This is a genomic window from Bacillus sp. R86525, assembly GCF_042466195.1.
Classification (GTDB): domain Bacteria; phylum Bacillota; class Bacilli; order Bacillales; family Bacillaceae_G; genus Bacillus_A; species Bacillus_A nitratireducens.
On the sequence record NZ_JAXHPX010000007.1, the window covers coordinates 5,282,844 to 5,325,000 of the forward strand.

Sequence of the window (42,157 nt, forward strand, 5' to 3'; positions counted from 1 at the left end):
CGTCTTTGTCTGTCATTACTCCCTTAGATGTAGAAACAAGAGCGATACCTAATCCGTTAAGTACACGTGGTACTTCATCAGCTTTTGCGTAAACGCGTAAGCCAGGTTTACTGATACGTTTTAATCCAGTGATTACACGTTCATTGTTTGCACCATATTTCAGGAAAATACGAAGGATACCTTGTTTGTTATCCCCAATGTATTCTACATCACGAATGAAACCTTCACGTTTTAAAAGTTCAGCGATCTCTTTTTTGATTTTAGAAGCAGGAACCTCTAATTTCTCATGACGTACCATGTTCGCATTACGGATGCGAGTAAGCATGTCTGCAATTGGATCTGTCATCACCATGTGTTTTACCTCCTTCCCATTTGTGGGTTTTACCAACTAGCTTTTTTAACACCAGGAATTTGACCTTTATATGCAAGTTCACGGAAACAAATACGGCAAAGCTTAAATTTGCGGTATACAGAATGCGGACGACCGCAGCGTTCGCAACGTGTATACTCTTGTACTTTAAACTTAGGAGTACGCTTTTGTTTCGCTATCATAGATTTTTTAGCCACGTTTTCGCCTCCTCTACTTAGCGTTGGCTTCCATTATTTTTGGAATGGCATACCGAATTGTGTTAAAAGTTCACGAGCTTCTTCATCAGTTTTCGCTGTAGTAACGATTACGATGTCCATACCGCGGACTTTGCTTACTTTATCATAATCAATCTCAGGGAAAATAAGTTGCTCTTTAACACCTAATGTGTAGTTCCCACGACCATCGAATGATTTCTTAGAAACACCACGGAAATCACGTACACGTGGTAAAGAAACCGATACTAATTTGTCGAAGAACTCATACATTTGCTCGCCGCGTAAAGTTACTTTCGCACCGATTGGCATACCTTCACGAAGACGGAAACCAGCGATTGATTTTTTAGCACGAGTTACAACAGGTTTTTGACCTGCGATTTGTGTTAATTCTTCTACTGCATTGTCTAAAGCTTTTGAGTTAGATACCGCGTCACCAACACCAGTGTTGATTACGATCTTTTCGATTTTCGGTACTTCCATCACAGATTTATAGTTAAACTTGCTCACTAGAGCAGGAGTAATTTCCTTTTGGAACTTCTCTTTAAGGCGATTCAATGAAGTGACCTCCTTTCTTAAGAAAATTATTTATCTAATAATTCACCAGATTTTTTTGCAACACGAACTTTTTTACCATCTTCTACTTTGAAGCCTACGCGAGTAGGTTCACCTGTTTTCGGATCTAAAATCATAACGTTAGAAACGTGAATAGGTGCTTCTTTAGTAATAATTCCACCTTGTGGATTTAATTGAGATGGCTTAGAGTGTTTTTTAACGATGTTAACACCCTCAACGATAACACGGTTTTGCTTTGGGAAAGCCACAAGGATAACGCCTTGTTTTCCTTTGTCTTTTCCAGTGATTACCTGTACTTTATCACCTTTTTTTACATGCATCTTAATTCTGCACCTCCTTAGCAAGGCAATACCTTAAATTATAGAACTTCTGGAGCTAAAGAAACGATCTTCATGAAGTTGCTATCACGTAATTCACGAGCTACTGGTCCGAAGATACGAGTACCACGTGGGCTCTTATCGTCTTTAATGATAACCGCTGCGTTTTCATCAAATTTGATATAAGAACCGTCCGGACGACGAGCTCCGCTCTTCGTACGTACTACTACTGCTTTAACAACGTCACCTTTTTTAACAACGCCACCTGGTGTTGCTTGTTTTACCGTAGCAACGATAATATCACCAATGTTAGCATATTTACGACCAGAGCCGCCTAATACTTTAATTGTTAAAAGTTCACGTGCACCAGAGTTGTCAGCAACTTTCAAACGAGATTCTTGTTGGATCATGTTATGAAACCTCCCTTCGGACTAAAAATTCCGATTCGTCTATTTAGATAATAACCGCTTCTTCAACGATTTCAACTAAACGGAAACGCTTAGTAGCAGAAAGCGGGCGAGTTTCCATGATTTTAACGATATCGCCAAGTTTCGCTTGGTTTTGCTCATCATGGGCTTTGTACTTTTTAGAATACTTAACACGTTTTCCGTACAAGGAATGAGTTTTGTAAGTTTCAACTAAAACTGTAATCGTTTTGTCCATTTTATCAGACACAACACGACCAGTATAAACTTTGCGTTGGTTACGTTCGCTCACTATGCAAACCTCCCCTCAATTTATCGATTAATTCCGATCTCTCTTTCACGAACTACAGTTTTCATACGAGCAATCGCTTTACGCACTTCACGGATGCGAGTTGGATTCTCTAATTGTCCTGTAGCAAGTTGGAAGCGAAGATTGAATAATTCTTCCTTTAAAGCTTTAACTTTTGTTTCGATTTCGGCAGTGGTTAGTTCACGAATATCATTAGTTTTCATTAGATTCACCACCATTTTCTTCACGTTTTACGAATTTACATTTCACAGGTAACTTGTGAGCTGCAAGACGTAATGCTTCGCGTGCTACCTCTTCAGATACACCCGCGATTTCGAACATAATTTTCCCAGGTTTTACTACTGCTACCCAGCCTTCTGGTGCCCCTTTACCGGAACCCATACGTACTTCTAGAGGTTTTGCAGTGTAAGGTTTAGAAGGGAAAATTTTAATCCATACTTTACCGCCACGTTTCATGTAACGAGTCATTGCACGACGAGCAGCTTCGATTTGACGGTTTGTAATCCATGAAGCAGCTTGTGCTTGTAAACCGAATTCACCGAAAGCAATTTCAGTTCCACCTTTTGCACGACCACGCATTTTACCACGATGCTCTCTACGATATTTTACGCGTTTTGGCATTAACATATTATTTTCCTCCTTCCTCAGAAGCTTTCTTTTTTGTAGGAAGGACTTCTCCACGGTAGATCCATACTTTTACGCCTAATTTACCGTATGTTGTATCAGCTTCAACTGCTGCATAGTCAATATCAGCGCGAAGTGTATGAAGTGGAACAGTTCCTTCACTGTAAGATTCTGCACGAGCGATATCAGCTCCGCCAAGACGACCAGAAACCTGTGTTTTAATACCTTTAGCACCTGCACGCATAGCACGTTGAATAACTTGCTTTTGTGCACGACGGAATGATACACGGTTTTCTAATTGACGAGCGATGTTTTCGCCTACTAATTTAGCGTTAAGATCAGCTCTCTTAACTTCTAAAATGTTAATGTGTACACGCTTGCCTGTTAATTGGTTAAGTGCTTTACGAAGTGCTTCAACTTCAGTACCACCTTTACCAATTACCATACCAGGTTTTGCAGTGTGAATTGTAACATTTACACGATTTGCTGCACGTTCGATTTCTACTTTAGCAACAGCAGAATCTTTTAAGCGTACAGTAATGTACTCACGGATTTTGATGTCTTCATGTAATAATGTAGCGTAATCTTTCTCAGCGAACCAACGAGATTCCCAGTCACGGATAACACCGACACGAAGACCAATTGGATTAACCTTCTGACCCATCGATTATCCCTCCTTCTTTTCTGATACCACAATTGTGATGTGGCTTGTGCGTTTGTTAATTTGGCTTGCACGACCCATTGCACGTGGACGGAAACGTTTCAACGTTGGACCTTCGTCAACGAAGACTTTTTCAACAACTAGGTTGTTAATGTCCATCTCATAATTGTGCTCTGCATTTGCGATTGCAGATTTTAAAACTTTTTCTACAACTGGAGAAGCAGTTTTTGGTGTGTGGTTAAGGATAGCAATCGCTTCACCCACTTGCTTACCTCGGATTAAGTCTACTACTAAACGAACTTTACGAGGAGCAATACGAACTGTTCTCGCTACTGCTTTAGCTTGCATTGAAGTGCCTCCTCTCATTATCTTCTAGTTTTCTTATCGTCAGCAAGGTGACCTTTATACGTACGAGTTGGTGCGAATTCACCTAACTTATGGCCAACCATATCCTCAGTGATGTACACAGGTACGTGTTTACGACCATCATATACAGCGATTGTGTGTCCGATGAACTGAGGGAAGATAGTTGAACGGCGAGACCAAGTTTTAACAACTTGTTTTTGCTCAGATGCAACTAATTTTTCCATTTTGCTCATTAAGTGATCATCGACAAATGGTCCTTTTTTTAAGCTACGAGCCATTTTGGTGCCTCCCTTCGTGATTGGCGTACGGTTCTTGAAGCGAACCGTACTACAATCCCATTATTTTTTACGACGACGAACGATAAATTTATCAGACGCTTTGTTTTTCTTACGAGTCTTGAATCCAAGAGTTGGTTTACCCCATGGAGACATTGGAGACTTACGTCCGATTGGAGAGCGTCCTTCACCACCACCGTGTGGGTGATCAACCGGGTTCATTACAGAACCACGAACCGTTGGGCGCTTACCTAACCAGCGAGAGCGACCTGCTTTACCGATTTTGATAAGTTCGTGTTGTTCGTTACCAACTTGACCGATTGAAGCGCGACAAGCAGATAATACAAGACGTACTTCACCAGAAGTTAAACGTACAAGTACGTATTTTCCTTCTTTACCAAGTACTTGAGCAGATGTACCAGCAGAACGAACTAATTGTCCGCCACGACCAGGCTTAAGCTCGATGTTATGAACAACAGTACCTACTGGAATGTTGATTAATGGTAATGCGTTACCGATTTTAATGTCAGCTTCAGGGCCAGACATAACTTCCATACCTACTTCTAAAGTTTTAGGAGCAAGAATGTAACGTTTTTCACCGTCAACGTAGTTAATTAATGCGATATTCGCAGAGCGGTTTGGATCGTATTCGATCGTAGCAACGCGTCCTGGAATTCCATCTTTGTTACGCTTAAAGTCGATGATACGGTATTGACGCTTATGTCCGCCACCTTGATGACGTACAGTAATTTTACCTTGGTTATTACGACCAGCCTTTTTGCTTAAAGGAGCAAGTAAAGACTTTTCCGGTCTGTCAGTCGTGATTTCAGCGAAATCATTCGTAGTCATGTTACGACGACCGTTAGTAGTTGGATTATACTTTTTAATTCCCATCTCAATTTCCCTCCTTCTTTAGTAAGAATTAAACGCCTTGGAAGATTTCGATTTCTTTGCTGTCAGCAGTTAGCTTAACGATTGCTTTACGACGACGGCTAGTAAAACCAGCGTGACGACCAACACGTTTTGCTTTCGGCTTGTAGTTCATGATGTTTACTTTGTCTACATTAACACCAAAGATCGCTTCGATAGCGTCTTTAACCTCTGTTTTATTAGATTTAACGTCCACGTCGAACGTGTATTTTTTTTCAGCCATCATTTCCATAGAACGTTCAGTGATAACTGGGCGCTTAATGATATCACGAGGATCTCTCATTATGCAAGCACCTCCTCTACTTTTTCCACTGCCGCTTTTGTCATGATTAGCTTATCATGATGAAGCACATCTAGCACATTTACGCCATCAGCAGTGATTACTGTTACTCCAGGGATATTGCGAGCAGATAACTCTACAGATTCGTTTGCATCAGCAGTTACGATAAGAGCTTTCTTCTCAACAGTTAATCCTTTAAGTACTGCTACCATGTCTTTTGTTTTTGGTGCATTTAACACTAGGTCTTCAAGAACTACAATGTTGTTCTCAACTACTTTAGTAGCTAATGCAGATTTGATCGCTAAACGACGAACTTTCTTAGGAAGTTTGTACGCATAGCTTCTTGGTGTAGGTCCGAATACCGTACCACCACCACGCCATTGAGGAGAGCGGATAGAACCTTGACGAGCACGTCCAGTTCCTTTTTGACGCCATGGTTTACGACCACCACCGCGAACTTCAGAGCGAGTTTTTACTTTGTGTGTACCTTGACGTAAAGACGCACGTTGCATCATTACAGCTTCGAAAAGTACAGCTTCATTTGGTTCGATACCGAAAATAGCTTCAGCTAATTCGATTTCACCAACCTGTGAACCAGTTTGGTTATATACAGTAACTTTTGGCATTGGAATTCCTCCTTCCTATTGTGAATTATTTGCTAACCTTCACAGCGCCTTGAACAACTACAAGAGATTTCTTAGCACCTGGAACGTTACCTTTTACTAGTAATAAGTTGCGCTCAGTGTCAACTTGAACGATTTCTAAGTTTTGGATAGTAACTTGGTCTCCACCCATACGTCCAGCAAGTTTTTTACCTTTGAATACACGGTTCGGAGCAACTGGGCCCATTGAACCTGGACGACGGTGATAGCGAGAACCATGAGACATAGGTCCGCGAGATTGTCCGTGGCGTTTGATAACACCTTGGAAACCTTTACCTTTAGAAATTCCTGTTACGTCAACGATTTCACCTGCAGCGAAAACTTCAACTTTTACCTCTTGACCAACCTCTAATCCGTCCACGTCTGCATCGCGGATTTCGCGAATGAAGCGCTTAGGAGTTGTAGATGCTTTAGCAGTGTGGCCTTGTTCAGGTTTGTTAGTTAACTTTTCACGTTTATCTTCAAATCCTAACTGGATTGCGTTGTAGCCATCAGTTTCAGTTGTTTTCTTTTGAAGAACAACGTTTGGATTAGCAGCGATTACCGTTACTGGGATTAACTCACCATTCTCAGCAAATACTTGAGTCATACCGATCTTTCTTCCTAAGATTCCTTTGGTCATGAGTTACACCTCCTACATTTTTAAGTTATATAATTTATAGTTTGATTTCGATATCTACACCAGACGGTAAGTCTAAACGCATTAATGAATCTACTGTTTGTGGAGTAGGACTCACGATATCGATTAAACGTTTGTGTGTGCGCATTTCGAATTGCTCACGAGAATCTTTGTACTTATGAACAGCACGAAGAATTGTGTAAATAGTCTTCTCAGTTGGTAATGGGATCGGACCAGAAACTGTTGCCCCAGAACGCTTAGCTGTTTCTACAATTTTCTCAGCTGATTGATCAAGAATACGGTGATCATAAGCTTTTAAACGGATACGAATTTTTTCTTTTGCCATTATTTTCCCTCCTTCGTTCGCCTATTTCTAAAATAGACCTTCTCCATGGAAATTTCCCCACACCATGCCATGGCAAAGCGGCCGGGTGTGTCAGCAACCTTCCACTTCATCGCAGTCAAAGACCAACATTGTCTATTATACAATGTTATTCGTCTAGATGCAAGCATCTTTTTGTTTGCATCTGCTTTTCTCTACTTTTGCTATTATACATGGCACTTTAAAGAATTTCAAGTTTTCATCTGTTCTTATTCCACTTACAGTTTTTGGATGTTATATTCATTTTTATATACTATAGAAGAAACTCATTCAAAAACAAAAAATACGTCTCTTTCTTCTATATTAATAAGCAATAAAAAAACTCAAGGGAGAATCCCTTGAGTTTTTAATAATCTATTTAAAGATTACTCAGCAACGATTGTAGCAACTACACCGTAACCTACTGTACGTCCACCTTCACGAATAGAGAATTTAGTTCCCTCTTCGATAGCGATTGGAGCGATAAGTTCGATAGTCATTTCGATGTTGTCACCAGGCATTACCATTTCAGTACCTTCTGGTAATTGGATGATACCAGTTACGTCAGTTGTACGGAAGTAGAACTGAGGACGGTAGTTAGCGAAGAATGGAGTATGACGTCCACCTTCTTCTTTAGATAATACGAAAACTTCAGCTTTGAATTTAGCGTGTGCTTTTACAGAGCCAGTTTTAGCAAGAACTTGTCCACGTTGGATGTCTTCACGAGCAACCCCACGAAGAAGAGCACCGATGTTGTCTCCAGCTTGAGCTTGGTCAAGAAGTTTACGGAACATTTCTACACCAGTTACAGTTGTAGAAGCATTCTCTTCAGCAAGACCGATAATTTCTACTACGTCACCAACTTTAACGATTCCGCGCTCTACACGACCAGTTGCAACTGTACCACGACCTGTGATAGAGAATACATCCTCGATAGGCATTAAGAATGGTTTGTCAGTTTCACGCTCTGGAGTTGGGATGTAAGCATCAACTTCAGTCATTAATTCAATGATTTTTGCTTCCCAATCAGCTTCTCCTTGAAGAGCTTTAAGAGCAGAACCTTTGATTACAGGAATGTCGTCGCCTGGGAATCCGTATTCAGATAATAGGTCGCGAACTTCCATTTCTACTAATTCTAATAATTCTTCGTCGTCTACCATGTCGCATTTGTTTAAGAATACAACGATGTAAGGAACACCTACTTGACGAGAAAGAAGGATGTGCTCACGTGTTTGAGGCATTGGACCATCAGCAGCAGATACTACTAAGATACCGCCGTCCATTTGAGCAGCACCAGTGATCATGTTTTTAACATAGTCAGCATGACCTGGGCAGTCAACGTGTGCATAGTGACGAGTTTCAGTTTCGTACTCAACGTGTGCAGTTGAGATTGTGATTCCGCGCTCTCTTTCTTCTGGAGCAGCGTCGATTTGATCGTATCCGCGTGCTTCAGCACCACCAGCTTTTGCAAGAACTGTAGTGATCGCAGCAGTTAATGTAGTTTTACCATGGTCAACGTGGCCGATTGTACCGATGTTAACATGGGGTTTAGAACGTTCGAATTTAGCTTTAGCCATTCTAAATTCCTCCTTAGTTTATATAGGTTATTTTATATTTAGACTAGAAAGTGAAACTTACGTCCCACTTTCTAAGCTTACATAAGTAGTTATACTTGAACAATCGATAAAAATCAATTATTCACCTTTATTTTTTTTAATAATTTCTTCAGAAACAGACTTCGGTACTTCTTCATAATGATCAAATGTCATTGAGAATGTTCCGCGTCCTTGAGTGTTAGAACGTAATGCCGTTGCATAACCGAACATTTCAGAAAGTGGAACCATAGCGCGAACAACTTGAGCGTTACCGCGAGCTTCCATACCTTCTACACGTCCACGACGAGATGTTACGTCGCCCATAATGTCACCCATGTACTCTTCAGGAATTACAACTTCAACTTTCATCATTGGCTCAAGAATTACTGGGCTACATTTAGAAACCGCAGCTTTAAGTGCCATAGATGCAGCGATTTTGAACGCCATCTCAGATGAATCGACATCATGGTAAGATCCGTCAACTAACGCAGCTTTGATGTCAACTAGTGGATAACCAGCTAGTACACCATTTTTAAGTGAGTCTTCAAGACCCGCTCCAACAGCTGGGATGTATTCACGTGGAACTACACCGCCGACGATTTTGTTTTGGAATTCAAAACCTTTACCTTCTTCATTAGGTTCAAACTCAATCCAAACGTGACCGAATTGTCCACGACCACCAGATTGACGAGCGAACTTACCTTCAACTTTCGCAGCAGCGCGGAAAGTCTCACGGTATGCTACCTGAGGAGCACCAACGTTTGCTTCCACTTTGAATTCACGGCGCATACGGTCAACGATGATATCAAGGTGAAGTTCACCCATACCAGCGATGATTGTTTGGCCAGTTTCTTGGTCAGTGTGAGCACGGAATGTTGGATCTTCTTCAGAAAGCTTAGATAATGCTGTACCCATTTTATCTTGGTCAGCTTTAGATTTTGGTTCGATAGCTACAGAGATAACTGGTTCTGGGAATTCCATAGACTCAAGGATAACAAGACTCTTCTCATCACAAAGAGTATCACCAGTAGTAGTATCTTTTAAACCTACAGCAGCAGCGATATCACCAGCGTAAACTGTTGAAATCTCTTCACGGCTGTTAGCGTGCATTTGTAGGATACGACCTACACGCTCACGCTTACCTTTAGTTGAGTTTTTCACGTATGATCCAGAGTTTAACACACCAGAGTACACACGGAAGAACGTTAACTTACCAACATAAGGATCAGTCATGATTTTGAATGCTAAAGCTGCGAATGGCTCTTCATCGCTAGACTTACGTTCGATAGCTTCATCTGTATCCGGAAGAGTACCTTTAATAGCAGGTACATCTAATGGAGATGGTAGGTAGTCGATAACTGCGTCTAACAGAATTTGAACACCTTTATTTTTGAATGCAGAACCACAGATTACTGGGAAGAATTCTACAGAAGTTGTAGCCTTACGGATACCAGCTTTAAGCTCTTCTACAGTGATTTCTTCACCTTCTAGGTACTTCATCATCATTTCTTCATCAAGCTCAGCTACCGCTTCAATAAGTTTTCCACGGTATTCTTCAGCTAATTCTTTGTGCTCTTCAGGAATTTCGACACGCTCGATGTCTGTTCCTAAATCGTTACCGTACATATAAGCACACTCTTCAACAAGGTCAATGATACCATTGAACTCGTCTTCAGCACCGATTGGTAACTGAATTGGATGTGCGTTTGCTTGTAAACGATCGTGGATTGTTCCTACAGAGTATAAGAAATCTGCACCGATCTTATCCATTTTGTTAACGAATACGATACGAGGTACACCATAAGTAGTAGCCTGACGCCAAACAGTTTCTGTTTGTGGTTCTACACCAGATTGTGCATCAAGTACTGCTACCGCACCATCAAGTACGCGTAAAGAACGTTCTACTTCTACTGTGAAGTCTACGTGTCCTGGAGTGTCAATGATGTTTACACGGTGACCTTTCCATTGAGCTGTAGTTGCAGCAGAAGTAATTGTGATACCACGCTCTTGCTCTTGCTCCATCCAGTCCATCTGAGATGCACCTTCATGAGTTTCACCGATTTTATGAATACGTCCTGTGTAATACAGAATACGCTCAGTTGCTGTTGTTTTACCAGCATCGATGTGAGCCATGATACCAATATTACGAGTGTTTTCTAAAGAGAACTCTCTAGTCATTTGGTGTCTTGCTCCTTCCATATATGGATTGGATTATTTTATTTTAAGTAGCAAAAAAGCCACTTTATATTGTTACATATGCCAGTGTCTTGTACCCTCATTATGTAAAACGAGCGCCCAACGAAAGGGAGAGGCATTCTCCCTCTCCACACTTCCATAAGCGACAAATAAAGCGGTTTATGCTTACATTTATTTTACGTTGAATCCTACCAACGGTAATGAGCAAATGCTTTGTTAGCTTCTGCCATTTTATGAGTGTCTTCACGTTTCTTAACAGATGCACCAGCATTGTTAGCTGCATCTAAGATTTCGTAAGCTAGACGCTCTTCCATAGTTTTTTCACCACGAAGACGAGCGTAGTTTACTAACCAGCGAAGACCTAAAGTTGTACGGCGTTCTGGACGAACCTCAACTGGAACTTGGTAGTTAGCACCACCAACACGACGAGCGCGTACTTCAAGAACAGGCATGATGTTCTTAAGAGCTTGCTCGAATACTTCCATTGGTTCTTTATCTGAACGTTCACGAACGATATCGAAAGCGTTATAAAGAATTGTTTGAGATTTACCTTTTTTACCGTCAACCATCATTTTGTTGATTAGGCGTGTTACTAGTTTCGAATTGTACATTGGATCTGGTAACACGTCACGTTTCGCAACAGGTCCTTTACGAGGCATATTGAGTTCCTCCTTTCATTATAAGTTTATTATTTTTTAGCAGGTTTTGGTCGCTTAGTACCATATTTAGAACGTCCTTGCATACGTTTGTCAACACCAGCTGTATCAAGCGCTCCACGAACGATGTGGTAACGTACCCCTGGTAAATCCTTTACTCGACCACCGCGAATTAATACTACGCTATGCTCTTGTAGGTTATGACCGATACCTGGGATGTAAGCTGTAACTTCAATACCGTTTGTTAAACGTACACGAGCGTATTTACGTAACGCTGAGTTAGGTTTCTTTGGAGTCATTGTACCAACACGAGTACATACACCACGTTTTTGAGGTGCAGAGATATCAGTTGATTTTTTCTTTAAAGAGTTAAAACCTTTGTTTAATGCAGGTGATTTAGATTTCCATACTTTATCAGTACGACCATTTCTCACTAATTGGTTAATAGTAGGCATTTGATTATCCTCCCTTCGCATGTTTGTATGACCACATATCCAGGTGGTTCATTATTAGTTGAAAACAAAGTTTTTGCAAGGAAGAGCAAATGCTCTCTCCTCACAAAAACAGTTTTAACTTATTATTCCTATTGCTGAAGCTCCCACTTGAATCCCCGAAACTTTTCCAAGCTTACGAACCGATTCAACCTTGGTTATGGGTATGTTATGTTGCAAGGCGGTACGAATGACAACATGGGTTAACCGCACGTCAGCATCTTCCGCAATAACAACTTCTTTAACTATACCATTTTTGATTGCTTCCAATGTTCGTTTATGACCAACGACTACATTTTCAGCATTTGACACTTTTTGATAAGACATATAAATATCCTCCAAAGCATCGTTCAGGAGCAACCTTGATTATAGTAACATTTTGACTCATACAATGTCAACTAGGATTAGATGTTTTTATACAAAATTTACGACGGAAAATTTTACTGTTCCACATAAATCTCATCGTTTTCTACATTCATGTCATCTTGTGTTGTTTTTACAAGATCCACTTTGCGATAACGATTCATACCTGTTCCAGCAGGAACAAGTTTACCGATAATAACGTTCTCTTTCAATCCTAGAAGCTCATCACGTTTACCTTTAATTGCTGCATCAGTTAAGACACGAGTTGTTTCTTGGAATGATGCTGCAGATAAGAATGAATCAGTTTCAAGTGAAGCTTTTGTAATACCAAGTAAAACAGGTCTAGCTGTCGCTGGTTGTTTACCTTTTAGTAACACCTTCGCATTCGCATCAGTAAACTGATGGATATCTAGTAATGTTCCTGGTAATACATCTGTTTCACCCGCATCACTTACACGAACTTTACGTAGCATTTGACGTACCATTACTTCTACGTGTTTGTCACCAATTTCTACCCCTTGCATACGGTATACTTTTTGAACTTCACGTAATAGGTATTCTTGAACTGCCGTAATGTCCGTTACTTTTAGTAATTCTTTCGGATCAATAGAACCTTCTGTTAACTCTTTACCGTGGCTAATTGGCTGTCCTAGAGTTACTTTCAGACGAGCACCGTAAGGAATAGCATACGTACGAGCTTCAACCTCACCCTGTACAACTACTTCTTGACGATCTTTAACATCGTTGATCGCTGCGATAACACCGTCGATTTCACTGATAACTGCCTGACCTTTCGGATTACGAGCTTCAAAGATCTCTTGGATACGAGGTAAACCTTGTGTGATATCATCTCCGGCAACCCCACCTGTATGGAACGTACGCATCGTTAACTGTGTACCTGGCTCACCGATAGATTGAGCTGCGATAATACCTACCGCTTCTCCTACTTCTACGTCTGTACCAGTTGCTAAGTTACGGCCGTAACACTTCTTACATACACCATGGCGAGTATTACACGTAAACGCTGAACGAATGTTTACAGTTTCAACACCCGAATTTTCAACAATATGAGCGATATCTTCAGTAATCAATTGATTTTCAGCAACTAATACTTCACCTGTTTCAGGATGTTTTACAGTTTTTCTTGCAAAACGTCCAACAAGACGATCATATAATGACTCAATTACTTCATTACCCTCTTTAATCGCACCGATTAGTAAACCGCGATCTGTTCCACAATCATCTTCACGAACAATTACATCTTGTGCAACGTCTACAAGACGACGTGTTAAGTAACCAGAATCGGCAGTCTTAAGTGCTGTATCGGCAAGACCTTTACGAGCACCATGCGTAGAGATAAAGTACTCAAGTACTGTTAAACCTTCACGGAAACTTGATTTGATCGGAAGTTCAATGATACGACCAGATGGATTGGCCATCAGACCACGCATACCAGCAAGCTGAGTGAAGTTAGATGCGTTACCACGGGCACCGGAATCACTCATCATGAAGATTGGGTTGCGTTTATTCAAGGACTTCATCAGTTTTCCTTGGATAACATCTTTTGCATTACTCCAAATAGAGATAACGCGATCGTAACGTTCTTCTTCCGTGATTAAACCGCGACGGAATTGTTTAATTACATTATCTACTTTTGCTTGTGCTTCGTGGAGAATTTCATCTTTTTCACCTAATACAAGAATGTCAGATACCCCAACTGTAATACCAGCTTTTGTAGAGTATATAAATCCTAGGTTCTTCATACGGTCAAGCATGCGAGACGTCTCTGTAATTTTGAAACGCTTGAATACTTCCGCAATGATGTTACCAAGGATCTTCTTGCTAAATGGTGCCACTTCTTCGCGACTAGCAATAATTTCTTTAATGTTCGCACCTTTTTCAACGAAATATTCCGCTGGTGTTTCTTTTTCAAGGTTTGAATTTGTTGGTTCATTAATATAAGGGAACGACTCTGGTAAGATTTCGTTAAATATTAATTTACCAACTGTTGTTAATAGAAGCTTACTCTTTTGCTCTTCAGTAAACGTTACATTATTTACTGAACTTGCAGCAACTGCAACACGTGTGTGCAGATGTACATATCCATTTTGGTATGCAAGTATTGCTTCGTTTGCATCTTTGAAGACCATACCTTCACCGATTGCACCTTCACGCTCAAGTGTTAAGTAGTAGTTACCTAATACCATATCCTGAGATGGAGTAACAACTGGTTTTCCGTCTTTTGGATTCAAGATGTTTTGTGCCGCTAACATAAGAATACGAGCTTCTGCTTGTGCTTCTGATGATAACGGAACGTGAACCGCCATTTGGTCACCATCAAAGTCCGCATTGTATGCAGTACATACAAGTGGGTGAAGACGGATTGCACGACCTTCTACTAATGTAGGTTCAAACGCCTGGATACCAAGACGGTGAAGTGTTGGTGCGCGGTTTAGAAGTACTGGATGTTCTTTGATCACAGATTCTAAAACGTCCCAAACTTCAGGTTGTACACGCTCGATTTTACGTTTCGCACTCTTAATGTTGTGTGCTAATCCTTTTTCCACTAACTCTTTCATAACAAAAGGTTTGAACAGTTCAAGTGCCATTTCTTTCGGTAATCCACATTGATACATCTTTAAGTTCGGTCCTACAACGATTACAGAACGACCAGAGTAGTCAACACGTTTACCTAATAAGTTTTGACGGAAACGTCCTTGTTTACCTTTAAGCATGTGAGATAGTGATTTTAATGGACGGTTACCTGGTCCAGTAACTGGACGGCCACGACGACCATTATCGATTAATGCGTCTACAGCTTCTTGTAACATACGTTTTTCGTTTTGAACGATGATGCTTGGTGCACCTAAGTCCAATAGACGTTTTAAACGGTTGTTACGGTTAATTACACGACGGTATAAGTCGTTTAAATCAGAAGTAGCAAAACGTCCACCATCCAACTGTACCATTGGGCGTAGTTCTGGTGGGATAACTGGAAGAACATCTAGGATCATCCAAGATGGGTGATTTCCAGAGTTACGGAATGCTTCTAATACTTCTAGACGTTTAATAGCACGAGTACGTCGTTGTCCTTGTGCTGTTTTTAATTCTTCTTTTAAGAAGTCTACTTCTTTATCTAAATCGATGTCTTGTAATAGCTTTTTAATCGCTTCTGCACCCATAGCAGCTTGGAATGTGCTGCCATATCGATCACGATATGCACGGTATTCTTTTTCAGAAAGTAATTGCTTCTTATCAAGTGGTGTATCTCCACTTTCTGTTACAACATAAGAAGCGAAATAAATTACTTCTTCAAGCGCGCGAGGGGACATGTCTAAGACAAGTCCCATGCGGCTCGGGATACCTTTGAAATACCAAATATGAGATACAGGAGCAGCTAATTCGATATGACCCATACGTTCACGACGAACTTTTGCACGCGTTACTTCAACGCCACATCGATCACAAACTACACCTTTATAACGTACACGTTTATACTTTCCGCAATGACATTCCCAGTCCTTTTGTGGTCCGAAAATACGCTCACAGAACAAGCCGTCTTTTTCAGGCTTTAACGTACGATAGTTAATCGTTTCTGGTTTCTTAACTTCACCGTATGACCAAGAACGAATCTTGTCAGGTGAAGCAAGTCCAATCTTCATATATTCAAAGTTATTTACATCTATCAAGGGGCCTACCTCCCTTTTAGTCTACAGGTTATCCCAATTATTCCTTAGTTGTCTCAACTTCGACATTCAATTTATCTGCTGATTGATGATCATCGTCATCTTCCGTATCACGCATTTCAATTTCTGTGTCGTCGCTAGACATCATTTTAACGTCCATACCTAAACTTTGCAGTTCTTTAATCAATACTTTGAATGATTCTGGAACGCCTGGTTCTGGAACATTTTCGCCTTTAACAATTGCTTCATACGTCTTAACACGTCCAATAACATCATCAGACTTCACTGTTAAGATTTCTTGAAGAGTATAAGCAGCACCATAAGCTTCAAGTGCCCAAACCTCCATCTCACCGAAACGCTGTCCACCGAACTGAGCTTTACCTCCAAGAGGTTGCTGTGTTACAAGTGAGTATGGTCCAGTAGAACGAGCATGAAGTTTATCGTCAACCATGTGCGCAAGTTTGATCATATACATGACACCAACAGATACGCGGTTATCGAATGGTTCACCAGTACGTCCGTCATACAGGATTGTTTTCGCGTCATTTGCCATACCAGCTTCTTCAATTGTGCCCCATACATCTTCCTCACGAGCACCATCGAATACTGGTGTTGCAATGTGAATACCAAGATATCTTGCTGCCATACCAAGATGAAGCTCTAATACCTGACCGATATTCATACGAGATGGTACCCCTAATGGGTTTAACATGATATCGATTGGCGTACCGTCTGGTAAGTAAGGCATATCTTCTTCTGGTAAAATACGAGAGATAACACCTTTGTTACCGTGACGTCCGGCCATCTTGTCACCTTCAGAAATTTTACGTTTTTGAACGATATATGCACGTACAAGTTGATTCACGCCTGGTGGCAATTCATCGCCATCTTCACGGTTGAATACTTTTACGTCCAAGATAATACCGCCACCACCGTGTGGTACACGTAGTGATGTATCGCGTACTTCACGTGCTTTTTCACCGAAGATTGCATGTAATAGACGTTCTTCTGCCGTTAATTCTGTTACACCTTTTGGTGTTACCTTACCAACAAGTAGGTCTCCATCTTTTACTTCAGCACCGACGCGAATAATACCGCGCTCGTCAAGGTTACGAAGTGCATCTTCTCCAACATTCGGGATATCACGTGTAATTTCTTCTGGTCCAAGCTTCGTATCACGAGCTTCTGACTCATATTCTTCAATATGAATAGAAGTGTACACATCATCTTTTACAAGGCGCTCACTCATGATGATCGCATCCTCATAGTTATAACCGTCCCATGTCATGAAGCCAACAAGCACGTTACGTCCAAGTGCTAATTCGCCTAGTTCCATAGAAGGACCATCCGCAAGGATTTCACCTTTTACAACTTCATTTCCAACACTTACGATTGGACGTTGGTTGTAACAAGTTCCTTGGTTAGAACGAATGAATTTTTGCATTTTGTAGCGATCTAAGTCGCCTTTTACTATTTGACCGTCAACTTCTACATAGCGACGTACCCAAATTTCACGTGCTTCTACGCGCTCAACAACACCAGGGTGTTTACAGATTACTGCAGCACCTGAGTCTTTTGCTGATACGTACTCCATACCTGTGCCTACAATCGGAGATTCCGGATTCATTAACGGAACCGCCTGACGTTGCATGTTCGCTCCCATAAGTGCGCGGTTAGAGTCATCGTTTTCTAAGAACGGAATACAAGCTGTCGCTGCCGACACTACTTGTTTTGGAGATACATCCATGTAGTCGATGCGCTCTTTATTTGTGACAATGTTTTCACCACGGAAACGAGCTACGATATCTTCATCAAGGAATTCCCCTTCTTCAGATAATTTCATATTCGCTTGGGCTACAACATAATTATCTTCTTCATCTGCTGTTAAATAATCAACATGCCCTGTTACAAGACCAGTTTCTGGGTCAACACGACGGTATGGTGTTTCGATGAAACCAAACTCATTTACTTTCGCGAACGAAGATAATGAGTTAATCAAACCGATGTTTGGTCCCTCTGGTGTTTCAATTGGACACATACGACCATAGTGAGAGTAGTGAACGTCACGTACTTCAAAGCCTGCGCGCTCACGCGTTAAACCACCGGGTCCTAATGCAGATAGTCTTCGTTTGTGAGTTAACTCTGCTAATGGGTTTGTTTGGTCCATGAACTGAGATAACTGAGAACTTCCGAAGAACTCTTTAATAGATGCAATAACAGGACGAATATTGATTAATGCCTGTGGTGTAATTGCATTTGTATCTTGAATCGACATTCTCTCACGAACAACACGTTCCATACGAGAAAGACCGATACGGAATTGGTTTTGTAATAGTTCTCCTACTGAACGCAGACGACGGTTTCCTAAGTGGTCAATATCATCTGTATCCCCTACTTTGTATAGTAAGTTGAAGAAGTAACTAATAGAAGCCAGAATATCACCTGGTGTGATGTGTTTTACATCGCGAGTAATATTTGCATTCCCAATTACGTTGATAGAACGTTCGCCTTCTGATTCTGGAGCATAAATCTTAATAGATTGCAGCTCAACATCGCCTTCTACCACTCCACCCATTGGTTTCGCTGTTTTGAATCCAATGTTCTTCTCTAAGTAAGGTAAAATGCGATCCAGTGTACGACGATCTAAGATTGTTCCTTCTGCCGCTAAAATTTCACCAGTTTCTGGATCCACTAATGTTTCAGCTAAACGTTGGTTAAACAATCTGTTTTTAATGTGTAGCTTTTTGTTGATCTTGTAGCGACCTACATTTGCTAAATCGTAGCGCTTCGGATCAAAGAAACGAGACACAAGTAAGCTCTTTGCATTTTCTACTGTTGGTGGTTCACCAGGACGTAGACGCTCATAAATTTCAAGCAATGCTTTTTCTGTGCTATCTGTGTTGTCTTTTTCTAACGTATTGCTTAAGTATTCGTTATCACCTAAAAGCTCGGTGATTTCTTGATCAGAGCCAAACCCTAATGCGCGTAACAAAACAGTTACAGGAAGTTTACGCGTACGGTCAATACGCACATATACAACATCCTTAGCATCTGTTTCATACTCTAACCAAGCTCCGCGGTTTGGAATTACAGTAGCAGTAAAACCACGTTTTCCGTTTTTATCCACTTTGCCACTATAGTATACGCTTGGAGAGCGAACTAACTGGGAAACGATAACACGTTCTGCACCGTTAATTACGAATGTTCCAGTCTCTGTCATGAGTGGGAAATCTCCCATGAACACATCTTGTTCTTTTACTTCACCAGTTTCCTTGTTGATTAGACGCACTTTTACACGAAGTGGTGCTGCATACGTCACATCACGCTCTTTGCATTCGTCTACAGAGTATTTAGGTTCACCTAAGCTGTAGTCGATAAATTCAAGCGATAGATTTCCCGTAAAGTCTTCGATCGGAGAAATGTCTTGGAACATTTCTCGCAAACCCTCATCAAGAAACCACTGATAAGAAGAGGTTTGAATTTCGATAAGATTTGGTAACTCTAATACTTCACTAATACGGGCATAACTTCTTCGTTGGCGGTGGCGTCCGTATTGAACTAGTTGACCTGTCAACTGCTTCACCCCTCAAATCATGAGTATTATAAATGCACAAAAAAATTTGTGCAAAATCACAAATAAATACAACTACTGCTATTAGCGTAGTTTTTTCTCTTAAAGATAGATACGTTGAGTCTTTCTACCTGCTCAAAAAAGAAAAATGGCTTCTTTAAGAAAACCATCATTCTGTTTCATAATCTGCTGATTTTACTATCTTTTCCAAGAGAAACAAAAATATACATCTTTCTCAACGCAGAAAATCATATATTGGCATTGTATAATGTTAACATAGCCAAAAATAACCGTCAACGCTTTTTTGATTTTATGATATAATATCCTTTTTTCTTTTCTACAACTTCAACTTCAGAAAATACTTCTTCTAGTTTCTTCAGCGCAGATGGTGCACCTTGTTTCTTTTGAATAACAATCCACAATTCTCCACCTGGAACCAAATACTCCACAGCCTTTTCTAAAATCTCGTGCACGACATCTTTACCAGCACGAATTGGAGGGTTAGATAGAATAGCAGCATACTTGCCATCTACATTTTCATAGACGCTACTTTGAAAAATACGTATATTCTCGATTTTGTTATTAGCGGCATTTTCTTTCGCAAGCCCAAGCGCCCTTTCATTCACATCCACCATGTGAACGTCGTGACCTTGAAACTCTTTCGCTAACGACAAACCAATAGGACCGTATCCGCAACCTACGTCTAATATATCACCTTTAATATCCGGCATTTGAAACGCTTCAATTAAAAGACGAGAACCAAAGTCCACTTCGTTTTTCGAGAACACCCCATGGTCAGATAAAAAAGTAAATCGAGATTCACGAAGTGTAAATTCCCATCGTTTACGATCACTTTTACTAGAAGGGTCGTTAGAAAAATAATGGTCTGCCATATGGCCACCTCTTTTCTTTACAGTTAAAAAAAAAGCTCGCATGAGAGCGAGCTTTTTTTAAAGCATCAAAAGTTAATTACTTAACTTCTACAGCAGCGCCAACTTCTTCAAGTTTAGCTTTCATTTCTTCAGCTTCCTCTTTAGAAACGCCTTCTTTGATTGCTTTTGGAGTGTTGTCAACTAATTCTTTAGCTTCTTTTAAGCCAAGACCAGTGATTTCACGTACAGCTTTGATAACTTTGATTTTTTGAGCGCCAGCACTTGCAAGTACTACGTCAAATTCAGTTTTCTCAGCAGCAGCTTCACCAGCGCCACCAGCTACAGCTACAGGAGCAGCAGCAGTTACGCCGAATTCTTCCTCGATAGCTTTTACTAAGTCGTTAAGTTCTAATACAGTCATAGATTTAACTGCTTCAATGATTTGTTCTTTAGTCATTGTAAATATCCTCCCTTAAATAGGTTTGTATTGTTTTATAGATAACAAGTAATTATCTTTTAAAAAATTAAGCGCCTTGCTCTTCCTTTTGCTCTGCAACTGCTTTAGTAGCAAGTGCAAGGTTACGGATTGGAGCTTGAAGAACGCTAAGAAGCATAGAAAGTAAGCCTTCACGTGATGGAAGAGTAGCGATAGCTTTAACCTCATCAAGTGTTACAAGTTTACCTTCGATTACGCCCGCTTTAATTTCTAAAGCTTCATGTTTTGTAGCGAAGTCGTTTAATACTTTCGCAGGAGCAACTACATCCTCGTTACTGAACGCGATTGCGTTTGGTCCTGTTAAGAATTCGTTTAACTCAGCCATTTCAGCAGACTCTGCAGCACGACGAGTTAAAGAGTTTTTGTAAACTTTGAACTCAACGCCAGCCTCACGTAAGTTTTTACGTAATTCTGTTACTTCAGAAACTGTTAAACCACGGTAGTCAACAACGATTGTAGATTTACTCTCGCGAAGTTTTTCAGCGATTTCAGTTACAACTTGTTGTTTAGTTTCGATTACTTTGCTCATGTTATTACACCTCCTGTAGATTATATAGAAGATGTACCGAAAGTGCACTAAAAACCTCCATGCCCAACTTGTAGACATGGAGGCATATAGTCACAGAAAAAAGATTCCGCTTCGTATATTAACACCTAGGTAGGAAATTAAGTCGAATGACACCTACTGTCTACGGTACACTATTAAAATTCACAACATAAATAATTATATTAAAACTTCTTTATGAAGTCAACTTCCAATTTTTACGCAAGTGTAGAAACGTCTACGCGTACGCCAGGTCCCATTGTAGAAGCAACAGTTGCATTCTTCATGTAAGTACCTTTTGCAGCAGCTGGCTTAGCTTTTTGTAGCGTGTCAGCAATTGTTTTGAAGTTTTCTACTAGTTTAGCATCTTCGAAAGATACTTTACCGATTGGAACGTGGATGTTACCAGCTTTATCAACGCGGTATTCAACTTTACCAGCTTTGATTTCGTTAACAGCTTTAGTTACATCGAAAGTAACTGTTCCAGTTTTAGGGTTTGGCATTAAACCTTTAGGTCCTAATACGCGACCAAGTTTACCAACTTCACCCATCATGTCAGGAGTTGCTACTACTACATCGAAATCGAACCAACCTTGTTGGATTTTACCGATGTAATCAGCATCGCCTACGAATTCAGCGCCAGCAGCTTCAGCTTCTTTTGCTTTTTCGCCTTTAGCGAATACTAATACACGTTGTACTTTACCAGTACCGTGTGGAAGAACAACTGCGCCACGAATTTGTTGGTCAGCTTTCTTAGGGTCAACACCTAAACGGAATGCAGCTTCTACAGTTGCATCAAATTTAGCTGTGTTTGTTTTCTTTACTAATTCTACTGCTTCTGTCGCAGAGTAAGCAGCTGCACGATCAACAAGCTTTGCAGCTTCTACGTACTTTTTACCTCTTTTAGCCATTTTTATTTCCTCCTCGAATGTGGTTTTAGCGGAATAACCTCCCACGTTTACGCCTTTTTTTCAGGGCTAACCTGAGGATGCGCGCCACCCTTTTATTTAAAAAACGATAATCATTTACGATAATAAAGGTTGCGAATTGGAATTCCAGACCCGCAACCTTTTTTTAAAAACAAATCGAATTAGTCTTCGATAACGATGCCCATACTGCGTGCAGTACCTTCAACCATACGCATTGCAGCTTCTACGCTAGCAGCGTTTAGGTCAGGCATTTTAGTTTCAGCGATTTCGCGTACTTTATCACGCTTAACAGTTGCCACTTTATTACGGTTTGGTTCACCAGAACCAGACTCAATACCAGCTACTTTCTTAAGAAGAACAGCAGCAGGAGGAGTTTTAGTAATGAAAGTGAATGAACGGTCCTCAAATACCGTAATTTCAACAGGGATGATAAGACCAGCTTGATCTGCTGTACGAGCGTTAAACTCTTTACAGAAGCCCATGATGTTAACACCTGCTTGTCCTAATGCTGGACCAACTGGTGGAGCTGGGTTAGCTTTACCTGCAGGAATTTGAAGCTTTACCATTTTAATTACCTTTTTAGCCACGAGACACACCTCCTTAAGTCCGTGATGTGGTCAATTGGACAGTGATTTGCCCTCCCACGTCATATTTTATCTGTAACGATAAAATCTTTCAAAAAACGTCTCCGATAACGAAGACGTACTGACTTAAAAGATATTATCACTTTTTACAATTCATTTCAAGTTTCATTTTATAATTTTTCAATTTGATGGAAGTCAAGTTCAACTGGAGTCTCGCGACCAAACATGTCTACAAGCACACTAACTTTCTTCTTCTCCACATCAATTTCTTCAATAGCACCTGTATAATCTGCGAATGGACCCTCATTTACACGTACTGTCTCATGAAGTTCAAAGTCGAAATCAACCACTTCGTTGTCCATTCCCATATGTTTCATAATGGTAACAACTTCCTCTTCTAATAGAGGAGATGGTTTAGATCCAGAACCCGAAGAACCAACAAAACCTGTTACACCCGGTGTATTACGAACAACATACCAAGAGTCATCAGTCATGATTAGTTCCACTAACACGTAACCCGGGAACACTTTTCTTTTCATTAATTTTTCTTTACCATTTCTCATTTCTACTTCTACTTCTTCCGGGACAACAACACGGAAAATTTTATCTTGCATACCCATTGATTCTACACGTTTCTCTAGGTTTGCTTTTACTTTATTTTCATATCCAGAATAAGTATGGACAACATACCAACTTTTTTCCATTCATTTAGGACGAGCGTCCTTCCCTCCCTGACGTACATTTTTTTGCGCAAATGAAAAAACCCGTTCACCGGGCTTTTACACAGTTCTTATAAATAACATTATATCATGGATAAGTGCTTCTTATTCAAGAATTAACCAAGAATTAACCGAATTAAAGAAGAAATGCCCATATCAACTACTGCGAAGAAAATCGCAAAGAACACAACTGTAGCGATAACAGTCGCTGTTGAGCGGAGTAATTCATCTTTTTTAGGCCAACTTACTTTTTTCATTTCGCGACCTACATCGCCGAAAAAGTTCGTTAAACGCATCTACGGGACCTCCAGTGTATTATTTCAATTATTTATTTTGTTTCCTTGTGAACTGTATGCTTATTGCATGTTTTACAAAACTTCTTTATCTCAAGTCGCTCTACTGAGCTCGTATCTTTCATCGTAGAGTAGTTTCGATTTTTACACTCTTCACATGAGAGTACAACTTTTTTCCTCATTAGTTACACCAGCCTTGTAACGTTATGTCCCTAAAAATGTATCATACAACAAAAGACAATGTCAATGTCATGACTCTCACTCTCGTTACAAAAAGAAAACAGGTGAATTAATTTACACCTGCGGTATTTTCTATGAATTTAAATTTGTACTCTCTCTCATTTCCATATACCGTTCCAACTTCCTTTTCACACGCTGCAATGCATTATCAATGGATTTCACATGTCTGTTTAACTGTTCTGAAATTTCTTGATAGGAACGGCCATCTAAGTATAAAGAGAGTACTTTTCTTTCTAAATCGCTTAATAATTCAGATATTTTTGATTCTATGTCGGTATATTCTTCCTGACTTATAATCATTTCTTCAGGATCAGTTACTTTCGCTTCCGAAATAACATCTAACAGTGTTCGATCAGATTCCTCATCGTAAATTGGCTTATCTAAAGACACATACGAATTTAATGGAATATGTTTTTGCCTTGTTGCTGTTTTAATAGCGGTAATAATTTGTCGAGTGATACACAGTTCAGCAAATGCTTTGAATGAAGATAGCTTGTCCTCTTTATAATCACGAATAGCTTTAAACAATCCAATCATACCTTCTTGAACAATATCTTCTCGATCGGCACCCACTAAGAAATAAGATCTTGATTTCGCGCGAACAAAGTTCTTATATTTGTGTATCAAATATTCTAGAGCGTCTGTATTACCTTTTCGAACTAACTCAACGATTGCCTCATCCTCTAAATCACGAAATGTAACGTCGCCTACACTTACGAAGCCTGCTTCCACCTTGATCCCTCCGACCGCTATTTATTTAGCAATATTATACAGTAAAAAGATAAAGAGCGTCAATGCTTCAACGCTCTCCTCTTCTTAATTTTTCTAACTTTTCTGTAATATCCTTGCTAAATATCTTTCGCATGGCTGGTTGCTTTTCTTTCGTGTCTTTCGTACGTCTTCTTACTTGTTGCTCCATCGCTTGTACTTCTAACTCTAATTCACGCGCAGATTTCCGAAGGGCACCTTGCGCAAATATAACCCATTGTTCCGTATAATCAGAAGTCGCAACATATATTTGTGTATTAATATTTCTAAGCTCGATTGCAAGTTTCTCTATCTTTTCGTCCGCAGTTTGATTCTTACGTGTGAATATTACTTCCACCCGCGATTGTTTCATCTTTTTTTCAATACCATGGACTGTATAGGCATCAAATACTATCATTACTTTCGTTCCTGTATAACCTTGATAATCCGCCATCTTATCAATAAGCGCGTCTCTTGATGATTGCAAATCTACATCCCGTAGTTCCTTCAAGTCTCCCCAAGCCCCGATAATGTTGTAACCGTCAACGATTAAAATATCGTTCATTTTTTATTTACCAATTTCGTGACGTTTACGATATACCTCATACATTAACAAACTTGCGGCTACTGAAGCATTTAAGGATGTAACTTTACCAACCATTGGTAAAGTAATTAAGAAATCACATTTTTCACCAATAATACGACTCATACCTTTTCCTTCACTACCGATTACTAATCCGATTGGCATTTTACCATCTAAATTACGGTAATCTGTTTTACCTTTGGCATCTGTACCAGCAATCCAAAGGCCACGTTCTTTTAATTCATCAATTGTACGAGATAAATTTGTTACACGCGCAACAGGAATATATTCAATTGCCCCAGTCGACGCTTTCGCAACTGACGCTGTAAGTCCTACCGCTCTTCTTTTCGGAATAATAATTCCATGAGCTCCCGTCGCATCAGCTGTACGCATAATAGAACCTAGATTATGTGGATCTTCAATTTCATCTAAAATTAAGAAGAACGGATCTTCATTACGTTTTTCTGCTACTTTAAATAAATCTTCTAGCTCAGCATATTGATATGCAGCTACTTGAGCAATTACACCTTGATGATTTCCCTCAACTAATTGATCTAATTTCTTCTTCGGTGCATGTTGCAAAATAACCTTATTTTCTTTCGCTAATGCCAGTACAATCTGTACTTGCCCTTTGGCAGCACCTTCTGCGATCCAAATTTTATTAATATCTCTCCCTGATCGTAACGCTTCAATTACAGGGTTACGTCCGATAATATATTCACTACTCATGATGATGTGCTCCCTTCCTTTTCTTCTAAAACAGCAATTGCCTTATATACAATTTCGTCTAATCTTTCACGATTATTTAATAAGTGATGATAACCGATTAGAGCTTCCAACGCTGTACTATATCGGTATGTTTGTACATCCGTATTCTTCGGAACAGTACCCGAATTCGCATTGCGCCCTCTTCTTAGTACTGCCTCTTCTTCCTCTGTCAAAAATGCCGTCTCTAATAAATGATAAACAACTTTCGCCTGTGCTTTTGCCGAAACAAAGCTCGTCCCTAAGCGATGTAATTGATTAGGGCGAACTGTTCCTTTTTGGAGAAGGTGATAGCGGATATATTGTTCATATACCGCATCACCCATATATGCTAACGCTAAGCTGTTCAATTGCTTTGCATCAATCATTTTTATCCTCTTTTCCATCTTGTACCTTGAGCGGTATCTTCTAAAATAATATTACGTTCTTTTAAATCATCGCGAATTTGATCGGATAATGCGAAATCACGATTTTTACGAGCTTCAATACGCTTTTGGATAAGCGCCTCAATTTCTTCATCAAGTAATTCTTCTTGCGCTAATTCTAATCCTAAAATATCAAATAATGTTTCAAGTTGTTTCACGTATGCTCCAATTACAACTTTAGAAGTATGTTCTTCTAATAAATATTGATTTGCGTGATTTGCTACATTATATAATTCAGTAATCGCATTAGCCGTATTGAAATCATCATCCATTGCTTCTTCAAATGCAGCCTGGAATTTTTCCATTTCAGCTAACCATTTCTCATTATGATCTGTTAAATCTGTACTACTTTCCATACGATGCTTTAAATTACCGTAGGCCGTTTTAATTCTTTCTAGCCCATTATTCGTACTTTGTAATAACTCTTCACTAAAGTTAATTGGATGACGGTAATGTACTGATAACATAAAGAATCTAATTAACTGCGGATCATATTGCTTAATGATATCGTGAACTAAAATGAAGTTTCCAAGTGACTTAGACATTTTCTCATTATCAATATTAATATATCCATTATGCATCCAGTAACGTGCAAATGTTTTTCCAGTCAACGCCTCAGACTGCGCAATTTCATTTTCATGATGAGGAAATGCCAAGTCTTGACCACCAGCATGAATATCAATTGTATCCCCCAAATATTTACGCGCCATCGCTGAGCATTCAATATGCCATCCTGGGCGTCCTTTCCCCCATGGGCTTTCCCAGAAGATCTCTCCTTCTTTCGCAGCCTTCCATAAAGCAAAGTCAAGAGGGTCTTGTTTCTTTTCTCCTACTTCAATACGTGCACCGTGACGTAAGTCTGCGATTGGTTGATGCGATAATTTACCGTAACCCTCGAATTCTTTCGTTCTAAAGTACACATCACCTTCTGATTCATATGCATACCCTTTATTCACAAGTTCTTGAATAAATTCAATAATGATATCCATATTTTCCATTACACGCGGATGAACCGTCGCATGTTTGCAACCCAGTGCCGTTACATCTTCAAAATAAGCTTCAACAAAACGATCTGCAATTGTTGGTACATCTTCGCCTAATTCATTTGCAGCCTTAATTAATTTATCATCCACGTCAGTAAAGTTAGATACATACTGCACATCATATCCTTTATATTCTAAGTAACGGCGTACCGTATCAAATACCATAGGTGGTCTTGCATTCCCAATGTGAATGTAATTATAAACTGTAGGTCCGCACACATACATCTTTACCTTATTTTCTTCTAGTGGAATAAACTCTTCTTTTTGACGCGTTAACGTATTATAAATGTGAATAGTCATTTTTATCCTTCCTTTCTACCTTTACTTCGAGTTGCTTTCTCAATTTATCAAGTTCTGCTTCCATAACCTTTAATTTATCAAAAATTGGGTCCGGAAGATCAGAATGATTTAATTCTTGACCAATCTTTACTCCATTTTGAATAACGACTCGACCAGGTATGCCTACAACTGTAGAATGCGCAGGGACTTCTTTTAATACGACAGACCCTGCTCCAATTTTAGAATTCTCTCCAACCGTAATCGAGCCTAGCACTTTAGCACCTGTTGCAATTAATACATTATCCTGAATTGTAGGATGCCTCTTTCCTTTTTCTTTACCGGTACCACCTAATGTAACACCCTGATAAATCGTTACATTATCACCAATTTCACACGTTTCTCCAATCACAACTCCCATTCCATGATCAATGAAAAAACGACGACCAATAGTTGCTCCCGGATGAATCTCAATGCCAGTAAAAAAACGACTTACTTGTGAAATCCAGCGTGCAATAAAGAAAAAATTCCTTTTATAAAAAGCATGTGCAATTCGATGAGACCAAACTGCATGTAATCCAGAGTAAGTTAAAATGACTTCGAAATAACTTCGTGCCGCTGGATCCTGTTCAAAAACGACTCCAATATCTTCCCGAAGCCTCTTAAACATCGATGTTCCCTCCCCTTTATGGGCTGCTTTTTTCGAATGAACTAACTCCCCACTTCCCCCTAAATCTTTATACAAGGAGATAAAACTTATACTCATACCCTATTTTGGTATAAAAAAAAGACGCCTCTGTCATATCGACAGAGACGCCTTATAAGCGCGGTTCCACTCTGTTTAGGCTAAAGAAAGCCTCAAACTCATCCATGATAACGGTTTACACCGCTTCTGTTTACTTTCCGCCCTAAGGCGTTCTACGAAATAATTCGCTGTTCAACAGAAGACTCGAAGGGGCATTTCAAAAATCCGCTTATAAACCACTTCCAGCCTAAAGGTGGTTCTCTCTGTAAAAAGCCTGATTTTCTACTTCTCCTTCTCGTCGCTTTTCCTTATTAGGTTTTAAGTATACTTATTATATTTCTAAATCTAGAAAATGTTAACCAATTACTTTTTGAATACGATTTAAAACTTTTTCTTTTCCAAGAAGAGCAATCGCATTAGGAAGTTCTGGGCCATGCGTTTGTCCAGTAGTAGCAACACGGATTGGCATAAATAAATTTTTACCTTTATGTCCTGTTTCCTTTTGAACTGCTTTAATAGAAGCTTTAACTGCTGCTGGCTCCAGCGCTTCTAGAGCTTCTAATTGACCAGCAAATGCACGAAGCACTTCAGATACTTGTTCACCTTTCAATACTTCCTGTCCTTCTTCTTCATGATCAACATGATCTTTAAAGAACATTTCAGAAAGCTCTACAATTTCAGCCCCAAAACTCATTTGGTCATGATATAAAGCAATTACATCACGAACCCAAGCTTGTTCTTGTTCGCTTAAGTTTTCACCTACGCGACCAGCCTTCACTAAATGCGGTAAGCTTAGTTCAACAACCGTATCTAATTCTTGCTTTTTCATATATTGGTTGTTCATCCATTTTAGTTTTTGAGAATCAAACAATGCAGGTGATTTCGATAAACGAGCTGCATCAAACATTTTGATAAACTCATATTGAGAGAAGATTTCATCTTCTCCTACCGGCGACCAACCTAGTAGTGCAATAAAGTTAAAGATTGCTTCTGGAAGATATCCAAGCTCTTTATATTGCTCAATAAATTGAATAATAGATTCATCACGCTTACTTAATTTTTTACGGCTTTCATTTACAATTAAAGTCATATGACCGAATTGCGGGATATCCCAACCGAAAGCTTCGTAAATCATCATTTGTTTTGGCGTGTTTGAAATATGATCATCACCACGAAGTACGTGTGTAATTTCCATTAAGTGATCATCTACTGCTACCGCAAAGTTATAAGTTGGAATACCATCTTTTTTCACGATAACGAAATCGCCAAAATCATTTGAATGGAATGCCACTTCGTCTTTTACGATATCTTTAAACGTGTAGTCGCGATCAGCAGGTACACGGAAACGAATACTTGGAATGCGGCCTTCAGCCTCAAATCCTTTCATTTGCTCCTCAGTTAAATCACGGTGATTTCCAGCATAACGCGGTGTTTCACCACGAGCGATTTGACCTTCACGCTCTGCTTCTAGCTCTTCTTCTGTCATATAACATTTGTAAGCTAAACCACGCTCTAATAAATCTACATATAATTTTTTATAAATATCTAAACGCTCTGTTTGACGATATGGTCCAAATTCACCACCAACATCAACACCTTCATCCCAGTCCATACCGAGCCATTTCAAGTATTTTAATTGGCTTTCTTCTCCACCAGCAACATTACGTTTTACATCAGTATCTTCAATACGAATAATAAACTTACCATCTTGATGACGAGCAAATAAATAATTAAATAATGCCGTACGCGCATTTCCGATATGTAAGTGTCCTGTTGGACTTGGCGCATAGCGCACTCTCACTTGCTTTTCCATAATTGGTACACCTTCCATTCTTAATGTCTACACATTTTATAATTGTACAACAAAAAAATGTGATTATCCATCTTACGAATTAAAAACCATTATTTTTTCTGCAATAATACAACTGCTTGAGAAGCAATCCCTTCTTCTCTACCTGTAAACCCTAATTTTTCTGTTGTTGTTGCCTTTACATTAATATTATCAACAGACGTTTCTAATAGTTCACTAATACGTTTGCGCATGCTTTCAATATGCGGCGCCATTTTTGGCTTTTGAGCAATAATTGTACAATCTAGATTCCCTAGCTCGTAACCTTGTTCACGCACAAATTCCCAAACTTTCTGTAACAATATAGCTGAATCTGCATCTTTAAAGGCAGGATCTGTATCTGGAAAATGCTTTCCAATATCTCCTGCTGCAATTGCTCCTAAACACGCGTCAGCAATCGTATGTAACAATACATCCGCATCCGAGTGACCGATTAATCCTTTCTCATGAGGAATTGTAATTCCGCCGATAATTAATGGTCTACCTTCCGCAAATTCATGTACATCAAAACCTTGTCCAATTCGAAACATCCTTTGCATCCTCCTCAAGCTAAACTACTGAGCTTTATGATTCTATATTATATCGCTATCCCTATAAAGAAAAGCCCGGCCGTTGCCGAGCTTTTCTTTACTATAATGCCATCACTACTATTTCTTCTGGACATGAAGGAAACTTTCAGCGATTAACAAATCCTCCGGGGTCGTCACTTTAATATTATAGTAACTCCCCTCTACTACACCTACTGGCTTCCCGATACGTTCTACGAGACTTGCATCATCTGTACCAAGGAAACAACTCTGCTTTGCACTTCTATGAGCTTCTAATAACAGAGGAACAGAGAACCCTTGCGGTGTTTGAACTGCTTTAAGCTGAGAACGTTCTACCGTTTCAACAACAACACTCTGTTCTACTTTCTTAACTGTATCCTTCACTGGCACTGCACAAATGGAAGCACCATATTTTTCTGCTGCAGTTAATACATCTTGAATCATTTTATTCGTTACGAACGGGCGCGCACCATCGTGCACGAGAACATACTCAACTCCGCTCACATGATGCAGTGCATTATATACGCTATCTTGTCTTTCCGCTCCGCCCTGAATAAATTGCACCTGTTTTCCAACTGGGTACTTCTGCATTAACTCCTCAAAATAAGGACGTTCCTCTTCATTAATTGCCATAATAATACTTTCACATGCTGTATCTTTTTCAAAAGCGCGTAATGTATGCACAATAATCGGTACTTCATTTATAAGTAAGAACAACTTATTTTTGCCAGCACCCATCCGTTTCCCTTGACCCGCTGCTGGAATAATTAATGTATACATATTAAAAATCCCCTACTTATAATGCTTTTTCTAATAATTTACGTTTTGCGAATATCATACGACCAGCCGATGTTTGCAATACACTTGTAACAAGTACATTGAGTTGTGAACCGACATATTCTCTACCGTCTTCTACTACAATCATCGTGCCATCATCTAAATATGCAACACCTTGATTTTGTTCTTTACCATCTTTCACAACATAAACACTTAGTTCTTCGCCAGGGAGTACAACTGGTTTAATTGCATTTGCTAAATCGTTAATGTTTAACACTGTTACCCCTTGTAATTCAGAAACTTTATTTAAGTTGAAATCATTTGTTACAACAGTTCCACCGGTGATTTTCGCTAACTTTACAAGCTTGCTATCCACCTCTTGGATATCCTCGAAATCGCCTTCATAAATTTCTACCGGAATTGGCATCTCTTTTTGAATACGATTTAAAATGTCTAACCCTCTGCGACCACGATTACGCTTTAACGCATCGGAAGAATCGGCAATATGCTGAAGTTCTTCTAATACGAATTGTGGAATCACAATTGTTCCTTCTAAAAACTTTGTTTGGCAAATATCAGCAATACGTCCATCAATAATTACACTCGTATCGAGAATCTTCCAGTGAGCTGTAGACTTCTCTACTTCTCCCTCGGCCTCTTCAGTCTCACTATTGTTCTTTTTCTTACCACCACGTTGCGGTAATGTAAATAACCCTAGCAATTCATTTCTCTTTTTAAACCCTACTTGGAACCCTAAATATCCAAGTAAAAGGGTAAAGAACACTTGCAATACTGTACTAATGACTGGAATTGTAAATTCACGAATTGGTATTAAAATTAAATATGCAACAATAAGACCAGAGATCAACCCTAATGTACCAAATAAAACATCTGCTACAGGCGCCTTTACAAGGGCCTCTTCGATATGCTTAATAAGTTGAACAATATAATCTACAAGCCAAAATGTTGTTAAAAATAAAATAATTGCACCAATAACCGCCCGAACATACGATCCTTCAAGCCATGGAACAGCACCTATGTCCAATACATTAATAACTTTTGGGATTAAGAAAATCCCTAACGCTCCCCCGATTACTAAAAAGAAGAGCTGTACGATCCGTTTTAACATCCAACCACCTCCTACTCATTATTAACCATTGTTTTGCTAATCAAAACGCCGAATGCAAAAGCGGACGTGTTTTTTTATAAATAGTTTTATTTACCAATATACCATATCATATACCAAAAATGTTCTAGTGTCGTTATATTATGGAATCAATGTAATATTCTTAATTGTGTCTACTCATATAGAGATGCTCTTGAATTCTTTTTAGGCCTTCTCGTATTTTCTTCGCCCTAACTTCTCCAATTCCTTCCACATCATCCAATTCATTAATAGTTGCGCGACAAACACCCTGCAACGTTTTAAAGCGATTAATTAAATTTTCAATGATAAGTGGTGGAACGCGAGAAATTTTGCTTGCGATTCGGTATCCTCTCGGTGTCACACTTTCCTCTAAGCTCATTTGTCCTGGATAACCAAGCAACTTAACTAAATCGCTATCCTCTAGAAGTTGTGTATTTGCAAGATCTTGTAACTTCTTCAAAATTTGATGGTGATCTTGCGTTTTCTCTTGATAGTAATCCTTAATCAATAGCGCTGCCTCTGCTTCTAAATCAGCTAGTAATTCTGTGAGTTGTAAACGAATTAATCTTCCTTCTGTTCCTAACTCATGAATATAGCTCAATATTTCATTTTTAATACGCAGTACCATTTCGACACTATGTAAAACATGAACTACCTCGGACATTGTAACGACCTCTTCAAATTCTAGAATGCCCAAATTCGTAATCCCATCATTCCATACAGCTTTATATTTTTCTAACGTTTGAATAGCTTGATTTGCCTTTGTCAAAATTACACCTATATCTTTTAGTGTATAACGTAAGTTCCCTTGATATAGTGTAATTACGTTACGTCTTTGTGAAATAGCCACAACAAGACTAGCCGTCTGCTTTGCTACACGCTCTGCCGTTCGATGACGCATACCCGTTTCAATAGAATCAATGGATGGATCTGGAACTAATTGTGCATTTGCAATTAAAATTTTGCTCCCAGTTTCATTTAAAATAAGTGCCCCATCCATTTTTGCTAATTCATATAAACTAGCCGGTGAGAATGCACAATTAATGTGAAATCCTCCATCAACAATACTTTTAATCTGCTCATTATACCCAAGAACAATTAGCCCTCCAGTTTGCGCACGAAGTACGTTATCTATCCCTTCGCGTAGTGGTGTTCCTGGGGCAACGAGCTGTAGAATGTTAATCATACTTTTGACACGTTGCTTGTTTTCCTCCATAGCCTAGCCTCCTAATGTCAAACGAAGCGCTTCTCCTAAATTAGAAACACCCACTACCTCAATCCCATCTGGAATCGTCCACCCTCCCAAATTTTTTCTAGGAATAATAGCACGTTGAAATCCTAATTTCGCTGCTTCTTGTACACGTTGTTCAATTCTTGATACTCTTCTTATTTCTCCAGTTAGGCCTACTTCTCCTATTACCGCATCGGTTGGTGCAGTAGGTTTATCTCTGAAACTTGAAGCAATACTTAATGCAACGGCCAAATCGATTGCTGGTTCATCTAATTTCAAACCACCCGCGACTTTTAAATACGCGTCTTGATTTTGCAACAATAAACCGGTTCTTTTTTCTAACACTGCCATAATAAGTGAAACGCGGTTATGATCAATTCCCGTCGCCATTCTTCGAGGATTTCCAAAACTAGTAGGAGAGATTAATGCTTGTATTTCTACTAAAACCGGTCTTGTTCCTTCCATTGAAGCAACCACTGTGGATCCTGCAACTCCAACTGGACGTTCCTCAAGGAAAATTTCAGAAGGGTTTAGTACCTCTGCAAGACCTAGCTCCTTCATTTCAAAGATACCCATTTCATTTGTGGAACCAAAACGGTTTTTCACAGCTCGCAAAATACGATATGTATGGTGACGATCTCCTTCAAAGTAAAGAACTGCATCAACCATATGTTCTAACATACGTGGTCCTGCAATTGCCCCTTCTTTTGTCACATGTCCAACTATAAAAATAGGAATCCCTTTCGTCTTTGCAAGTTTCATTAATTCCGCTGTACATTCACGTACTTGCGCGACACTTCCTGGGGCTGACGTCACTTCAGGTAAATGTATCGTTTGAATGGAGTCAATAACAACAAAAGCTGGATTCATCTCTTCAATGTGCGATGCAATTCGCTGTAAATCAGTCTCTGCTACAACAAATAGATTACTACCCTTTACATGCAAACGATCTGCACGAAGTTTAATCTGCTTTGCCGACTCCTCACCCGATATATATAGTACATCATATGAAGAATCTGCTAATTGCGATGAAATCTGTAATAGCAATGTTGATTTTCCAATCCCAGGGTCTCCACCAATAAGTACTAAGGACCCATCTACAATCCCACCACCAAGTACACGGTTAAACTCTTGGAATTTCGTTTCAATACGCGCCTCTGACTTTGTTTCTACTTCTGTTAGGCGTCTTGGTTTTGTTACTTCTGATTGGATTGCATTGACATAATTAAGGCGTCTTGATGATACAACCGGTTCCATCTCTTCAACAAGCGTATTCCATTGACCACATCCAGGACATTTCCCCATATATTTTGGTGACTGATAACCACATTCTTGACATGTAAACTTTGTTTTCTTTTTAGCCATATCTTTTTATAGTTCACTTCACTTTCATCTATAAACGTTTATCCTTCTCGTACAAGAAAGAGGGCTATCGCGTAGCCCTCTTTGTTTGTCTATACTTATTTTACCTTTTCCGCACTATGAATGACAAATGATTCTCCTTCTACATCAAAGATAACTTTTTGTCCTTTCTCAATAGCGCCTTTTAACAGTTCTTCTGACAGTCTATCTTCCACATGCTTCTGAATTGCCCTACGAAGTGGACGAGCACCGTACTCACGATCAAATCCTTTATCAGCAATCGCTGCAATCGCTCCTTCTGTTAGGTGTAATTCAATCTCTTGTTCTTTTAAGCGCTTCACTAACTGATTAACCATAAGTGTTACAATCTCTTGAATATGTTTTTTCTCAAGCATATGGAACACGATAATTTCATCAATACGGTTTAAGAATTCTGGACGGAATGCCTTTTTCAGTTCATCCATTACTTTACCTTTCATATCTGAATAATCGCGGCTCTCATCTTGTACGTTAAAGCCAAGGTGTTTATTACGTTTTAACGCATCTGCACCGACGTTAGACGTCATAATAACAATTGTATTACGGAAATCAACTGTACGCCCTTTAGAATCCGTTAAACGACCATCTTCTAATACTTGTAGTAAAATATTAAACACATCAGGATGAGCTTTCTCTACCTCATCTAATAGAACAACCGAATATGGCTTACGACGAACTTTCTCTGTTAATTGTCCACCTTCTTCATATCCAACATATCCTGGAGGAGATCCAACTAAACGAGAAGTAGAATGCTTCTCCATGTACTCAGACATATCGATACGAATCATCGCATCCTCATCACCGAACATAGATTCTGCCAACGCTCTTGCAAGTTCCGTTTTACCTACACCTGTTGGTCCTAAGAAAATAAATGAACCAATCGGGCGCTTCGGATCTTTTAATCCTGCTCTTGCACGACGAACAGCTTTTGCCACAGCTACGACTGCTTCATCTTGACCAATTAAACGATCATGTAAAATTGATTCTAAGTTTAATAATTTATCTGTCTCTGTTTGTGCAAGTTTAGAAACTGGGATACGTGTCCATGTGGAAACGACATTTGCAATGTCTTCTACTGTTACTTCTGAATTTTCTTTTCCTTGTTGCTCTTTCCACTGGCGTTTTGTATCTTCTAACTTTTCACGTAAACGTTGTTCCATATCACGTAAGGAAGCAGCTTTTTCAAATTCTTGACTTTGTACAGCTGCATCTTTTTCTTTTCTAATTTCCTCAAGCTTCACTTCAAGCTCTTTTAAGTTCGGTGGTGTTGTGTAAGAACGTAAACGTACTTTTGATGCAGCCTCATCAATTAAATCAATTGCTTTATCAGGTAAGAAACGATCTGTAATATAACGATCTGAAAGTTTTACAGCCGCATCGATTGCATCATCTGTAATAGATACACGGTGATGCGCCTCGTAACGATCACGTAAACCTTTCAAAATTTGAATTGATTCCTCTAAACTCGGCTCATCAACATGGATTGGCTGGAAACGTCTCTCTAAAGCTGCGTCTTTTTCAATATATTTACGATATTCATCTAAAGTTGTCGCCCCAATACATTGCAATTCACCGCGAGCTAAAGATGGTTTTAAAATATTTGACGCATCAATTGCACCTTCTGCTCCACCTGCACCAATTAATGTATGAAGCTCATCAATAAATAGAATAATATTGCCCGCTTGACGAATTTCATCCATCACTTTCTTTAAACGGTCTTCAAATTCACCACGATATTTCGTTCCAGCTACAACTGTCCCCATATCTAATGTCATAACACGCTTATCTCTTAAAGTTTCAGGAACTTCATTATTTACAATTTGCTGTGCTAACCCTTCTGCAATTGCTGTCTTACCTACACCAGGTTCTCCAATTAATACTGGATTGTTTTTTGTTCTACGGCTTAACACTTCAATTACGCGTTGAATTTCTTTACTACGTCCAATAACAGGATCTAAACGATTTTCACGTGCCACAACTGTTAAATCACGTGCTAAACTGTCAAGCGTCGGTGTATTTGCATTTGTTGATGAACCACCTTGGTGACCTGAACTAGCTTCGTTACTTCCAAGAAGTTGCAGTACTTGTTGTCTTGCCTTGTTTAGACTTACACCTAAATTATTTAAAACACGTGCCGCTACCCCTTCACCTTCACGGATTAAACCAAGTAAGACATGTTCTGTTCCAACGTAGGAATGGCCCAGCTTACGCGCTTCATCCATAGACAACTCAATAACCTTTTTAGCACGAGGTGTGTAATGTACTGTTTGTGAAGCTTCTGTTCCACGCCCAATTAATGCTTCTACCTCTTTTTGAACTTTCTCTGGACTTAATCCAAGAGCAATTAACGCTTTTGCTGCAATCCCTTCGCCTTCGCGTACAAGCCCAAGTAAAATATGTTCTGTACCAATATTATTATGCCCAATGCGAATTGCTTCCTCTTGAGATAAAGCTAATACTTTCTGTGCTCGTTCTGTAAATCTTCCAAACATCATAGAAATCGCCTCCTACTTGCGCTTAGTTTTGTTCAATACGTAATCGCTCACGGATTAAGGTTGCTCTTCGATAATCTCTTTCTTCTGGCCCTAAAGGTCCTCCTGCATATTGCTGCAGAATGCCTGGCTGAGTAAGGACCATTAACTCAGTCAAAATATTTCTTGATATCCCTTTTATATATCCTAGGTCAATACCAAGTCGTACATCGGATAAACAAGTAGCCGCTTCCGCAGATTGGATTAAACGACTATTGGAGAGTATACCGTAAGAACGATATACTTTATCTTCAAGCTCAATACTTGAATTTTGTACGATTAATTCTCTAGCTATTTTTTCTTGTTGTATAATTTGTTGAATGACACTCTTTAAATCTGCAATAATATCTTCTTCTGCTTTACCTAGTGTCATTTGATTGGACACTTGAAATATATTACCTAACGCTTCGCTACCTTCACCGTATATTCCTCTTACTACTAGCCCTAATTTTTGAATTACTTGTATAATACGGTTAATCCTTTTCGTTAAAACGAGTCCCGGTAAATGAATCATTACAGAGGCCCTTAATCCTGTACCAACGTTAGTAGGACAACTCGTAATATATCCAAGTGATTCATCAAAAGCGTATTCAACTTCTTCCTCGATCCAATTATCTATTTGATTGGCACTCTGAAGCGCCTTTGATAACTGTAACCCTGAAAATAAACACTGAATCCTAACGTGATCCTCTTCATTAAGCATGATACTAATATGTTCACTTTCTGATAGTAAACATGCTCCGTATTCTGTTCCTGCAAGATTTGGACTAATTAAATGTTTCTCAACTAAAACCCTCCTTTGAAGAGGATTTAATTCATTCATTTTTAATAGTTCAAACTTCCCAAAAGGTTCTACCGGTTTATTTACAAACTTCTTCTTAAATAATTCATGAATCTGTTTAGCTTCTTTCTCGTTTTGCATAGTAGAGAATTGATATTTTTTTAAATTACGAGCCAAACGAATTCGACTACTTAAAACAATATCAGAATCAGGGCCATCTCCCTTCATCCACGGACTAATTGCTTCGTTCATAATTCTGTCCAGTGACATAGAACTATTCCCCCTCTCTATGCTCACTAAGCCGATTTTCAAGACCTCGAATTTCATCTCGTATTTCAGCTGCTTTCTCAAACTCCTCTTTTTGCACAAATTGCTTCAGAGTGAGTTTTAGTTCATCTAATTCTTTCTTTAAGTGGATATTTCCTTCTATACGCTCTGGAATTTTTCCACAATGATCTGTATGTCCACCGTGTAGACGTTTTAATAATGGTTTTAAATGCTCTTTAAATGTATCGTAACAAGAAGCACAACCAAAGCGTCCCACTTTTGTAAATTGTTCATATGTCATCTTACAATCTGGACATCTTAGTATATTTGTATTTGAAAATGTATTTTGTCCTTCTTCAACCATTGCTGATTCACCATGTAATAATCCAGCTAATAATTCATGGAATGAAAAATTAGACTGCTGTGATTGAAAGAAAGACGTATAGCCACTTTGTTCTGCACATTGCTCACAAAGATGAACTTCCGCCTTTTTCTCGTTGATTACTTTTGTATAATGTAAAGTTGCTGTTCTTATATTACAATTTTGACAAGTCATCGCTATCCCCACCTTTACAACAGGAACGATCTATCTCATGATACTTTTCATACATTACTAGATTGTTCTCTTGCCTTAATCCATTTAATAAAAGCACATGTACCCTTCAAAATCCCTACAATATTAAACTGCATTATCTTAGTTATCATTTTTTACAAAAGTTATATTTATTTATATTTCAGTGTTCTTAACATTGCGCATAATATTCGAGCCCTAAGTTCATCTCGAGAAGGAACATCCATTAATAATACAGAACGATCTAGTACACTTAACATAAGTTTAGCTTCACGATTTGTTATGATGCCCTCTTCTATTAAACGTATAACCAGACTTTCTGCATTTCCTTGTGCAACGCTATGATCAATCATATGAAGCATTTGATCAATAATGTCTATATCGTCATGCAGTTTGACTTTTATAATGCGAATGTAACCTCCTCCACCTCGTTTACTTTCTACTACGAATCCTCTTTCTAACGTAAAACGGGTATTGATTACATAGTTGATTTGAGACGGAACACAATCGAATCGATCCGCGATCTCATTCCTCTTGATTTCAATCACATTATTATTACTTAAGTCAATAACTTGCTTTAGATATTTCTCAATGATATCAGATATATTTCTCATTTATCCGCCACCTTTATTGACTTTGACTATCTTTGACTTTAATTATATACGTATTAAAAAAATTTGCAACTCTTTTGCTTATTCACTATCCTAGCCACATTTCACAGTCTTTAATCAAAAGGACGATTTTTTAAGTAAAGATTTTTTAAATTACTATGAATTATAAAAGAAAACACGAAAAAACACGAGTCAAATGACTCGTGTCTTAGTTGCTTGGCGACGTCCTACTCTCACAGGGACAAGGTCCCAACTACCATCGGCGCTAGAGAGCTTAACTTCCGTGTTCGGTATGGGAACGGGTGTGACCTCTCTGCCATCATCACCAAACTATGAAGGCATATTCCTTCAAAACTAGATAACATTGCTACATATTATATGGTTAAGTCCTCGATCTATTAGTATTCGTCAGCTCCACATGTCACCATGCTTCCACCTCGAACCTATCAACCTGATCATCTTTCAGGGATCTTACTAGCTTACGCTATGGGAAATCTCATCTTGAGGGGGGCTTCATGCTTAGATGCTTTCAGCACTTATCCCTTCCGCACATAGCTACCCAGCTATGCCCTTGGCAGAACAACTGGTACACCAGCGGTGCGTCCATCCCGGTCCTCTCGTACTAAGGACAGCTCCTCTCAAATTTCCTACGCCCACGACGGATAGGGACCGAACTGTCTCACGACGTTCTGAACCCAGCTCGCGTACCGCTTTAATGGGCGAACAGCCCAACCCTTGGGACCGACTACAGCCCCAGGATGCGATGAGCCGACATCGAGGTGCCAAACCTCCCCGTCGATGTGGACTCTTGGGGGAGATAAGCCTGTTATCCCCGGGGTAGCTTTTATCCGTTGAGCGATGGCCCTTCCATGCGGAACCACCGGATCACTAAGCCCGACTTTCGTCCCTGCTCGACTTGTAGGTCTCGCAGTCAAGCTCCCTTATGCCTTTGCACTCTACGAATGATTTCCAACCATTCTGAGGGAACCTTTGGGCGCCTCCGTTACACTTTAGGAGGCGACCGCCCCAGTCAAACTGCCCACCTGACACTGTCTCCCGGGTCGATAAGACCCGTAGGTTAGAATTTCAATACAGTCAGGGCGGTATCCCACCAGCGCCTCCACCGAAGCTAGCGCTCCGGTTTCAATGGCTCCCGCCTATCCTGTACAAACTGTACCAAAATTCAATATCAGGCTACAGTAAAGCTCCACGGGGTCTTTCCGTCCTGTCGCGGGTAACCTGCATCTTCACAGGTACTATAATTTCACCGAGTCTCTGGTTGAGACAGTGCCCAAATCGTTACACCTTTCGTGCGGGTCGGAACTTACCCGACAAGGAATTTCGCTACCTTAGGACCGTTATAGTTACGGCCGCCGTTTACTGGGGCTTCAGTTCAGAGCTTCGCTTACGCTAACCCCTCTCCTTAACCTTCCAGCACCGGGCAGGTGTCAGCCCCTATACTTCGCCTTACGGCTTCGCAGAGACCTGTGTTTTTGCTAAACAGTCGCTTGGGCCTATTCACTGCGGCTTTCCGTTAAGAAAGCACCCCTTCTCCCGAAGTTACGGGGTCATTTTGCCGAGTTCCTTAACCAGAGTTCTCTCGCACACCTTAGGATTCTCTCCTCGCCTACCTGTG

General features: G+C 39.6%; 47 protein-coding genes, 2 rRNA genes and 2 other annotated features (2 of these 51 only partly in view). All 49 genes read right to left on the reverse strand.

Annotation, left to right across the window (positions count from 1 at the left end):
* A protein-coding gene (gene rpsH / locus SJY24_RS29825) for a 30S ribosomal protein S8 (protein WP_002009764.1) crosses the window boundary here: on the reverse strand, window positions 1-352 show its 5' portion. 47 nt of this gene lie to the left of the window's left edge; only the first 352 of its 399 coding nucleotides appear in the window; its start codon is at window positions 350-352; the stop codon falls past the left edge of the window.
* Between the two features lie 29 nt (window positions 353-381).
* Window positions 382-567 (reverse strand): 30S ribosomal protein S14, encoded by a 186-nt coding sequence (rpsN, locus tag SJY24_RS29830; protein WP_001085700.1) that lies wholly within the window; start codon window positions 565-567, stop codon window positions 382-384.
* A gap of 33 nt (window positions 568-600) precedes the next feature.
* Complete coding sequence (gene rplE / locus SJY24_RS29835; protein WP_001080829.1) at window positions 601-1,140, reverse strand: 50S ribosomal protein L5; 540 nt, start codon at window positions 1,138-1,140, stop codon at window positions 601-603.
* A gap of 26 nt (window positions 1,141-1,166) precedes the next feature.
* On the reverse strand, window positions 1,167-1,478 hold the full coding sequence (gene rplX, locus SJY24_RS29840; RefSeq protein ID WP_377867194.1) for a 50S ribosomal protein L24: 312 nt from the start codon (window positions 1,476-1,478) through the stop codon (window positions 1,167-1,169).
* 38 nt (window positions 1,479-1,516) lie between these two features.
* A complete protein-coding gene (gene rplN, locus SJY24_RS29845; RefSeq protein WP_000615912.1) occupies window positions 1,517-1,885 on the reverse strand; it encodes a 50S ribosomal protein L14 in 369 nt (122 codons plus the stop codon).
* A 43-nt stretch (window positions 1,886-1,928) separates the two neighbouring features.
* Window positions 1,929-2,192: a 30S ribosomal protein S17 gene (gene rpsQ, locus SJY24_RS29850; RefSeq protein ID WP_000004106.1), complete on the reverse strand. Its 264-nt coding sequence runs from the start codon at window positions 2,190-2,192 to the stop codon at window positions 1,929-1,931.
* A 20-nt stretch (window positions 2,193-2,212) separates the two neighbouring features.
* On the reverse strand, window positions 2,213-2,413 hold the full coding sequence (gene rpmC, locus SJY24_RS29855; RefSeq protein ID WP_000855718.1) for a 50S ribosomal protein L29: 201 nt from the start codon (window positions 2,411-2,413) through the stop codon (window positions 2,213-2,215).
* On the reverse strand, window positions 2,403-2,837 hold the full coding sequence (gene rplP, locus SJY24_RS29860) for a 50S ribosomal protein L16 (RefSeq protein WP_000928969.1): 435 nt from the start codon (window positions 2,835-2,837) through the stop codon (window positions 2,403-2,405). The genes rpmC and rplP overlap by 11 nt, the downstream gene beginning before the upstream one ends.
* A gap of 1 nt (window position 2,838) precedes the next feature.
* Complete coding sequence (rpsC, locus tag SJY24_RS29865; RefSeq protein ID WP_000529958.1) at window positions 2,839-3,498, reverse strand: 30S ribosomal protein S3; 660 nt, start codon at window positions 3,496-3,498, stop codon at window positions 2,839-2,841.
* Between the two features lie 3 nt (window positions 3,499-3,501).
* Window positions 3,502-3,843 (reverse strand): 50S ribosomal protein L22, encoded by a 342-nt coding sequence (gene rplV / locus SJY24_RS29870; protein ID WP_100062071.1) that lies wholly within the window; start codon window positions 3,841-3,843, stop codon window positions 3,502-3,504.
* A gap of 17 nt (window positions 3,844-3,860) precedes the next feature.
* Window positions 3,861-4,139: a 30S ribosomal protein S19 gene (rpsS, locus tag SJY24_RS29875; RefSeq protein ID WP_000124454.1), complete on the reverse strand. Its 279-nt coding sequence runs from the start codon at window positions 4,137-4,139 to the stop codon at window positions 3,861-3,863.
* A gap of 60 nt (window positions 4,140-4,199) precedes the next feature.
* On the reverse strand, window positions 4,200-5,030 hold the full coding sequence (gene rplB, locus SJY24_RS29880; RefSeq protein WP_000511584.1) for a 50S ribosomal protein L2: 831 nt from the start codon (window positions 5,028-5,030) through the stop codon (window positions 4,200-4,202).
* 28 nt (window positions 5,031-5,058) lie between these two features.
* The gene (rplW, locus tag SJY24_RS29885) at window positions 5,059-5,349 is read right to left on the reverse strand and encodes a 50S ribosomal protein L23 (RefSeq protein WP_001205557.1); all 291 of its coding nucleotides are present in this window, start codon (window positions 5,347-5,349) and stop codon (window positions 5,059-5,061) included.
* A complete protein-coding gene (gene rplD / locus SJY24_RS29890; protein ID WP_001127261.1) occupies window positions 5,349-5,972 on the reverse strand; it encodes a 50S ribosomal protein L4 in 624 nt (207 codons plus the stop codon). The genes rplW and rplD overlap by 1 nt, the downstream gene beginning before the upstream one ends.
* 25 nt (window positions 5,973-5,997) lie before the next feature.
* Entirely contained in the window at window positions 5,998-6,630 is a 633-nt protein-coding gene (gene rplC / locus SJY24_RS29895) for a 50S ribosomal protein L3 (RefSeq protein ID WP_000160209.1), read from the reverse strand.
* Between the two features lie 34 nt (window positions 6,631-6,664).
* Window positions 6,665-6,973: a 30S ribosomal protein S10 gene (gene rpsJ, locus SJY24_RS29900; RefSeq protein ID WP_001040595.1), complete on the reverse strand. Its 309-nt coding sequence runs from the start codon at window positions 6,971-6,973 to the stop codon at window positions 6,665-6,667.
* 401 nt (window positions 6,974-7,374) lie between these two features.
* Window positions 7,375-8,565, reverse strand: a complete 1,191-nt coding sequence (tuf, locus tag SJY24_RS29905; protein WP_001029616.1) for an elongation factor Tu — start codon at window positions 8,563-8,565, stop codon at window positions 7,375-7,377.
* A gap of 117 nt (window positions 8,566-8,682) precedes the next feature.
* Window positions 8,683-10,761, reverse strand: a complete 2,079-nt coding sequence (gene fusA, locus SJY24_RS29910; RefSeq protein WP_070140533.1) for an elongation factor G — start codon at window positions 10,759-10,761, stop codon at window positions 8,683-8,685.
* Window positions 10,762-10,967: 206 nt separating this feature from the next.
* Window positions 10,968-11,438 (reverse strand): 30S ribosomal protein S7, encoded by a 471-nt coding sequence (rpsG, locus tag SJY24_RS29915; RefSeq protein WP_001137492.1) that lies wholly within the window; start codon window positions 11,436-11,438, stop codon window positions 10,968-10,970.
* 29 nt (window positions 11,439-11,467) lie between these two features.
* The gene (gene rpsL / locus SJY24_RS29920; RefSeq protein WP_001142341.1) at window positions 11,468-11,890 is read right to left on the reverse strand and encodes a 30S ribosomal protein S12; all 423 of its coding nucleotides are present in this window, start codon (window positions 11,888-11,890) and stop codon (window positions 11,468-11,470) included.
* 114 nt (window positions 11,891-12,004) lie between these two features.
* Window positions 12,005-12,253, reverse strand: a complete 249-nt coding sequence (locus SJY24_RS29925; RefSeq protein ID WP_002175431.1) for a 50S ribosomal protein L7ae-like protein — start codon at window positions 12,251-12,253, stop codon at window positions 12,005-12,007.
* A gap of 113 nt (window positions 12,254-12,366) precedes the next feature.
* On the reverse strand, window positions 12,367-15,978 hold the full coding sequence (rpoC, locus tag SJY24_RS29930; protein ID WP_377867195.1) for a DNA-directed RNA polymerase subunit beta': 3,612 nt from the start codon (window positions 15,976-15,978) through the stop codon (window positions 12,367-12,369).
* 37 nt (window positions 15,979-16,015) lie between these two features.
* Complete coding sequence (gene rpoB, locus SJY24_RS29935; RefSeq protein WP_000147547.1) at window positions 16,016-19,549, reverse strand: DNA-directed RNA polymerase subunit beta; 3,534 nt, start codon at window positions 19,547-19,549, stop codon at window positions 16,016-16,018.
* Between the two features lie 290 nt (window positions 19,550-19,839).
* The gene (locus SJY24_RS29940; RefSeq protein ID WP_377867196.1) at window positions 19,840-20,439 is read right to left on the reverse strand and encodes a class I SAM-dependent methyltransferase; all 600 of its coding nucleotides are present in this window, start codon (window positions 20,437-20,439) and stop codon (window positions 19,840-19,842) included.
* Window positions 20,440-20,515: 76 nt separating this feature from the next.
* Entirely contained in the window at window positions 20,516-20,875 is a 360-nt protein-coding gene (rplL, locus tag SJY24_RS29945) for a 50S ribosomal protein L7/L12 (RefSeq protein WP_000159737.1), read from the reverse strand.
* Window positions 20,876-20,942: 67 nt separating this feature from the next.
* Window positions 20,943-21,443: a 50S ribosomal protein L10 gene (gene rplJ, locus SJY24_RS29950; protein ID WP_000048724.1), complete on the reverse strand. Its 501-nt coding sequence runs from the start codon at window positions 21,441-21,443 to the stop codon at window positions 20,943-20,945.
* 39 nt (window positions 21,444-21,482) lie between these two features.
* Window positions 21,483-21,627: a sequence feature (ribosomal protein L10 leader region), on the reverse strand.
* Between the two features lie 49 nt (window positions 21,628-21,676).
* Window positions 21,677-22,369 (reverse strand): 50S ribosomal protein L1, encoded by a 693-nt coding sequence (rplA, locus tag SJY24_RS29955; protein WP_002074134.1) that lies wholly within the window; start codon window positions 22,367-22,369, stop codon window positions 21,677-21,679.
* Between the two features lie 179 nt (window positions 22,370-22,548).
* Window positions 22,549-22,974: a 50S ribosomal protein L11 gene (gene rplK / locus SJY24_RS29960; RefSeq protein ID WP_001085872.1), complete on the reverse strand. Its 426-nt coding sequence runs from the start codon at window positions 22,972-22,974 to the stop codon at window positions 22,549-22,551.
* Between the two features lie 167 nt (window positions 22,975-23,141).
* Window positions 23,142-23,675 (reverse strand): transcription termination/antitermination protein NusG, encoded by a 534-nt coding sequence (gene nusG / locus SJY24_RS29965; protein WP_000415796.1) that lies wholly within the window; start codon window positions 23,673-23,675, stop codon window positions 23,142-23,144.
* Window positions 23,676-23,806: 131 nt separating this feature from the next.
* On the reverse strand, window positions 23,807-23,986 hold the full coding sequence (gene secE, locus SJY24_RS29970; protein ID WP_001241321.1) for a preprotein translocase subunit SecE: 180 nt from the start codon (window positions 23,984-23,986) through the stop codon (window positions 23,807-23,809).
* A 32-nt stretch (window positions 23,987-24,018) separates the two neighbouring features.
* On the reverse strand, window positions 24,019-24,165 hold the full coding sequence (gene rpmG, locus SJY24_RS29975) for a 50S ribosomal protein L33 (protein ID WP_012260172.1): 147 nt from the start codon (window positions 24,163-24,165) through the stop codon (window positions 24,019-24,021).
* A 130-nt stretch (window positions 24,166-24,295) separates the two neighbouring features.
* On the reverse strand, window positions 24,296-24,955 hold the full coding sequence (locus SJY24_RS29980; protein ID WP_000387197.1) for an RNA polymerase factor sigma-70: 660 nt from the start codon (window positions 24,953-24,955) through the stop codon (window positions 24,296-24,298).
* Window positions 24,956-25,022: 67 nt separating this feature from the next.
* Window positions 25,023-25,535: an NYN domain-containing protein gene (locus tag SJY24_RS29985; RefSeq protein WP_377867197.1), complete on the reverse strand. Its 513-nt coding sequence runs from the start codon at window positions 25,533-25,535 to the stop codon at window positions 25,023-25,025.
* A gap of 3 nt (window positions 25,536-25,538) precedes the next feature.
* Complete coding sequence (gene rlmB, locus SJY24_RS29990) at window positions 25,539-26,282, reverse strand: 23S rRNA (guanosine(2251)-2'-O)-methyltransferase RlmB (protein WP_000093762.1); 744 nt, start codon at window positions 26,280-26,282, stop codon at window positions 25,539-25,541.
* Window positions 26,279-26,686, reverse strand: coding sequence for a Mini-ribonuclease 3 (locus tag SJY24_RS29995; RefSeq protein WP_000564269.1), 408 nt, complete (start codon window positions 26,684-26,686; stop codon window positions 26,279-26,281). The genes rlmB and SJY24_RS29995 overlap by 4 nt, the downstream gene beginning before the upstream one ends.
* A 2-nt stretch (window positions 26,687-26,688) precedes the next feature.
* Window positions 26,689-28,086, reverse strand: a complete 1,398-nt coding sequence (cysS, locus tag SJY24_RS30000) for a cysteine--tRNA ligase (protein WP_377867198.1) — start codon at window positions 28,084-28,086, stop codon at window positions 26,689-26,691.
* Window positions 28,067-28,732, reverse strand: a complete 666-nt coding sequence (cysE, locus tag SJY24_RS30005) for a serine O-acetyltransferase (protein ID WP_000476504.1) — start codon at window positions 28,730-28,732, stop codon at window positions 28,067-28,069. The genes cysS and cysE overlap by 20 nt, the downstream gene beginning before the upstream one ends.
* Before the next feature lie 136 nt (window positions 28,733-28,868).
* Window positions 28,869-29,115 (reverse strand) — a binding site (T-box leader).
* 47 nt (window positions 29,116-29,162) lie between these two features.
* Window positions 29,163-30,620, reverse strand: coding sequence for a glutamate--tRNA ligase (gene gltX, locus SJY24_RS30010; RefSeq protein ID WP_377867199.1), 1,458 nt, complete (start codon window positions 30,618-30,620; stop codon window positions 29,163-29,165).
* Between the two features lie 89 nt (window positions 30,621-30,709).
* Window positions 30,710-31,186 carry a 2-C-methyl-D-erythritol 2,4-cyclodiphosphate synthase gene (ispF, locus tag SJY24_RS30015; RefSeq protein ID WP_000488381.1) on the reverse strand — a complete coding sequence of 159 codons (477 nt, stop codon included), beginning with the start codon at window positions 31,184-31,186 and terminating at the stop codon, window positions 30,710-30,712.
* Window positions 31,187-31,303: 117 nt separating this feature from the next.
* Window positions 31,304-31,984, reverse strand: a complete 681-nt coding sequence (ispD, locus tag SJY24_RS30020; protein ID WP_000288303.1) for a 2-C-methyl-D-erythritol 4-phosphate cytidylyltransferase — start codon at window positions 31,982-31,984, stop codon at window positions 31,304-31,306.
* Between the two features lie 16 nt (window positions 31,985-32,000).
* Window positions 32,001-33,110, reverse strand: a complete 1,110-nt coding sequence (locus tag SJY24_RS30025) for a PIN/TRAM domain-containing protein (RefSeq protein ID WP_000919675.1) — start codon at window positions 33,108-33,110, stop codon at window positions 32,001-32,003.
* 160 nt (window positions 33,111-33,270) lie between these two features.
* Window positions 33,271-34,344 carry a DNA integrity scanning diadenylate cyclase DisA gene (gene disA, locus SJY24_RS30030; RefSeq protein WP_000392161.1) on the reverse strand — a complete coding sequence of 358 codons (1,074 nt, stop codon included), beginning with the start codon at window positions 34,342-34,344 and terminating at the stop codon, window positions 33,271-33,273.
* 3 nt (window positions 34,345-34,347) lie between these two features.
* On the reverse strand, window positions 34,348-35,724 hold the full coding sequence (radA, locus tag SJY24_RS30035) for a DNA repair protein RadA (protein ID WP_377867200.1): 1,377 nt from the start codon (window positions 35,722-35,724) through the stop codon (window positions 34,348-34,350).
* A gap of 95 nt (window positions 35,725-35,819) precedes the next feature.
* Window positions 35,820-38,255 (reverse strand): ATP-dependent protease ATP-binding subunit ClpC, encoded by a 2,436-nt coding sequence (gene clpC, locus SJY24_RS30040; RefSeq protein ID WP_000971190.1) that lies wholly within the window; start codon window positions 38,253-38,255, stop codon window positions 35,820-35,822.
* 22 nt (window positions 38,256-38,277) lie between these two features.
* Complete coding sequence (gene mcsB, locus SJY24_RS30045) at window positions 38,278-39,342, reverse strand: protein-arginine kinase McsB (RefSeq protein ID WP_377867201.1); 1,065 nt, start codon at window positions 39,340-39,342, stop codon at window positions 38,278-38,280.
* Between the two features lie 4 nt (window positions 39,343-39,346).
* Window positions 39,347-39,895, reverse strand: a complete 549-nt coding sequence (gene mcsA / locus SJY24_RS30050; protein WP_377867202.1) for a protein-arginine kinase activator protein McsA — start codon at window positions 39,893-39,895, stop codon at window positions 39,347-39,349.
* Window positions 39,896-40,062: 167 nt separating this feature from the next.
* Window positions 40,063-40,524: a transcriptional regulator CtsR gene (gene ctsR, locus SJY24_RS30055; RefSeq protein WP_377867203.1), complete on the reverse strand. Its 462-nt coding sequence runs from the start codon at window positions 40,522-40,524 to the stop codon at window positions 40,063-40,065.
* 211 nt (window positions 40,525-40,735) lie between these two features.
* A 5S ribosomal RNA gene (gene rrf / locus SJY24_RS30060) occupies window positions 40,736-40,851 on the reverse strand.
* 48 nt (window positions 40,852-40,899) lie between these two features.
* Window positions 40,900-42,157, reverse strand: a 23S ribosomal RNA gene (locus SJY24_RS30065) (it continues 1,664 nt past the right edge of the window).

Coding starts and splice junctions, on each gene's coding strand:
- nusG (WP_000415796.1), bottom strand. CDS start 23,675: ATGGAAAAAAGTTGGTATGTTGTCCATACTTATTCTGGATATGAAAAT.
- rplP (WP_000928969.1), bottom strand. CDS start 2,837: ATGTTAATGCCAAAACGCGTAAAATATCGTAGAGAGCATCGTGGTAAA.
- rplJ (WP_000048724.1), bottom strand. CDS start 21,443: ATGAGCAAAGTAATCGAAACTAAACAACAAGTTGTAACTGAAATCGCT.
- rplB (WP_000511584.1), bottom strand. CDS start 5,030: ATGGGAATTAAAAAGTATAATCCAACTACTAACGGTCGTCGTAACATG.
- mcsB (WP_377867201.1), bottom strand. CDS start 39,342: ATGTCACTGGACAGAATTATGAACGAAGCAATTAGTCCGTGGATGAAG.
- rpsG (WP_001137492.1), bottom strand. CDS start 11,438: ATGCCTCGTAAAGGACCTGTTGCGAAACGTGACGTGTTACCAGATCCA.
- rplL (WP_000159737.1), bottom strand. CDS start 20,875: ATGACTAAAGAACAAATCATTGAAGCAGTTAAATCTATGACTGTATTA.
- rpsL (WP_001142341.1), bottom strand. CDS start 11,890: ATGCCTACTATTAACCAATTAGTGAGAAATGGTCGTACTGATAAAGTA.
- rpsJ (WP_001040595.1), bottom strand. CDS start 6,973: ATGGCAAAAGAAAAAATTCGTATCCGTTTAAAAGCTTATGATCACCGT.
- fusA (WP_070140533.1), bottom strand. CDS start 10,761: ATGACTAGAGAGTTCTCTTTAGAAAACACTCGTAATATTGGTATCATG.
- radA (WP_377867200.1), bottom strand. CDS start 35,724: ATGGCTAAAAAGAAAACAAAGTTTACATGTCAAGAATGTGGTTATCAG.
- ispF (WP_000488381.1), bottom strand. CDS start 31,186: ATGTTTCGAATTGGACAAGGTTTTGATGTACATGAATTTGCGGAAGGT.
- gltX (WP_377867199.1), bottom strand. CDS start 30,620: ATGGAAAAGCAAGTGAGAGTGCGCTATGCGCCAAGTCCAACAGGACAC.
- rplD (WP_001127261.1), bottom strand. CDS start 5,972: ATGCCAAAAGTTACTGTATATAACCAAACTGGTTCACAGGTTGGTGAA.
- clpC (WP_000971190.1), bottom strand. CDS start 38,255: ATGATGTTTGGAAGATTTACAGAACGAGCACAGAAAGTATTAGCTTTA.
- secE (WP_001241321.1), bottom strand. CDS start 23,986: ATGCGTTTAACGAACTTTTTCGGCGATGTAGGTCGCGAAATGAAAAAA.
- rpmG (WP_012260172.1), bottom strand. CDS start 24,165: ATGAGGAAAAAAGTTGTACTCTCATGTGAAGAGTGTAAAAATCGAAAC.
- rplC (WP_000160209.1), bottom strand. CDS start 6,630: ATGACCAAAGGAATCTTAGGAAGAAAGATCGGTATGACTCAAGTATTT.
- rpsS (WP_000124454.1), bottom strand. CDS start 4,139: ATGGCTCGTAGCTTAAAAAAAGGACCATTTGTCGATGATCACTTAATG.
- rplW (WP_001205557.1), bottom strand. CDS start 5,349: ATGAGAGATCCTCGTGATATCATTAAGCGCCCAGTTATCACTGAACGT.
- rpsC (WP_000529958.1), bottom strand. CDS start 3,498: ATGGGTCAGAAGGTTAATCCAATTGGTCTTCGTGTCGGTGTTATCCGT.
- ctsR (WP_377867203.1), bottom strand. CDS start 40,524: ATGAGAAATATATCTGATATCATTGAGAAATATCTAAAGCAAGTTATT.
- rpmC (WP_000855718.1), bottom strand. CDS start 2,413: ATGAAAACTAATGATATTCGTGAACTAACCACTGCCGAAATCGAAACA.
- rlmB (WP_000093762.1), bottom strand. CDS start 26,282: ATGAGTAGTGAATATATTATCGGACGTAACCCTGTAATTGAAGCGTTA.
- rplN (WP_000615912.1), bottom strand. CDS start 1,885: ATGATCCAACAAGAATCTCGTTTGAAAGTTGCTGACAACTCTGGTGCA.
- rplA (WP_002074134.1), bottom strand. CDS start 22,369: ATGGCTAAAAGAGGTAAAAAGTACGTAGAAGCTGCAAAGCTTGTTGAT.
- rplX (WP_377867194.1), bottom strand. CDS start 1,478: ATGCATGTAAAAAAAGGTGATAAAGTACAGGTAATCACTGGAAAAGAC.
- ispD (WP_000288303.1), bottom strand. CDS start 31,984: ATGTATACATTAATTATTCCAGCAGCGGGTCAAGGGAAACGGATGGGT.
- SJY24_RS29925 (WP_002175431.1), bottom strand. CDS start 12,253: ATGTCTTATCAAAAAGTGTCAAATGCTGAAAATGTAGTCGTTGGTCAT.
- rplV (WP_100062071.1), bottom strand. CDS start 3,843: ATGCAAGCTAAAGCAGTAGCGAGAACAGTTCGTATTGCTCCTCGTAAA.
- SJY24_RS29940 (WP_377867196.1), bottom strand. CDS start 20,439: ATGGCAGACCATTATTTTTCTAACGACCCTTCTAGTAAAAGTGATCGT.
- tuf (WP_001029616.1), bottom strand. CDS start 8,565: ATGGCTAAAGCTAAATTCGAACGTTCTAAACCCCATGTTAACATCGGT.
- SJY24_RS29995 (WP_000564269.1), bottom strand. CDS start 26,686: ATGATTGATGCAAAGCAATTGAACAGCTTAGCGTTAGCATATATGGGT.
- SJY24_RS29985 (WP_377867197.1), bottom strand. CDS start 25,535: ATGAACGATATTTTAATCGTTGACGGTTACAACATTATCGGGGCTTGG.
- SJY24_RS30025 (WP_000919675.1), bottom strand. CDS start 33,110: ATGTTAAAACGGATCGTACAGCTCTTCTTTTTAGTAATCGGGGGAGCG.
- mcsA (WP_377867202.1), bottom strand. CDS start 39,895: ATGACTTGTCAAAATTGTAATATAAGAACAGCAACTTTACATTATACA.
- cysE (WP_000476504.1), bottom strand. CDS start 28,732: ATGTTTAAGAGGCTTCGGGAAGATATTGGAGTCGTTTTTGAACAGGAT.
- disA (WP_000392161.1), bottom strand. CDS start 34,344: ATGGAGGAAAACAAGCAACGTGTCAAAAGTATGATTAACATTCTACAG.
- cysS (WP_377867198.1), bottom strand. CDS start 28,086: ATGACTATTCACATTTATAATACGTTAACGCGTCAAAAAGAAGAGTTT.